56 protein-coding genes and 1 pseudogene (1 of these 57 running past the window's edge) are annotated in these 56,189 nt (G+C 69.2%); 26 read left to right on the top strand and 31 right to left on the bottom strand.

All coding sequences use genetic code 11. The annotated features are described in order from the left end of the window. Positions 1-359: 359 nt before the first annotated feature. Positions 360-1,358 carry an ROK family protein gene (locus ACFWYM_RS29395; RefSeq protein ID WP_384843799.1) on the bottom strand — a complete coding sequence of 333 codons (999 nt, stop codon included), beginning with the start codon at positions 1,356-1,358 and terminating at the stop codon, positions 360-362. A gap of 269 nt (positions 1,359-1,627) precedes the next feature. Between ACFWYM_RS29395 and ACFWYM_RS29400 the strand changes: the two genes are divergently transcribed. Both ACFWYM_RS29400 and ACFWYM_RS29405 read left to right on the top strand, forming a co-directional pair. After that, positions 1,628-2,614 (top strand): LacI family DNA-binding transcriptional regulator, encoded by a 987-nt coding sequence (locus ACFWYM_RS29400; RefSeq protein WP_384843803.1) that lies wholly within the window; start codon positions 1,628-1,630, stop codon positions 2,612-2,614. A 96-nt stretch (positions 2,615-2,710) separates the two neighbouring features. Beyond that, a complete protein-coding gene (locus tag ACFWYM_RS29405; protein WP_384843806.1) occupies positions 2,711-4,546 on the top strand; it encodes a hypothetical protein in 1,836 nt (611 codons plus the stop codon). Positions 4,547-4,556: 10 nt separating this feature from the next. On the opposite strand, the gene ACFWYM_RS29410 is transcribed toward ACFWYM_RS29405, so the two are convergent. Continuing rightward, entirely contained in the window at positions 4,557-4,937 is a 381-nt protein-coding gene (locus tag ACFWYM_RS29410) for a MerR family transcriptional regulator (protein WP_384843809.1), read from the bottom strand. Between the two features lie 66 nt (positions 4,938-5,003). Between ACFWYM_RS29410 and ACFWYM_RS29415 the strand changes: the two genes are divergently transcribed. After that, on the top strand, positions 5,004-6,122 hold the full coding sequence (locus ACFWYM_RS29415; protein ID WP_384843812.1) for an alkene reductase: 1,119 nt from the start codon (positions 5,004-5,006) through the stop codon (positions 6,120-6,122). A 24-nt stretch (positions 6,123-6,146) separates the two neighbouring features. On the opposite strand, the gene ACFWYM_RS29420 is transcribed toward ACFWYM_RS29415, so the two are convergent. Then, the gene (locus tag ACFWYM_RS29420) at positions 6,147-7,982 is read right to left on the bottom strand and encodes a serine/threonine-protein kinase (protein WP_384843815.1); all 1,836 of its coding nucleotides are present in this window, start codon (positions 7,980-7,982) and stop codon (positions 6,147-6,149) included. An 87-nt stretch (positions 7,983-8,069) separates the two neighbouring features. Beyond that, on the bottom strand, positions 8,070-9,371 hold the full coding sequence (locus ACFWYM_RS29425) for a DUF6986 family protein (RefSeq protein ID WP_384843818.1): 1,302 nt from the start codon (positions 9,369-9,371) through the stop codon (positions 8,070-8,072). Between the two features lie 226 nt (positions 9,372-9,597). Here ACFWYM_RS29425 and ACFWYM_RS29430 point away from each other — a divergent pair, with 226 nt between their 5' ends. Continuing rightward, positions 9,598-10,497: an endonuclease/exonuclease/phosphatase family protein gene (locus ACFWYM_RS29430; protein WP_384843821.1), complete on the top strand. Its 900-nt coding sequence runs from the start codon at positions 9,598-9,600 to the stop codon at positions 10,495-10,497. Positions 10,498-10,578: 81 nt separating this feature from the next. Here ACFWYM_RS29430 and ACFWYM_RS29435 read toward each other — a convergent pair whose 3' ends face one another. From ACFWYM_RS29435 to ACFWYM_RS29450, 4 genes are all read right to left on the bottom strand, one after another. After that, positions 10,579-11,541 (bottom strand): electron transfer flavoprotein subunit alpha/FixB family protein, encoded by a 963-nt coding sequence (locus ACFWYM_RS29435; RefSeq protein WP_384843824.1) that lies wholly within the window; start codon positions 11,539-11,541, stop codon positions 10,579-10,581. Between the two features lie 60 nt (positions 11,542-11,601). Continuing rightward, positions 11,602-12,387 carry an electron transfer flavoprotein subunit beta/FixA family protein gene (locus ACFWYM_RS29440; RefSeq protein ID WP_384843826.1) on the bottom strand — a complete coding sequence of 262 codons (786 nt, stop codon included), beginning with the start codon at positions 12,385-12,387 and terminating at the stop codon, positions 11,602-11,604. A gap of 232 nt (positions 12,388-12,619) precedes the next feature. Next, entirely contained in the window at positions 12,620-13,138 is a 519-nt protein-coding gene (locus tag ACFWYM_RS29445) for a flavin reductase family protein (RefSeq protein ID WP_384843829.1), read from the bottom strand. Between the two features lie 243 nt (positions 13,139-13,381). Further along, on the bottom strand, positions 13,382-13,708 hold the full coding sequence (locus ACFWYM_RS29450) for a TlpA family protein disulfide reductase (RefSeq protein ID WP_384843832.1): 327 nt from the start codon (positions 13,706-13,708) through the stop codon (positions 13,382-13,384). A 310-nt stretch (positions 13,709-14,018) separates the two neighbouring features. Between ACFWYM_RS29450 and ACFWYM_RS29455 the strand changes: the two genes are divergently transcribed. After that, positions 14,019-14,747 carry a lysophospholipid acyltransferase family protein gene (locus ACFWYM_RS29455; RefSeq protein ID WP_384843834.1) on the top strand — a complete coding sequence of 243 codons (729 nt, stop codon included), beginning with the start codon at positions 14,019-14,021 and terminating at the stop codon, positions 14,745-14,747. 23 nt (positions 14,748-14,770) lie between these two features. On the opposite strand, the gene ACFWYM_RS29460 is transcribed toward ACFWYM_RS29455, so the two are convergent. The 7 genes from ACFWYM_RS29460 to ACFWYM_RS29490 form a co-directional block, all read right to left on the bottom strand. Continuing rightward, positions 14,771-15,457: a B3/4 domain-containing protein gene (locus ACFWYM_RS29460; RefSeq protein ID WP_384843837.1), complete on the bottom strand. Its 687-nt coding sequence runs from the start codon at positions 15,455-15,457 to the stop codon at positions 14,771-14,773. 27 nt (positions 15,458-15,484) lie between these two features. Beyond that, positions 15,485-16,081 (bottom strand): transglutaminase family protein, encoded by a 597-nt coding sequence (locus tag ACFWYM_RS29465; protein ID WP_384843840.1) that lies wholly within the window; start codon positions 16,079-16,081, stop codon positions 15,485-15,487. 109 nt (positions 16,082-16,190) lie between these two features. After that, the gene (locus tag ACFWYM_RS29470) at positions 16,191-17,264 is read right to left on the bottom strand and encodes a threonine aldolase family protein (RefSeq protein WP_384844121.1); all 1,074 of its coding nucleotides are present in this window, start codon (positions 17,262-17,264) and stop codon (positions 16,191-16,193) included. Then, positions 17,261-18,025: an SDR family NAD(P)-dependent oxidoreductase gene (locus ACFWYM_RS29475; RefSeq protein ID WP_384843843.1), complete on the bottom strand. Its 765-nt coding sequence runs from the start codon at positions 18,023-18,025 to the stop codon at positions 17,261-17,263. The genes ACFWYM_RS29470 and ACFWYM_RS29475 overlap by 4 nt, the downstream gene beginning before the upstream one ends. Positions 18,026-18,051: 26 nt before the next feature. Next, complete coding sequence (locus ACFWYM_RS29480; protein ID WP_384843846.1) at positions 18,052-19,455, bottom strand: DUF6421 family protein; 1,404 nt, start codon at positions 19,453-19,455, stop codon at positions 18,052-18,054. Between the two features lie 96 nt (positions 19,456-19,551). Then, a complete protein-coding gene (locus tag ACFWYM_RS29485; RefSeq protein WP_384843849.1) occupies positions 19,552-20,616 on the bottom strand; it encodes an alpha/beta hydrolase in 1,065 nt (354 codons plus the stop codon). Next, complete coding sequence (locus tag ACFWYM_RS29490) at positions 20,617-21,780, bottom strand: LLM class flavin-dependent oxidoreductase (protein ID WP_384843852.1); 1,164 nt, start codon at positions 21,778-21,780, stop codon at positions 20,617-20,619. It lies immediately after the preceding gene. Between the two features lie 383 nt (positions 21,781-22,163). Here ACFWYM_RS29490 and ACFWYM_RS29495 point away from each other — a divergent pair, with 383 nt between their 5' ends. From ACFWYM_RS29495 to ACFWYM_RS29505, 3 genes are all read left to right on the top strand, one after another. Further along, a complete protein-coding gene (locus tag ACFWYM_RS29495) occupies positions 22,164-23,438 on the top strand; it encodes an integrase (RefSeq protein ID WP_384843855.1) in 1,275 nt (424 codons plus the stop codon). Positions 23,439-23,629: 191 nt separating this feature from the next. Continuing rightward, positions 23,630-23,764, top strand: coding sequence for a hypothetical protein (locus ACFWYM_RS29500; protein ID WP_384843858.1), 135 nt, complete (start codon positions 23,630-23,632; stop codon positions 23,762-23,764). Positions 23,765-24,209: 445 nt separating this feature from the next. Beyond that, positions 24,210-24,386 carry a hypothetical protein gene (locus tag ACFWYM_RS29505; RefSeq protein ID WP_384843861.1) on the top strand — a complete coding sequence of 59 codons (177 nt, stop codon included), beginning with the start codon at positions 24,210-24,212 and terminating at the stop codon, positions 24,384-24,386. Between the two features lie 220 nt (positions 24,387-24,606). Here the strand turns inward: ACFWYM_RS29505 and ACFWYM_RS29510 are convergent, their stop codons facing one another. Both ACFWYM_RS29510 and ACFWYM_RS29515 read right to left on the bottom strand, forming a co-directional pair. Beyond that, positions 24,607-25,941 carry a hypothetical protein gene (locus ACFWYM_RS29510; protein WP_384843863.1) on the bottom strand — a complete coding sequence of 445 codons (1,335 nt, stop codon included), beginning with the start codon at positions 25,939-25,941 and terminating at the stop codon, positions 24,607-24,609. Between the two features lie 26 nt (positions 25,942-25,967). Next, a complete protein-coding gene (locus ACFWYM_RS29515; RefSeq protein ID WP_384843866.1) occupies positions 25,968-26,417 on the bottom strand; it encodes a hypothetical protein in 450 nt (149 codons plus the stop codon). A 66-nt stretch (positions 26,418-26,483) separates the two neighbouring features. Between ACFWYM_RS29515 and ACFWYM_RS29520 the strand changes: the two genes are divergently transcribed. The 6 genes from ACFWYM_RS29520 (at position 26,484) to ACFWYM_RS29545 (ending at position 33,078) form a co-directional block, all read left to right on the top strand. Beyond that, positions 26,484-26,756, top strand: a complete 273-nt coding sequence (locus ACFWYM_RS29520) for a hypothetical protein (protein WP_384843869.1) — start codon at positions 26,484-26,486, stop codon at positions 26,754-26,756. A gap of 552 nt (positions 26,757-27,308) precedes the next feature. Continuing rightward, a complete protein-coding gene (locus ACFWYM_RS29525) occupies positions 27,309-28,217 on the top strand; it encodes a hypothetical protein (RefSeq protein ID WP_384843872.1) in 909 nt (302 codons plus the stop codon). A gap of 39 nt (positions 28,218-28,256) precedes the next feature. Continuing rightward, entirely contained in the window at positions 28,257-28,664 is a 408-nt protein-coding gene (locus ACFWYM_RS29530; protein ID WP_384843875.1) for a pilin, read from the top strand. Between the two features lie 3 nt (positions 28,665-28,667). Further along, on the top strand, positions 28,668-30,110 hold the full coding sequence (locus ACFWYM_RS29535; protein ID WP_384843878.1) for a hypothetical protein: 1,443 nt from the start codon (positions 28,668-28,670) through the stop codon (positions 30,108-30,110). Further along, a complete protein-coding gene (locus ACFWYM_RS29540; RefSeq protein WP_384843881.1) occupies positions 30,107-31,204 on the top strand; it encodes a PrgI family protein in 1,098 nt (365 codons plus the stop codon). Before ACFWYM_RS29535 ends, ACFWYM_RS29540 begins: the two co-directional genes overlap by 4 nt. Positions 31,205-31,236: 32 nt before the next feature. Continuing rightward, complete coding sequence (locus ACFWYM_RS29545) at positions 31,237-33,078, top strand: VirB4 family type IV secretion system protein (RefSeq protein ID WP_384843883.1); 1,842 nt, start codon at positions 31,237-31,239, stop codon at positions 33,076-33,078. A gap of 504 nt (positions 33,079-33,582) precedes the next feature. On the opposite strand, the gene ACFWYM_RS29550 is transcribed toward ACFWYM_RS29545, so the two are convergent. Continuing rightward, the gene (locus tag ACFWYM_RS29550) at positions 33,583-33,720 is read right to left on the bottom strand and encodes a hypothetical protein (RefSeq protein WP_384844133.1); all 138 of its coding nucleotides are present in this window, start codon (positions 33,718-33,720) and stop codon (positions 33,583-33,585) included. A 444-nt stretch (positions 33,721-34,164) separates the two neighbouring features. On the opposite strand from ACFWYM_RS29550, the pseudogene ACFWYM_RS29555 reads away from it, so the two are divergent. The 4 genes and pseudogenes from ACFWYM_RS29555 to ACFWYM_RS29570 form a co-directional block, all read left to right on the top strand. Next, positions 34,165-34,404 (top strand): annotated as a pseudogene (locus ACFWYM_RS29555) (helicase HerA domain-containing protein); the annotation flags it as partial. A 303-nt stretch (positions 34,405-34,707) separates the two neighbouring features. Then, a complete protein-coding gene (locus ACFWYM_RS29560; protein WP_384844136.1) occupies positions 34,708-35,496 on the top strand; it encodes a hypothetical protein in 789 nt (262 codons plus the stop codon). A gap of 23 nt (positions 35,497-35,519) precedes the next feature. Continuing rightward, positions 35,520-36,572, top strand: a complete 1,053-nt coding sequence (locus ACFWYM_RS29565) for a replication-relaxation family protein (RefSeq protein WP_384843886.1) — start codon at positions 35,520-35,522, stop codon at positions 36,570-36,572. 6 nt (positions 36,573-36,578) lie between these two features. Beyond that, the gene (locus tag ACFWYM_RS29570) at positions 36,579-37,532 is read left to right on the top strand and encodes an NlpC/P60 family protein (RefSeq protein ID WP_384843889.1); all 954 of its coding nucleotides are present in this window, start codon (positions 36,579-36,581) and stop codon (positions 37,530-37,532) included. Between the two features lie 352 nt (positions 37,533-37,884). Here the strand turns inward: ACFWYM_RS29570 and ACFWYM_RS29575 are convergent, their stop codons facing one another. The 4 genes from ACFWYM_RS29575 to ACFWYM_RS29590 all read right to left on the bottom strand — a co-directional run bounded on the left by ACFWYM_RS29575 (position 37,885) and on the right by ACFWYM_RS29590 (position 40,271). Continuing rightward, positions 37,885-38,355: a hypothetical protein gene (locus ACFWYM_RS29575; RefSeq protein WP_384843892.1), complete on the bottom strand. Its 471-nt coding sequence runs from the start codon at positions 38,353-38,355 to the stop codon at positions 37,885-37,887. An 83-nt stretch (positions 38,356-38,438) separates the two neighbouring features. Then, positions 38,439-39,554, bottom strand: coding sequence for a DUF932 domain-containing protein (locus ACFWYM_RS29580; protein ID WP_384843895.1), 1,116 nt, complete (start codon positions 39,552-39,554; stop codon positions 38,439-38,441). 111 nt (positions 39,555-39,665) lie between these two features. Continuing rightward, positions 39,666-39,911 (bottom strand): hypothetical protein, encoded by a 246-nt coding sequence (locus ACFWYM_RS29585; RefSeq protein WP_384843898.1) that lies wholly within the window; start codon positions 39,909-39,911, stop codon positions 39,666-39,668. 9 nt (positions 39,912-39,920) lie between these two features. Continuing rightward, positions 39,921-40,271, bottom strand: a complete 351-nt coding sequence (locus tag ACFWYM_RS29590; protein WP_384843901.1) for a hypothetical protein — start codon at positions 40,269-40,271, stop codon at positions 39,921-39,923. Positions 40,272-40,355: 84 nt separating this feature from the next. On the opposite strand from ACFWYM_RS29590, the gene ACFWYM_RS29595 reads away from it, so the two are divergent. The 8 genes from ACFWYM_RS29595 to ACFWYM_RS29630 all read left to right on the top strand — a co-directional run bounded on the left by ACFWYM_RS29595 (position 40,356) and on the right by ACFWYM_RS29630 (position 47,464). Further along, positions 40,356-40,610, top strand: coding sequence for a hypothetical protein (locus ACFWYM_RS29595; RefSeq protein ID WP_384843904.1), 255 nt, complete (start codon positions 40,356-40,358; stop codon positions 40,608-40,610). Between the two features lie 377 nt (positions 40,611-40,987). Beyond that, the gene (locus ACFWYM_RS29600) at positions 40,988-41,494 is read left to right on the top strand and encodes a winged helix-turn-helix transcriptional regulator (protein WP_384843907.1); all 507 of its coding nucleotides are present in this window, start codon (positions 40,988-40,990) and stop codon (positions 41,492-41,494) included. A gap of 173 nt (positions 41,495-41,667) precedes the next feature. Then, on the top strand, positions 41,668-42,441 hold the full coding sequence (locus ACFWYM_RS29605) for a multiprotein-bridging factor 1 family protein (RefSeq protein ID WP_384843910.1): 774 nt from the start codon (positions 41,668-41,670) through the stop codon (positions 42,439-42,441). Between the two features lie 16 nt (positions 42,442-42,457). Next, entirely contained in the window at positions 42,458-43,654 is a 1,197-nt protein-coding gene (locus tag ACFWYM_RS29610) for a M20 family metallopeptidase (protein WP_384843913.1), read from the top strand. Between the two features lie 195 nt (positions 43,655-43,849). Continuing rightward, positions 43,850-44,863, top strand: coding sequence for a dTDP-glucose 4,6-dehydratase (gene rfbB, locus ACFWYM_RS29615; RefSeq protein ID WP_384843916.1), 1,014 nt, complete (start codon positions 43,850-43,852; stop codon positions 44,861-44,863). Positions 44,864-44,868: 5 nt separating this feature from the next. Further along, complete coding sequence (locus ACFWYM_RS29620; RefSeq protein ID WP_384843923.1) at positions 44,869-45,903, top strand: ATP-grasp domain-containing protein; 1,035 nt, start codon at positions 44,869-44,871, stop codon at positions 45,901-45,903. Further along, positions 45,900-47,048: a DegT/DnrJ/EryC1/StrS family aminotransferase gene (locus ACFWYM_RS29625; protein ID WP_384843926.1), complete on the top strand. Its 1,149-nt coding sequence runs from the start codon at positions 45,900-45,902 to the stop codon at positions 47,046-47,048. The genes ACFWYM_RS29620 and ACFWYM_RS29625 overlap by 4 nt, the downstream gene beginning before the upstream one ends. Next, the gene (locus ACFWYM_RS29630; RefSeq protein ID WP_384843929.1) at positions 47,036-47,464 is read left to right on the top strand and encodes a low molecular weight protein-tyrosine-phosphatase; all 429 of its coding nucleotides are present in this window, start codon (positions 47,036-47,038) and stop codon (positions 47,462-47,464) included. Before ACFWYM_RS29625 ends, ACFWYM_RS29630 begins: the two co-directional genes overlap by 13 nt. Before the next feature lie 152 nt (positions 47,465-47,616). Here ACFWYM_RS29630 and ACFWYM_RS29635 read toward each other — a convergent pair whose 3' ends face one another. From ACFWYM_RS29635 to ACFWYM_RS29675, 9 genes are all read right to left on the bottom strand, one after another. Next, positions 47,617-48,810, bottom strand: coding sequence for a glycosyltransferase (locus ACFWYM_RS29635; RefSeq protein ID WP_384843932.1), 1,194 nt, complete (start codon positions 48,808-48,810; stop codon positions 47,617-47,619). A gap of 229 nt (positions 48,811-49,039) precedes the next feature. After that, complete coding sequence (locus ACFWYM_RS29640) at positions 49,040-50,488, bottom strand: hypothetical protein (protein ID WP_384843935.1); 1,449 nt, start codon at positions 50,486-50,488, stop codon at positions 49,040-49,042. A 1,149-nt stretch (positions 50,489-51,637) separates the two neighbouring features. Then, positions 51,638-52,084, bottom strand: coding sequence for a TadE/TadG family type IV pilus assembly protein (locus ACFWYM_RS29645; protein WP_384843938.1), 447 nt, complete (start codon positions 52,082-52,084; stop codon positions 51,638-51,640). Continuing rightward, positions 52,081-52,527 carry a TadE family protein gene (locus ACFWYM_RS29650; RefSeq protein WP_384843941.1) on the bottom strand — a complete coding sequence of 149 codons (447 nt, stop codon included), beginning with the start codon at positions 52,525-52,527 and terminating at the stop codon, positions 52,081-52,083. Before ACFWYM_RS29650 ends, ACFWYM_RS29645 begins: the two co-directional genes overlap by 4 nt. Next, entirely contained in the window at positions 52,524-52,952 is a 429-nt protein-coding gene (locus tag ACFWYM_RS29655; RefSeq protein WP_384843944.1) for a TadE family protein, read from the bottom strand. The genes ACFWYM_RS29650 and ACFWYM_RS29655 overlap by 4 nt, the downstream gene beginning before the upstream one ends. A gap of 10 nt (positions 52,953-52,962) precedes the next feature. Beyond that, positions 52,963-53,151 (bottom strand): hypothetical protein, encoded by a 189-nt coding sequence (locus ACFWYM_RS29660; RefSeq protein ID WP_384843947.1) that lies wholly within the window; start codon positions 53,149-53,151, stop codon positions 52,963-52,965. 44 nt (positions 53,152-53,195) lie between these two features. Beyond that, positions 53,196-53,921, bottom strand: coding sequence for a type II secretion system F family protein (locus ACFWYM_RS29665; protein ID WP_384843950.1), 726 nt, complete (start codon positions 53,919-53,921; stop codon positions 53,196-53,198). A gap of 170 nt (positions 53,922-54,091) precedes the next feature. Then, a complete protein-coding gene (locus tag ACFWYM_RS29670; protein ID WP_384843953.1) occupies positions 54,092-55,009 on the bottom strand; it encodes a type II secretion system F family protein in 918 nt (305 codons plus the stop codon). Continuing rightward, a protein-coding gene (locus ACFWYM_RS29675; protein ID WP_384843956.1) for a CpaF family protein crosses the window boundary here: on the bottom strand, positions 55,006-56,189 show its 3' portion. Its footprint extends 256 nt past the window's final position; the window shows 1,184 of its 1,440 coding nt (coding positions 257-1,440); its start codon lies beyond the right edge, outside the window; its stop codon occupies positions 55,006-55,008. Before ACFWYM_RS29675 ends, ACFWYM_RS29670 begins: the two co-directional genes overlap by 4 nt.

Genomic DNA, 56,189 nt, shown 5'->3' on the forward strand with positions numbered 1-56,189 from the left:
ATGTCCGTCCTCGAAAAGCCGGGGGCGCCGTGCGAGTGAATGAGTACTGGCTTGGGCGGGTTGCTGTACTGCGGGCGGACATACCGCCGCGTCCCCACCCCTTGCGCCGTCGCCCGTCTGGCGGTTGTTCCTCGCTTCCCGCGCGGGGGCGGGCCCCTTCAGCCTCGGGGAGGTTCCTTCAGCCTAGGGGGCGCCCTTCAGCCCGTCCGGCGTTTGAGGACGAGGCCGTTCAGGCCGATGGGGGTCTGGGGGCGCAGCCCCCAGGAGGGCGTCTCAGGGGCGACGGAGTCGCCGGATCGGGAAGGGGCGGGACTGGGGAAAAAGCCCCCGGCAGGGGCACCCGCACCCCGCAGAGCCCCTCAGCGACCGACCGACTCGGCCGCCACAGCCCCCCGCTGCCGGGCCAGCACCCCGCCACCACTCCCACCCCGCCACCCCGCCAACGCCGCAGCAGCCGCCCCCACCAGCCCCGCATCCGACCCCAACAGAGCGGGCGCCACAGCAAGTTGACGTACGAAGGACAGCGTGGCGTAGTCGCCGAGGGCCCGGCGGAGCGGGGCGAAGAGGACCTCTCCCGCCGTGGCCACACCACCGCCGACCACCGCGATGTCGATCTCCACAAGCGTGGCCGTCGCAGCGATCCCCGCGGCCAGCGCCCGGGCCGCGCGCTCGAAGGACGCCACCGCCGCCGGGTCCTGGGCCCGCGCCGCGCGCGCCACCGCCACCGCGGAGGTGTCACCGTCCGGCCCCGGCCGCCAGCCGTTGTCGAGCGCCCGCCTGGCGATGTTGGGCCCGCTCGCGATCCGCTCGACACAGCCGCGCGCCCCGCAGGGACAGGGATCCCCGTCCAGGTCCACGCTGATGTGGCCGATGTGGCCCGCGTTGCCGGTGGGGCCGGGATGGAGGGAGCCGCCGAGGATCAGGCCGCCGCCCACGCCCGTGGAGACCACCATGCACAGTGCGTTGTCGTGGCCGCGCGCCGCGCCCTGCCAGTGCTCGGCGGCCGCGATGGCCACCCCGTCGCCGATCAGCTCGACAGGCAGCCCCCCGGTGGTGGAGCGGACCCGGTCGACCAGGGGGTAGCCGCGCCAGCCCGGCACGTTGACAGGGCTGACCGTGCCCGCGGACGCGTCCACCGGGCCCGCGCTGCCGATGCCCACCGCACCGGCCCTCCCCCACTGCGGGGCGCCCTTGAGCTCGGCGAGCACCTCGTCGACCGCCCGCATCACGGTGTCGCCGTCCTCGCGCGCGGGCGTGGGCCGCTGGGCGCGCAGCAGGATCCGGCCCTGGTCGTCCACCAGGGCTCCGGCGATCTTGGTACCGCCGATGTCGAGTGCGGCGACGAGGTCCGTGGGCATCAGTGTGGGATCTCCTGGTGTATCGGCAGGCCGGAGAGTACGTCGGACAGTCTCCCTTGCATCTGACAACGTTGTCCAGGCTCTATGCTCGACGCCACATGCTCATGCTCGCCATGGCCATGCACGCCAGCAAAGATCGATGCGACCGGACGACAGGACAAGGACAGCACACCGTGGCCGAAGGCGCCGACCGCCCGACCGTCTCCCCCCACCGCCCTGCCGGAGGCCCCTCCCGCTCGCCCGGCAACCGATACGGCAACCGTCCCACCATGAAGGACGTCGCCGCGCGTGCCGGTGTGGGTCTCAAGACGGTCTCCCGGGTCGTGAACGGAGAGCCCGGCGTCACCCCGGACACCGAGCGCCGCGTCCAGGAGGCGATCGACGCCCTGGGCTTCCGCCGCAACGACAGTGCGCGGGTGCTGCGCAAGGGGCGCACGGCCAGCATCGGCCTGGTCCTGGAGGATCTCGCCGACCCGTTCTACGGGCCGCTCAGCCGGGCCGTGGAGGAGGTGGCCCGGGCCCACGGGGCCCTGCTCATCAATGGTTCCAGTGCCGAGGACCCGGACCGGGAGCAGGAGTTGGTGCTCGCGCTGTGCGCGCGCCGGGTGGACGGGCTCGTGATCATCCCGGCCGCCGACGACCACCGCTACCTGGAGCCGGAGATCGCGGCCGGGGTCGCCACGGTCTTCGTCGACCGGCCCGCCGGGAAGATCGACGCGGACGTGGTCCTCTCCGACAGCTTCGGCGGCGCCCGCGACGGCGTCGCCCATCTCATCGCCCACGGCCACCGGCGCATCGGCTTCATCGGTGACCAGCCGCGGATCCACACCGCCATAGAGCGGCTGCGCGGCTATCGCGCCGCGATGGAGGACGCGGGCATAGAGATCGACGAGTCCTGGGTGTCCCTCGGCGCGACCGCCCCGGACCGCGTGCGCGGGGCGGCGGAGTCGATGCTCTCAGGCCCGTCCCCGGTGACGGCCATCTTCGCGGGCAACAACCGTGTGACGGTGACGGCGGTCCGCGTCCTGACCGAGCACCCCCGCCCCGTCGCCCTCGTCGGCTTCGACGACATCGAACTGGCGGACCTGCTGAGCCCGGGCGTGACGGTGATCGCCCAGGACGCGGCCCAACTGGGCCGCACGGCGGCAGAAAGGCTCTTCCGTCAACTCGACGGAGCATCGGGACCACCGGAGCGCGTGGAACTCCCGACCCGCCTGATCATGCGGGGATCCGGGGAAATCCGGCCGGTGGACTGAGAGTTGCCCTCTATCAGGGCGACTTGACGTTACTTACGATGTCCGCGCGGACTCCGGCGCCCAGCAGGAGCAGCACGGCGAAAGGCCGACGGACCAGTGGACGATCGTACGCTCGAAGCTCTCGGCCTCGCCGAGGCACCGCGCGAATTCCCGCTCACGTACCCGGGTAAGTGGCCGCGGGAATCCGGACTGCTGCATGACAACCGTCTGCTGAGGCTCATCCCGAAGCAGGACCGCCGCCTCGCGAAATGGCTCGTCCAAAGCCCGCCGGGCGGATTCCGCAAGGGCGGCATGGACGAGGACGACGTCCCGCTCAACTACGCGCTCATGTGCGCCAACGAGCCCTTGGTCGGGGACCGTTTCCCCGTCATCTCCGTGGGCTCCAACGCCTGCCCGGCGCAGCTGTGCCACAAGATGGAGGGCCTCGGCGTCTCGTCGACCATTCCCATGGTGGAGGCCCGGGTGACGGGGATCGACATCGGAGTCTCCGCGTACGTCAGCCCCATGGGGTATGTGTCGGCGTCTCCCTTTCACTCGCCCGGACTGACGCAGGACCTTTTCGTCACCTGGCTCGACGCCGCTCAGCTCGAGATCGTCGACGAGAGCGAGGGGATCTCCGACCCGGCCGGCGAGTACGACCGCGTGCTGCTCTCCGGCTCCGAGTACCGGATGGAGCTGCCGTCGGGCGAACTCCTCGGCGGCGCCTATCTCTACGTCCATCGCTATGGCGTGATCCACGACGGAACGGCGGCACCGCGCCGTCACCCGGGCGAACGCCAGCTGCTCACCGAGCTGCTCGCGGAATCGCGGCAACTCCGCGAATGGTTCGGGGACACTCCTGAGGAATTCAGCTCGCGGGCCCGCGGCAACGCCGAGCTGTGCGAGAAGGGCACGCGCCTCTTCGCCGACGAGGGCCGGATCACCCGCTCCGGCCTGGAACATCACGTCACCGGCGGACCGGATCAGACGGTCTACGACGACCTGCACCCGGTCAATGAACTGCCGGACGACACCTATCGGGTGGGCCGCACCCCGGACTCGTTCGACCAGCGCGGCTCGGGTGTCATCCGCTTATCCCGATCGGCCGCCCAGGCCCTGGGAAACCCCTCGCACGCCATCGTCCAGAACGCCCAGATTCCCGCTGCCCGGCACGAGCGGCTCGGCGCCCTCGCGAATGTCATCGTGGCCGCCGATATCCCGGACGACGACGTCGGCACGGTTCAGGTCGACCACTCCCTCCGCGTGGGAGTGGGGCTCGAACCCGGAGAGAAGATCACCGTCCGGGCCGCCCAGCTCCCCCGGGCCAGACAACGCTGGCAGGAGCTTCTCTTCGGCCGCTTCAATTACGTGACCTGCCGTGTGCAGGACGGCGACCGGGCGAGCGCGGAACACGAGGTGTGCCTGATCGACACCTTGACCAGGGAACTCATCGGCGCGGAAAGCGGGGACGACGTCGTCCTCGAAGGTTTTCCCGACAGTAGCGGGATCGTTCCCGTTCTCCAGCTCAAAGCCATCAATACCAGCGACGAGGTGCAGCAGCGTCGCAAGGAACTTCACGGTGGCGACATGACGAGCCGCTATCCGAGTTCGTTGGACGCGCTGGGCACCTATCCCGACCTTCCGTGGGTGTTCCTCGACCGACGGCTGTGGTCGGGGCTGGGTCTGGAGAATCAGTGGCTGGCGACCGTCCGCATCCGCTGCAGCCGCTCGTATCAGCTCAAGAAGGAACTCCGGGAAATGGTGTTCCTGCTGGGCATCGCCTTCATAGGCGTCGTCACCGTGCTCAACAGCATTGCCTGGCAGGCCATCAGCCTGGCCGTCCTGGTGCTTCTCGTCGGGTTCGTAGTGAACGTACGGCTGCGGAGCCGCCTCAATCAGCGTGCCCGGCGTATTCGGGGTGGTCGGCGTATTTGGGGTGGCCGGGGACGGTGAGGTCGGGTCGTCACCGTGCCACCCTCTCCGCCAGCACTCCCGTGGCCGTGTTGATCACGTCGTCCAGCACCCCTCGCGAGCGCACCAGGTCGGCGATCAGGGTGTCGATGCGGTCCCGCTCCGTGGTGAGCTCCTGGACGAGGCGGGGCGTCGCGATCTCGGAGGGGGCGCCGTCCGCGTCGCGCATGCACGGGAGCAGCTGGCCGATCTTCTTGCTGTGCAGGCCCGCGGCGTAGAGCTCCTGGATGAGGACCACGCGGTCCACCGCCGCCTCGAGGTAGTGGCGGTGCCCGCCGGGGCTGCGCTCGGACGCGAGGAGGCCCTGCTTCTCGTAGTAGCGCAGGGAGCGCTCGCTGACTCCGGTGCGCGCCGCCAGTTCGCCGATCCGCATGGTCCATCCCCTCCGTACGACAACGGACTTGAATCTGACATGGGTGTCAACTTCTAGCCTAGCGGCATGACGAACACCCAGAACAGCAACCGCGCCTCCGCCCTCTTCGAGACCGCTCGCCTCGGGAGCCTCTCCCTCCCCAACCGGCTTGTCATGGCCCCCATGACCCGCAACCGTGCCGCGGCCGACGGCGTCCCGACCGCCCTCATGGCCGAGTACTACGCACAGCGCGCCTCCGCGGGGCTGATCGTCGCCGAGGCCGCGACCCCGAACGCCGTCGGGCAGACCTACCCCAACATCCCCGCCATTCACGGGGCCGCGCACGTGGTCGGCTGGCGGCAGGTCACCGACGCGGTGCGCGCCGCGGGCGGGCGGATGTTCCTGCAGCTGCAGCACGGCGGGCGGGTGGGGCACCCGGACAACAGCGGTCTGCCCCCGGTGGCGCCGTCGCCGGTGCCGCTGCCCGACACCATCCACACCGCCGACGGGGCCCAACCAGCCGTCGTGCCACGGGAAATGACGGTCGATGAGATCCGCGGCACCGTCGCGGACTTCGCGGACGCCGCCCGCAACGCCGTCGCCGCGGGCTTCTCCGGGGTCGAGGTGCACGCCGCCAACGGCTATCTGCTCCACCAGTTCCTCGCCACGGGGACCAACCACCGCACCGACGCCTACGGAGGCTCGGTGGCCGGGCGCATCCGGTTCGTGGTCGAGGTCGTGCGCGCCGTGGCCGCGGCGGTCGGGCCCGAGCGCGTGGGGCTGCGCATCGCCCCCGGCGTCACCGCCAACGCGATGCACGAGGACGACATCGACGACGTCTACCCCGCGCTCGTCGACGCACTGAGCGACGCCGGACTCGCGTATCTGCACGTCGTGTACGCCGACCCCGAGCAGCCGCTGTTCCGGCGGATCCGCACGGACTGGCCGGGCACGCTCATCGCCAACCCGATCCTGCCGCGCACCCGGATCCCCGCCGACGGCGGCCGGGCGGCGGGCGAGCGGCTGCTCGCCGCGGGCGCCGATCTCATCGCGCTCGGGCGGCCGTTCCTCGCCAACCCCGATCTGGTCGAGCGGCTGCGCACGGGGGCGCCCGTCAATCCCGTACGGGACGACGGACTGATGTACGTGGGCGGCGCCGACGGGTACACCGACTATCCGGCACTGGCCCTCACCTCGGCCGCGTGAGGGTCCTGGGCAGCGGAGGGGCGGTCAGCAGACCGGCAGGCCGGGCAGCGGCTTGTCGTTCTCGCCGCCCTTCACGTAGACGTCGCTGACGAAGACGTTCCGGTTGCCGCTGTCGTCGTCCGTCTTCGCCCACCAGACGTTGGTCCACTTCCCGTACGTCTCGCGGCGGCCCAGGTTCTGCTGGCAGTAGAAGTAGTTGGTGCCCGCGTTGAGCGTGCCCGCGCGGTCGCCGGACGCGGTGTACGACGTCGCCGAGCGCCACACCGAGCAGTCGTACTTCCCGCCGCCCGTGGCGTGGCAGACCGGGGCCGGGGCGTCGCCGCCACCGCCACCGCTGCTGCCGCCCGTCGTGCCGCCGGAGCCGTCGGAGCCGCCGTCCGAACTGCCGCCCGTGGCACCGCCGCCTGCATCGTCGCGCGTCGGCTTCGAGGTGGGGTCGGGGCGCTTGGTGGGCTTCTTCGAAGGCTTCTCGTCGCCTTCCGCACGCGACTGCTCCGGGCGGGGCTCGGGCTTCTTGCCGTGTCCCTGCTCGGACGGCTCGGGCGAGCGCGCGCCGCCGTCGAAGGCACCCGGGTCGCCCTCGCCGCCCGGCTCAGCGGTGGCGTCGGGGGACGCCGCGTGCCCGGCCTGATCGCCCTTGTCCTCCTGGCCGTTGAGGAGCGCGACCGTGACACCGGTGGCGGCGAGCACGACGGCCACGGCGACGGCGGCCAGCAGGGCGCGGCCCCGGCGGCGGCGTGGAGGCGTCGGGTCCGCGGGGGTCCGGCCCGATTCCGGTGCGGCCGGTGCGGGCTGGGGGTGGGCCGCCGGGGGCTGCGCGGCAGGCGGGCCGAAGCCCGGCGGGGGTGCGCTCGGGACGCTGCGGACCGTCGTCTCGCGCGGACGCGTCGCGGCCTCGCCCGCGGCCTCACCCGCTGACGCTCCCGGAGTCGGGAACGAAGGGAATGCCGGGGGTGCCGGGGACGGGGAGCGCAGGGGTGCGGTGCCGTCGTCCGCCGCGCCCGCCTCCCGCGCGGCGGCCGCGAGCAGCGCCCGCGCCTCCTCCGCGTCCGGGCGGGCCTGCGGGTCCTTGTCCATCAGGCGGCGCAGTACGGGGGTCAGGGCGCCCGCGCGGCGCGGCTCCGGCAGCGGTTCGACGACGATTGCCGTGAGCGTCGACCACGTCGACGTGCGGCGGAACGGCGACGCGCCCTCCACCGCCGCGTACAGCGTCGCCCCCAGGGCCCAGACGTCCGAGGCCGGGCCCGGGTCCTGGCCCTGGGCGCGCTCGGGGGCCAAGTAGTCGAGGGAGCCGACGAGTTCGCCGCTGCGCGTGAGGTGCGTGGACGAGCCGTCGCCGGGGTCCTCCATGGTGGCGATGCCGAAGTCCGTGAGGACGACGCGGCCGCCGGTCTCCAGGAGGATGTTGCCCGGCTTCACGTCCCGGTGCAGGACACCGGCGCGGTGGGCGGCGGCGAGCGCCTCCATGACCCGGGCGCCGATGGCGGCGGCCTCGCCGGGGTCGAGGGTGCCGCGCTCGCGCAGCACGTCGTCGAGCGAGCGGCCGTCGATGAGCTCCATGACGATCAACGGGCGGCCGTCGACCTCCGCCACGTCGTGCACGGCGACGACTCCGGGGTGGCGCACGCGGGCGGCGGCGCGGGCCTCGCGCTGCATGCGCACGCGCAGGTCGGCGAGTTCGGGAGCGCCCTCGTCCGTGTAGGACCGCAGCTCCTTGACGGCGACCTCGCGGTGCAGGACCTCGTCCACCGCGCGCCAGACGACGCCCATGCCGCCGCGGCCCAGCTGCTCCACCACGCGGTAGCGCCCAGCGAGCAGTCTGCCGCCGCCACCTGCCTGTCCGTGCTCCCCCGAAGACACCGCTGCCCCGTCCCTGTCGCGCCACGATTGGTCGCGTACAGAGTACGGGGCAGCGGTGACAGCGCGTACTCGGTGTTACGAGGGTTACTACTTCGTGCTCGAACCCGAAGCCGTCAGATCGGCGCGGCGCGGCCCCGCGAAGCCCTGCAGGCGGGCCAGCGTGAGACCGGTGAGCCGGGTGACCTCGCCCGCGTCCAGGGCGCCGCAGTCCAGGCCGCGCAGCAGGTAGCCGGCGAGGGCCTTGGCGGTGGCGGGCTCGTCCATCACGTCGCCGTCCGCGTTGTGGTGGGCGTAGGCGGACAGGCGTGCGGCGGCGGACTCGAAGCCCTCTCGGTAGAAGGCGAAGACGGCGGCGTAGCGGGTCGGGATGTGCGCCGGGTGCATGTCCCAGCCCTGGTAGTAGGCGCGGGCCAGGGCGCGCCGGGTGAGGCCGTAGTGCAGCCGCCAGGCTTCGTGGACCTTCTCGGTGGAGCCGATGGGCAGGACGTTGGTGGAGCCGTCCGAGACGCGCACTCCGGTGCCTGCCGCCGCGACCTGCATGATCGCCTTGGCGTGGTCGGCGGCCGGGTGGTCGCTGGCCTGGTAGGCGGCGCTCACGTGCAGGCAGGCGCTGTAGTCGAAGGTGCCGTAGTGCAGGCCGGTGGCGCGGCCCTCGGCGGCCTGGATCATCTGGGCGACGGCGGCGGTGCCGTCGCTGGCGAGGATCGACTGGCTGGTCTCGATCTGGATCTCGAAGCCGATGCGCCCCGCCTCCAGGCCGCGTGCCTTCTCGAACTCCTCCAGGAGGCGCACCATCGCGGTGACCTGCTCCGGGTAGGTGACCTTGGGCAGCGTGAGGACCAGGCCGTCGGGGAGGCCGCCCGCCTCCATGAGGCCGGACAGGAAGACGTCGAGGGTGCGGATGCCCCGGTCGCGTACGGGCGCCTCCATGCACTTCATGCGGATGCCCATGTACGGGGCCGCGGTGCCGTTCTTGTATGCCTCGGTGATCAGGCGGGCCGCGCGGGCGGCGTCCTGGTCCTCGTCCTTGCCCTTGTAGCCGTCCTCGAAGTCGACCCGGAGGTCCTCGATGGGCTCGCGCTCCAGCTTGGCGCGGACCCGGTCGTAGACGGGCTGCGCGAGCTCGTCCGAGAGGCCGAGCGCGGCGGCGAAGGAGGCGGCGTCGGGGGCGTGCTCGTCGAGGGCGGCGAGTGCCTTGTCGCCCCAGGAGCGGATGGTGTCCGCGGCGAAGACGTCGCCGGGGACGTAGACGGTGTGGACGGGCTGGCGGGTGCCGGGGTCTCCCGGGTAGAGACGCTCCAGCTTCGCGTCCACCGGGGCGAGGGAGGCGCTGACGCCCTCGCTGACCGCGCCGGCGAGGCTCGTTGCCACCGTCTCTTGCTGACCCATTCCTGCACCCTCCACTCTCGCGGATCCCCGAAGCGTTTCCGCTTCCCGGAATCAACAATCCGTATAGCGAAGTTATCCGGCGAGCTTCCCGCAGGTCAACACCCTCTCGTCTGCCGGACCCCGCCGGCAGGTCCACGGGAGTTCACCGCTGTCTCAGATCCTCCTTACACGCTCCCCCGCCCGCACCTCATCCTGACCCCGCCCCTCACCTTTCCAAGGAGACCGCGTGCCGACCGACCGTCACGTCACCCGCCGCCGGGGCCTGCGCACCGCGGTGGCCGCCACAGCAGCGCTCCCCCTGTTCTCCACCGCCCTGTCCGCCGCACCCGCGCGCGCGGTGGAGCGCCCGGGCTCCCGACTGGAGGTCATGTCGTTCAACCTCCGCTATGCGAGCAGCACCCCGCCGAACACCTGGGCCGACCGCCGCCCGGTCACCCGTGAGCTCCTGCGCCGCGCCCGGCCCCATGTCGTCGGTACCCAGGAAGGGCTCTACCAGCAGGTCCAGGACATCTCCGCGGACCTCGGCCCGCACTACGAGTGGCTCGGCACCGGACGCGCGGGCGGCAGCCGGGACGAGTTCATGACCGTCTTCTACGACACACGGCGCCTCGCGCCCGTCGAGTACGAGCACTTCTGGCTCTCGGACACCCCGAACGTGATCGGCTCCAACACCTGGGGCGGCGGCTCGATCCGCATGGTCACCTGGGTCCGCTTCCACGACCTGCGCACGGACGGCGACTTCTACGTCCTCAACACCCACCTGGACAACCACAGCCAGTACGCACGCACGCGTGCCGCGCGTCTGATCTCCGAACGCATCGCGGGGCTCGACCGCTCCCTGCCGGTCCTGGTCACCGGCGACTTCAATGTCGCGGCCCACAAGAACCCGGTCTACGACACGATGCTGGGCGCCGGGCTCGCCGACACCTGGGACGCGGCGGACCGGCGCAGCAAGGCGTACGCCACCTTCCACGGCTACAAGCCGCTGGTCCCCGACGGCGACCGCATCGACTGGATCCTGGCGACGCCCGGGGTGCGCGCGCACGAGGCGGTCATCAACACCTTCTCGCTGAAGGGGCAGTTCCCGAGCGACCACCTGCCCGTACAGGTGAGCCTGACGCTGTAGCCGTCCGCCCCGGCGACACGCGCGAGGCCCCCGCGTCCGGGACGACCGGACACGGGGGCCTCGCGGCGAGCGTCAAGCGGCTCAGCCCTTGCGGGACTTGACCTCTTCCGTCAGCTGCGGGACGACGTCGAAGAGGTCGCCGACCACGCCGTAGTCGACCAGGTCGAAGATCGGGGCCTCGGCGTCCTTGTTGATGGCCACGATGGTCTTCGAGGTCTGCATGCCCGCGCGGTGCTGGATCGCGCCGGAGATGCCGGAGGCGATGTACAGCTGCGGCGAGACCGACTTGCCGGTCTGGCCGACCTGGTTGGAGTGCGGGTACCAGCCGGCGTCCACGGCGGCGCGCGAGGCGCCGACGGCGGCACCGAGCGAGTCGGCGAGGGACTCGATGACGTGGAAGTTCTCCGCGCCGTTCACGCCACGGCCGCCGGAGACGACGATCGCGGCCTCGGTCAGCTCCGGACGGCCGGTCGACTCGCGCGGGGTGCGCGCGGTGACCTTGGTGCCGGTGGCCTGCGCCGAGAAGGAGACGGCGAGGGCCTCGACGGCGCCCGCGGCCGGGGCGGCCTCCACGGCGGCCGAGTTCGGCTTGACCGTGATGACCGGAGTGCCCTGCGAGACACGGGACTTGGTGGTGAAGGACGCGGCGAACGCGGACTGCGTCGCGACCGGGCCCTCGTCCGACGCCTCCAGGTCGACGGCGTCGGTGATGATGCCGGCCTTGATGCGGACCGCGAGGCGGGCCGCGATCTCCTTGCCCTCGGCGGACGACGGCACGAGCACGGCGGCCGGGGACACGGCCTCGTACGCGGCCTGGAGCGCGTCCACCTTCGGTACGACGAGGTAGTCGGCGAACTCGGCGGCGTCGTTGGTGAGGACCTTCACCGCGCCGTGCTCGGCGAGCGCGGCGGCGGTGTCGGCGGCGCCGTTGCCGAGCGCGACGGCGACGGGCTCGCCGACGCGGCGGGCCAGCGTGAGGAGCTCGAGGGTGGGCTTGCGGACGGCGCCGTCCACGTGGTCGACGTAGACCAGAACTTCAGCCATGGGACTTCAATCTCCTGCGGTTACGAAGAAGTTGGGCGGTTTTTCAGGGGTGGCTGAAGCTCAGATGAACTTCTGGCCCGCGAGGAACTCAGCGAGCTGCTTGCCGCCCTCGCCCTCGTCCTTGACGATCGTGCCCGCGGTGCGCGCGGGACGCTCGGCGGCGGAGTCGACCTTCGTCCAGGCGCCCTCCAGGCCCACTTCCTCGGCCTCGATGTCGAGGTCGGAGAGGTCCCAGGACTCCACCGGCTTCTTCTTGGCGGCCATGATGCCCTTGAAGGAGGGGTAACGCGCCTCGCCCGACTGGTCGGTGACGGACACGACGGCCGGCAGCGAAGCCTCCAGCTGCTCGGAGGCGGCGTCGCCGTCACGGCGGCCCTTGACGACGCCGTCCTCGACGGAGACCTCGGAGAGCAGCGTGACCTGCGGGACGCCCAGGCGCTCGGCGAGGAGCGCGGGGACGACGCCAGCGGTGCCGTCGGTGGACGCCATGCCGGAGACCACCAGGTCGTAACCGGCCTTCTCGATCGCCTTGGCGAGGACGAGCGACGTACCGATGATGTCGGTGCCGTGCAGGTCGTCGTCCTCGACGTGGATGGCCTTGTCGGCACCCATCGAAAGCGCCTTGCGCAGCGCGTCCTTGGCGTCCTCGGGGCCGACGGTCAGCACGGTGATCTCCGCGTCGTCCGCTTCGTCGGCGATCTGCAGAGCCTGCTCGACGGCGTACTCGTCGAGCTCCGACAGCAGGCCGTCCACGTCGTCACGGTCGACGGTCAGGTCATCGGCGAAGTGCCGGTCGCCGGTGGCGTCGGGCACGTACTTCACGGTGACAACGATCCTCAAGCTCACGCCGGCTCTCCTACTGCATCGTCTTTACTGGGCTGCTGCCTTGGCTTTCGGCTACTGCCTTCTTGCAGGCAGCATAGGCGCCTGAAGCGGCGGATCCCGGTCGGGGCGGCCCGCGCTCCGACCGGAATATTACTCATGAGTACACCCAGTTCTTTCCCGCTAAGCAAGCGCTTTGAACTGTGACCTTCCCAACCCTGTGTGATCGGGCGCGGAAGGGCTCCGCCGGGAACTCTCAGTCGCGCAGCGCGTTGAAGCGTCCCTGCTGGTACAGGAGCGGGCGACCGGGCCGCGCGTGGTCGCCGACGACGGGCTCGGCCAGCACCACGCGATGGTCGCCCGCGGGCACCCGCGCCACGATCCGGCAGACCAGCCACGCGAGCGTCCCGTCCAGGACCGGCACCCCGTAGGGGCCCTCCTGCCAGCGGGTGGGCGCCCCGAAGCGGTCGGCGCCGCTGCGGGCGAAGGTGGCGGCGAGGTCCTGCTGGTGCTCGCCGAGTATGTGCACGCCGACGTGGTCGGTCTCGGCGACGGCGGGCCAGCTGGAGGCGCCCAGGCCGATGCCGAAGGAGAGCAGCGGGGGCTCGGCGGAGACCGAGGTGAGCGAGGTGGCGGTGAAGCCGACGGGGCCGTCCGCCCCGGCGGAGCGGGCGGTGATCACGGCGACCCCGGCCGCGTGCTGGCGGAACACGGAGCGCAACAGGTCGGGGGAGGCGAGCTGGTGAGGGGCGAAGACGTCGGGCGTGGCCGTCATGGAGTTGTCCTTCTGCTGGCGGGACGAGCGGTTCCGTGGCTGCTCAGCAGCCGGGACAGCGCGCACTGGCATGACGTGCGAGGTCCAGGTGAACGCGCTCGTACAGCAGGAGCTCCGGAGGCATAGAGGCAGGCTGACGACAGGTGGTGGGCACAGTCAAGTCCGTTCCGGGATATGAAAGATGCGTCACGGATCCCCTCCGGCCTGCGCGAACCCGCCGCGCCGCGGGCGGCTGAGGGTGCGTCATACGGCGGCGCCGAGCGCGGCGACGACATCGGCCTTGCGGGGCTGCCCCGCGGCGCGGCGCACGACCCGCCCGTCGGCGTCCAGCACGAGGACCGTAGGCGTCGAGCGGACACCCACCTCCCGTACGAGATCGAGACGCTCCTCGGCGTCGATCTCCACGTGCGCGACGCCCGGCACCATCGCGGCCACGTCCGTGAGGACTCTGCGGGTGGCCCGGCAGGGCTGGCAGAACGCGCTGGAGAACTGAACGAGCGTGGCCCGCTCCCCCAGCGGCGCACCCAGCTCGGACGCGTCGAAGTGCCGCTCGGCGTCCTGTCCGCCCACCGCCGTCTCCCACCCTGGTCGCTTTTCCGTCGCTCCACCCGCTCACCACTACAGCAGCGCGGCGGTCCGGATGATTCCCGGGACAGGAAACGGGCAGGGAGTCAGAGGCCGGATCGGCGACTGCGACAGGGGGACGACGTGACGAGAATCTCCTGGATGCGGGGCACCAGAGCTGGTCAGCCGTACGTTCTTGGGGCACGATCTGCGGGACGCCGAACTTACGGCTGCGTAACTTAAGCCGCTGGGCACCGCCGGGAGTCCCCTCCCGAGGCAGGCTCCCCCAGGCACACATGAAGGGCCCTCCCCACCCATGGCAGAACTCGTCTACCGTCCGGTGATCGGCGTCGCGAAGACCCTCTTCAAGGCGTGGGACCTGAAGATCGACTGCAAGGGGTCGGAGAACATCCCGCGCACGGGCGGGGCCGTCCTGGTGAGCAACCACATCAGCTACCTGGACTTCATCTTCGACGGACTCGCGGCCCTGCCGCAGAAGCGGCTCGTGCGCTTCATGGCGAAGGACTCGGTGTTCCGGCACAAGGTCTCCGGACCGCTGATGCGCGGCATGAAGCACATCCCCGTGGACCGCAAGCAGGGCGACGCCGCGTATGCGCACGCGCTGGATTCGCTGCGCTCCGGCGAGGTGGTCGGCGTCTTCCCCGAGGCGACGATCTCCCAGTCCTTCACCCTGAAGTCCTTCAAGTCCGGCGCCGCCCGGATGGCCCAGGAGGCCGGGGTCCCGCTCATCCCGGTCGCGCTGTGGGGCACGCAGCGGCTGTGGACCAAGGGGCACCCGCGCAACTTCAAGCGCAGCCACCTGCCGGTCACCATCCGGGTGGGCGAGCGCGTGGAGGCGCCGAAGGACCAGTACGCGGGCGCGATCACACGCCGCCTTCGCGAGCGCTGCCAGGAGCTCCTGGAGGCCGCGCAGCGCGCCTACCCGGGCCGCCCCAAGGGCCCGGACGACACCTGGTGGCTGCCCGCGCACCTCGGCGGCACCGCTCCGACGGCCGACCAGGTGAAGGCCGCCGAGGCGCACTGAGCGGCCAGGCTCTCCAGGAAGCTCTACGCCCGCGCGTGGACGGTGAGCCGCACGCCGGGGCTGAACTTCTCCAGGAGCTCGGCGAGTTCGGCCGCCGCGGGCTCCAGGTCCGCGTGCGGCGCCATGCCCTCCAGGAGGAACAGGGCGTTCACGGACTCCTCGGTGAGCCGGGTGCGGGTGCCCTGCCGCCAGTTCCAGCGGCGGCAGGTGACGCCCTCGGCGTCGCGCCAGACCACCTCGCCCGCGTCCGGGTGCTCGACGGCCTGCTCGCCGGAAGCCACGGTCACGAAGTCCTCGTCGCCGGTGGCGCGCACGAGCCGCATGCCGCCCTTGATGCGGTCCAGGTCCTCGCCGCCGACGGGGATCAGATGGGCCACGCTGATCGCGTTGTAGACGTCGACCAGGGCGTTGATGCGCGGCAGCCCGCCGTCCGCGAGGGCGCGCTTGGCCAGTGCCTCCGCGGAGTTGCGGGTGCGGTTCGGCTTGGCTCCGAAGGCCGTGTAGGCGGCGCGCCAGGCCGCGATGTGCGCGTCCTCGTGCGGGGCGTGGCCCTCCAGGCGTGCGGCGAGGCGGCGCGCGGCGTCGTCCAGGAGCGCCGAAGTGCCTTCCGTGGTGGGGCCGTTGACGAGGCCGTGGGCCTCGACGGCGATATGGGTGAAGCCGGGCGCGAGGGCGCGGACCTCGTCGGAGACGGTCAGGTCGATGGTCATGGTCCGTCGTGCCTCACAGTTCGTGCGTCACAGGTCTGAGGGGTAGATCTGCCAGAGGTGCGGCCGGTCGCGGGCTTGCTTGAGCACATCGAGCACCACCGGGCTTGGTTCAGCATACAGGACTGGATAGTCCACTTCATTGGACTCGGGGTCCACAGGCCAGGCCAGCCGCTCCTCCCCGAGCCGGAACTGGGCGTCGACGCCGTCCGGAAGGTTCCCGCGCGGGTCCTGCCGGTGCCAGGCGCCGTCGAGGCGGACGGCGACCAGGCCGTGCACGGAGTAGCCGCTGGTGTTGTCGTCCCGCAGCCGCTGGTAGCAGAACGCCGTCGGGATGTCCTCGGCGCGCAGCAGGGCGGCCAGGGCGTGGGACTTGGCGACACAGATGCCGGTGCGCTCCCGCAGGACGTCGGAGGCGCGCCAGGTGACCTCCATGCGGCCCGAGTCCTGCGAGTGCGGGACGGCGTCGCGCACGAACTCGAAGGCGGCGCGGGCGTAGGCGTATGTATCGGCGGATGACTTTGCAAGCCCGGCCGCCGCCTCGCGGACCAGTGGATGCTTGTGGTCGATGACCTCGTCGGCGGCCAAGTACGCCGACAGGTCGGGGTTTTCCTGGATCAGCTGCATGGCACGGGAGCATAGGAATGCGACCGGTCGAGAGTCAATGACTTTACGATCGATCGCATACCTATGCAGTTACGAGGGAAGGTCCGGGCTGCGCGAAGGGCGCGCCCGGCTAGCGGGCCATCTCCTCCTTGAGCGCCGCCACGAACCCGTCGACGTCCTCCTCGCGGGTGTCGAAGGAGCACATCCAGCGGACGTCGCCCGCCGCCTCGTCCCAGAAGTAGAAGCGGTAGCGCTTCTGGAGGCGCTCGCTCACGTCGTGCGGGAGGCGCGCGAAGACGGCGTTGGCCTGCACGGGGTGGAGGATCTCGACACCGTGCACCGCGCGGACGCCCTCGGCCAGGCGCTGGGCCATCTCGTTGGCGTGCCGGGCGTTGCGCAGCCACAGGTCCTTGGCGAGCAGCGCCTCCAACTGCACGGAGACGAAACGCATCTTGGAGGCGAGCTGCATCGACAGCTTGCGCAGGTGCTTCATGTGGCGCACGGCGTCCCGGTTGAGGACGACGACGGCCTCGCCGAACAGCGCGCCGTTCTTCGTGCCGCCCAGGGAGAGGATGTCCACGCCGACGGCGTTCGTGAACGTCCGCATGGGGACGTCCAGCGAGGCCGCCGCATTGGCGAGACGGGCGCCGTCGACGTGCACCAACATGCCGCGCTCATGGGCGAATTCACAGATCGCGCGGATCTCGTCGGGCGTGTAGACGGTGCCCAGCTCGGTGTTCTGCGCGACCGAGACGACCTGCGGCATCGCCCGGTGCTCGTCGTCCCAGCCGAACGCCTGCCGCTCGATCAGCTCGGGCGTGAGCTTCCCGTCGGTGGTCGGCACGGTCAACAGCTTGATCCCGCCGACCCGTTCGGGCGCGCCGCACTCGTCGACGTGGATGTGGGCGCTCTCCGCGCAGATCACCGCGCCCCAGCGGTCGGTGAGCGCCTGCAGCGCCACCACGTTCGCGCCGGTGCCGTTGAAGACCGGGAACGCCTCGGCGCTCGCCCCGAAGTGGCCGCGTATGACCTGCTGGAGGTGGTCGGTGTAGTCGTCCTCCCCGTACGCGATCTGGTGGCCGCCGTTGGCGAGGGCTATCGCCGCCAGGACCTCGGGGTGCGCGCCCGCGTAGTTGTCGCTGGCGAATCCGCGGACGTCCGGGTCGTGGTGGCGGCGTGCGTCGGTTTTGGCGGTGGGGTTCACGGCTTCTCGGTCAGCCACAGGCGGTTTCCGTTCACTTCACCGGCGGGCCGCTCCCAGACCCCGGCGATGGCCTCGGCCAGCTCCTTGACGTCGGTGAAGCCCGCGAACTTCGCGTTGGGTCGCTCGGCGCGCATCGCGTCGTGCACCAGCGCCTTGACCACCAGGATCGCAGCCGCCGCGCGCGGCCCGTCGGCCCCCTCCGCCTTGGCCGCCTTGCGGAAGGCGTCGCCGAGGGCCAGCGTCCACGCCTCGGCGGCCGCCTTGGAGGCCGCGTACGCGGCGTTGCCCGCCGTCGGCTTCGAGGCGCCCGCGGCGCTGATCAGCAGATACCGGCCGTTGCCGCTGCGCTCCAGGCCGGCCTGGAAGGCCAGCGAGGTGTGCTGCACGGTGCGGATGAGCAGGTTCTCCAGCACGTCCCAGTCGGCCAGGTCCGTCTCCGCGAAGGAGGCGCTGCCGCGCCAGCCGCCCACGAGGTGGACGAGGCCGTCGATGCGCCCGAACTCCTTCTCCGTGCGGTCGGCCCAGGCGCGGGTCGCGTCCAGGTCGAGGAGGTCGACGGTGTCGCCGGTGACGGTGGCGCCGCCGTGCGCGTACCGGGCGGCGTCCACGGCCTCCGCCAGGCGTGCCGCGTCGGCGTCGGCGGCGACGACGGTGGCGCCCGCCTCCGCGAGCCGGAGCAGCGTCGCCCGTCCGGCCGGGCCCGCGGCGCCCGCCACCGCGACCACGGCTCCGTCGAGCGTGGATCCGTTGGGTGCGGACATGGTCCTCGCCTCCTCGTTACGGCCGCTCACGCGGCAGCCATCGGCGCGTCCGAGGAAGCGGTGATCCCCTTGGTGGAGGCGATCACGTTCTTCAGCTTCTTGGAGAGCGCCTCATAGAACATGCTGAGCGGAAACTCGTCAGGAAGCACGTCGTCGACGAGTTTGCGGGGCGGCAGGGAGGTGTCCAGGGCGTCCGGGCCCTTGGCCCAGCGCGAGCCCGGGTGCGGCGCGAGATAGCGCGAGACGAGCTCGTACGCGGCGAACCAGTGCACCAGCTTCGGGCGGTCGATGCCCTCGCGGTAGAGGGTCTCGATCTCGGCGCAGAGCTGGTTGGTGACCTGCGGGGCGCGGTCCCAGTCGATCTTCAGCTTGTTGTCGGTCCAGCGGACCACGTCGTGCTTGTGCAGGTACGCGAAGAGCAGCTGGCCGCCGAGTCCGTCGTAGTTCTTGACGCGGTCGCCGGTGACCGGGAAGCGGAACATCCGGTCGAAGAGCACGGTGTACTGCACGTCGCGGGCCTGCGGGACGCCCTCGGCCTCCAGCTTCACGGCCTCCTTGAAGGCGGTGAGGTCGCAGCGCAGCTCCTCCAGGCCGTACATCCAGAACGGCTGCCGCTGCTTGATCATGAAGGGGTCGAAGGGCAGGTCGCCGTGGCTGTGGGTGCGGTCGTGGACCATGTCCCACAGGACGAACGCCTGCTGGCAGCGGTCCTGGTCGGCGACCATCGCCCGGATGTCCTCCGGCAGTTCGAGCCCCAGGATGTCCACGGCGGCCTCGGTGACCCGACGGAACCGGGCCGCCTCACGGTCGCAGAAGATGCCGCCCCAGCTGAACCGCTCCGGGGCCTCCCGCACCGCGATGGTCTCCGGGAAGAGGACGGCCGAGTTCGTGTCGTACCCGGACGTGAAGTCCTCGAAGGTGATGCCGCAGAACAGCGGGTTGTCATAGCGGGTGCGCTCCAGCTCGGCCAGCCAGTCGGGCCAGACCATGCGCAGCACGACCGCTTCGAGGTTGCGGTCCGGGTTGCCGTTCTGCGTGTACATCGGGAAGACGACCAGGTGCTGCAGGCCGTCCTCGCGATGGGCCGCGGGCTGGAAGGCGAGCAACGAGTCCAGGAAGTCCGGGACGTGGAAGCCGGCGTCGGCCCAGCGGCGCAGGTCGACGACGAGCGCCCGGTGGTACGCGGCGTCGTGCGGCAGGAGCGGCGCGAGCTGCTCGACCGCCGATATCACCCGGTCCACGGCGAGCTCCGCGACGGACCGCGACGGGGCGCCCTCCGCCTCGAAGTCGATCGAGCCGTCGGCCGACTGCCAGGGCCGGATCTCTTCCACGGCACTCTTGAGCGCGGGCCAGGCCGGATGCTCGACGACCCGCCCCTCCACGGAAGGAACAGCGCCCTCCGTACGTGCCTGCACAAGAATTTCCGTCATGACCCAACCTCCACGGGAGAACCTCGCGTAAAGACACCGTATGTGCGCGAGGTTCTCCTCCACAAGGGGAGTCACGGGAAATTATCCTGCGCCGCCCTATCTTTCAGAGATGTTTTTCCTGTCTTCCACGGTTCTGACGATGGCCGACGCCACTCCTTCCCGTGCGGCCCGGGCCTCCGGCAGGAGCGCGGGGAACCCGAAGAATCCGTGGAACATCCCCGGGAAGTACCCCTCCGTGACGACGACGCCGGCCTCCTCCAGGAGCCGCGCGTAGGCCCGGCCCTCGTCGCACAGGGGATCGCAGCCCGCGGTGACGACGTGGGCGGGCGGGAGGCCGCGCAGGTCGGCGAGGGCGGGCGAGAGATGGGGATCCCTCCGTGCGTCCCTCGCCCCGTCCGCACCCCCGCTCCCGTCCCCGTCGCCGTGGCGGCCCCCGCCCTCCCCCACGTACTGACTCAGAAACCACTCACAGTGCGCCGCCGTGAGGAAGTAGCCCTCGGCATTGCGGCGGTACGAGTCCCAGGAGCGGCTGGCGTCGGTCGACGGGTAGACGAGGACCTGGAGCGCGATGTCCGGCCCGCCCCGGTCGCGGGCGGCGAGGGCGCTGACGGCGGCGAGATTGCCGCCCGCACTGTCTCCGGCAACCACCAACGCCCCCTGCTCACCGCCCAGTTCACCGAGGTGCTCGGCGGCCCAGCACACAGCGGCGTACGCGTCCTCGACGGCGGCGGGGAACGGGAACTCGGGCGCGAGCCGGTAGTCCACGGACACCACGGCGGCCCCCGCCTCCCGGCACAGGCCGCGGGCGGTCGCGTCATGGGTGTCGAGCCCGCAGATCACCCACCCGCCGCCGTGAAAGAAGACGACGGTCGGCCGCGACGCCTGCGGGTCCTGCGGGTCCTGCGGGTCCTGCGGCACGCTCGTCGGGTCAGGCAGGTAGACCCGTACAGGAAGGTCGGGCGCCCCCGGCGGCCCCGGGATCGTCCGGTCCTCGACGGCGCCGACGGCGGGCGGCTCGACCGGGGACGCGGGGGCCGCGGCCAGGATGCGCCGGGCCTCGACGGCGTCGGTGACGGTGCGGCCGAGGTCGGGGAAGTGGGCGGTCAGGGCGTCCACGAGGGGGCGGGCGGCGGGGGTGAGGCGGTCGGGCTCGGCAGACACTCAGGCCACCCCCGCCCCGTCCGTCGCGTTCGCCTCGTCCGCCTCCTGGGACCGGAAGTACGGGATGACCTTCTCGCCCCACTGCCGCAGCGTCTCCAGGCACGCCTCCTGCGGCACGGTGCCCATCTGGATGAGGCACATGATCTCGTCGGCACCCGCGTCCCGGAGCCGCTCGACGTAGGCGATGGCGTCGTCGGCGGTGCCGTAGGCGTGCTCGGCGTTGAACGTGGCCGTGGACGTGGGGCGCACCGGAATGTTCTGCTCGTGCAGCCGAGCGACGACCTGCTCGGCGGCCTTGCGCATCTCGGCCGCCTCGTCGGTGCCTTCGACCACGGCCTCGTCCGGTATCCCGGCGCCCCCGTACCAGTGCCCGATGGACTGCGCGAAGAACCGCTGTCCGCGGATGCCCACGCTGCGGGCGGTCTCCCCGTCGTCGAGCACGATGGTCGGACAGAGCACGGAGAAGTGGTCGTTGACGGCGCGCGACACGAACCGGTCACCGCGCCGGGCGGCGACAGCGGTGTCGTACGCCGCCCTCATCTCCGCGATCGACTCGGGCCCCGCGAAGCCCATCACCAGGGCGCCGACGCCGAGTTCGGCGGCCTGGGCGAGGGTCTCGGTGCGGCTGCACGCGAGGAAGAGCGGGGGGTGCGGGGTCTGCCGGGGCCGGGGCAGGATCGGGTGCGGATCGATGTCGATGAGCTCCCCGTGATACTCGAACTCATCCCCCTCCCACGCCTTCCCGATGATCCGCAGCGCCTCCTCGACCTCCTGGGCCGTGCGCTCCTTGTCCACCCCGCACAGCGAGGTCTCCTGCACGGTGCCACCCCGCCCCGCACCGAGGTCGAGCCGCCCGCCCGAGAGCAGATCGAGCGTCGCGGCGCGCTCGGCGACGCGCGCCGGATGGTTGAAGTTGAACGGCATGCAGACGACGCCGTGCCCGATCCGGATCGTGCTGGTGCGCGCGGCCACCCAGGTCAGGAAGATCTCCGGGGCACTCATGTGCGCGTACCACTTGAGGGAGTGGTGCTCGACCGCCCAGATCCGGTCGAACCCCATCTCCTCGGCGAGCACGGCCTGTTCGACGCTGTCGTGGAAGAGCTGGTGCTCGCGCTCGACGGTGGGGTCGGCCAGTTGGGCCTCGAAGATGACGGAGAACTTCACTGTGCCTCCAGGGAGTTGGGGCGGTGCGGGGCCTCTCGTATGCCTAATAGGTATATGACTAACCGTCATATCGTGAAGGTGCAAGGGGGGTGGGGTGGGGAGTTGCCGTGCGGCGGGGTGGGGCGTCGGCGAGGGAGCCGTCACGCGTGTGACGGGGAGGGGGCAGCGGGACGGCGCACGGAGGGCACAGCGGGATCCCGGGTCAGCTCAAGTCGGCCTGAGTCAGACCTGGTTACACATGATCGACTCCCACTCTTCTCCCACCTCTCCCCCGGGTCCGACGCCATGGTCCACTCCCGTACTCCGTTCTCCGGGTGGCCGGGCAGACGTCCCCGGGGGCGGGCCACAGTGAACCCAGCGCCCGGAAGCGGAGGGGGTGCGACGTGAGCGGCGTGCACCAGAACCTCTATATCGAGTGGCGCGGCGACACCTGCCGCATCCGGTGGTGGAGCGGCGAGTACTACGCCGACGGCCGCAAGCGGTACGAGTCCAGGGGCGGCTTCACCGACGAGGACGAGGCCCTCGCATACGGCCAGGACCAGCTCTACGAGATCCGCCACGGCCTCCACGTCAGCAACCGCGCGGGCGCGATCCTGATGACGGACTGGCTGGACGAGTGGCTCGCCGCCCTCGACCACGCCCACCTCACGGAGAAGACCTACCGCTCACGCATCGAAGCCCACATCCGGCCGTACTTCGCCCAGAAGACCGTCGCGGAGATCGACGTCCTCGCCTACCGTTCCTTCGCCAAGCACGTCCGCGGGTCGGTCTCCAAGGGCACCGCACAGAACGTGATCATGGTCTTGCGGATGGTCCTCGACGACGCCGTGCCCCGCCTGCTCAAGGTCTCCCCCGCCGAGCGCAAACAGCGCCGCGGCCGCTACGCGCCCAAGCGGCGCGAGCGCAAGGCGGACATGCGGGAAGAGGACGTCGAGCAGCTGGCCCGCAACGCCGAGGTGCTGCTCGGCTTCCCCGGCTACGTCTTCATCTGGACGATGGCCATGACGGGGATGCGCCCCGCCGAGCTGTACGGGCTGACGCGCGAGTACTGCTACCCCAACTGGCCCGCCTGCGACCCCCGCGCCGACCCGGACGAGGAGGACCGCTACACGGAGGACATGGAGCGCTACGGCAAGGGCGAGGACCTGATGCCCGCGATCCGTGTGGAGCGCCAAGTCCAGTACAAGGACAGCACGCTGCAGTTCTTCGCCCCGAAGTACGGCAGCTTCCGTCCGCTGGTCATCCCGCCCTTCCTGGCGGACCTGTTGGAGAAGCTACTCGCCAGCCATGACAGCGCCTGGGTGTTCCCCGGCCTCAAGGGCAACAGCCTGGGGTCGGCGGCGTTCGACACCTACTACTGGCGCCCCATCGCCGATGGCGCCCCGGAGCGCAAGGACCGCTGGGCGCGGCGGCCCAGGCCCGCGATCCGGGCAGTGGCACGCTACAAAGGCAAGCGCCTGTACCTAGTGCGCCATGGCCACAAGCAGTGGCTGGACGAGGACGGGCATCCCAGGGTCGCGGTCGAGGCCCGGATGGGGCACTGGCTGCCAGGGATGGACGGCGTCTACGGGAGTGTGACCGTGGCGATGGAGCGGGCCATCATGGCGGCACTGCAGGGGCGCTGGGAGCGGCTGCGGCGGACCCAACGCATGGTGTAGAACGCCAGCTGCCAGGCGCATCCCTTTTGGGGCGGGCCGGTCTCAGCCGAGGCGGACGGCCCTTGTCCAAGCTTGGGTACACCACTTGCGTATGAGCGCCTCTACGCAACTCACTCCGTTGCCTCTGACTGCACGGTGGTAGGGGAAACGCTCGGGCCACGGCTGCACTCCTGATAGAGGCGGCAGAGCGCATGACTGACATCGAGGTCACGGAAGGCAAGGGAGAGCGCGGGCGGGCAGCCATCATGCTGCGCCTCCTGGACTCCGAGGAGCTCGACTCCGTGGGACCTGACAAGGACGACCAGGAGGACGAAGACGACGAGTAAGCCGAGGTTCGCGAACTGCCTGTGCAGCGAGCCCGCGAGCCCGAAGTCGTGAGCCAACTACTCATCTGAACTCGCCCTGGACTGTTGGAAAGAAGAGGAAGGGACGCAGGATGAGCCCTGGGGTGTGAGCTGACGAGTTTCAGCCAAGTAGCTATGAGCAACCAGCAATCCACGCGAATTGATGGGGCTGTGTCAACTAAAGCCGCAGGTCAGAGAACTATCACGCGTCCGTGATGGTCCGTAACACTGTGCAACATCGTGCAATGTTCGGTGTCTACTCCCTGCTCAATCACTATGCGATGGGCACTTGGCCAGACTGCGCTGTGTAGTCAACTACGTCCTGGTCAGCGCGTGTTTACTGGCGAAGCCAAAGCGGGGGCCGCCGAGCCCAGCAAAGACCGGCAACCCCCGCGTGTCCACCTCTGCAAGAAGGGACGATGCCATCGTGGCACGGAACTGGAACAGCAAGAACCTAGAGACCACCAAACCAGACGCCGCTGACGTCTTCATGGCCAGCGTTCTCGTCTGGCTGCTCGCGCTCTCCAAAGTGCCGACCTGGGCGATTGGCGCGGTGCCGTGCGTGTGGCTGCTGCTGCGGTGCGTGCGGCGCCCCCAAGGCTGACCCGGCTGAAACGTCGCGCCTGATGACGTAGACAGGGCGTCAAGGGAGACGGGGCCAAGGACCCGTCCGCTTCGGAACGTTCGCCGTGAAGTTCATAGGGCGCTCGGACATCACGTTTCCGGGCGCCCTTTCGCGCGAACGCCAAGGAGAAGAGCGTACGGAAGTTGATGAAAAATGATGTCGCCAGTAGTGCCCTGGTAGCTGTGGCTAGCCTCGGGCGTCAGCTTCCGAGCACATCCATCAAGTGATCGTCCAATTCGGCCACGAACGACTCGCGTCGCCATGGACGCAGTTCCCGGCGGGCCCGCCGCAGCCGGATCGCGGGCACCCTGCCGCCAGTCGCGCTCGCCACCGTCACGCACTCGTGCAGCAGTGTGGCGGCCGCCACCGGATCGTCGAGGCGGATTCGAGCGAGGGCCTGGTCCGTGGTGACGATCGCGCGCTGCACGCGTTCGCGGGGCGCCGCCATCACCTGCATCGCCCGCGCGAAGCGGTCGTGTGCCACCGAGGCGTCCCCCACGTAGAGCTCGCACACTCCCTCGAAGCCACGCAGGTGTCCCGCTGAGAAGCTCGATGGGGCGGGGTCGTGCGTGTGATCGGCCTCGATGTCGTACCAGGCGAGCCCCAGTGCGGACTGGGCCTGGCGCTCGTATCCGGCACGTGCGGCGAGTTCCGCCTGCAGGGCGTGGGCCCGGGCGCGGATCAGCGTCGAATCTCCGGAGCGAGCCTCGCGCACGGCCTTGTTGACGAGGCCGCGCGCCTGGTCCAGGCCCTCGGTGGCGTAGAGGGACACCAGGGCGTGACTCATGTGGACGCCGGCGCTGCGCCATGCCTCACCGAGTCGCTCCGCCTGCTGGGTGGCTTCCGCGTACAGCGCGCGGGAGCTCTCGTCATCGCGGGTCTCGAAGGCCAGGCGGCCTGCGAGAGTCGACGCGGCAATAGCCGTGGCGCGAAGGGCAGAGGCCCACTCCTCGGGCACCGGCCCGGAGAGAAGGCGACGGCAGGACTCGACGGCGGGCGCCAGCATCAGCTGCAGCCGTACGAACGGCAGGGAGCCCACCTGAGCATTCACGTCGGCCACCAGCGCGTCGAGCGCGTCGACGGTAGCGCCGTCCGTGCGGAATGGGTTCGTGAGGGCGCAGGCCAATGCGTCTCGGACGCCGGACGCCAGCAGCGCGAGCATCCCGCCCCCGGAGTCGGTGGCCACGCGAATGAGTTGGCTGCGGATTTCGGCTGTCCGCCGGTCGCTCTCACCGAAGTACCCGAGCACGTCGAGGAATTCCGCGAAGTCCGAGCCCTCCCCCAGTGCCAGATCGCCGGTCGGAGTCCGGGCGTAGAGGTGGGCGAGCAGCAGTTGGTAGCGCTCGTCGGGAAGAGTGGGGGTCTTGGATTCCCATCGGGCCACGGACCGCTGCACGCTGGCCACCGACGGAAGTGGTGGCAGGCGCAGTTCCTCGGCGAGCGCGATGAGCGCCCGGGCGACACCTGCCAGGGACAGGCCGCGGCGGTGTCGCAGCGCCTTCAGCGCTGCCGCTCCGACAGCTCTGTCGTCCATGTCCGCCATGGTGACGCACCCGGCGCCTACACGGGGACGACGAGCCTCGGTTTCCCTCGTAGGGCCGTGTAGTTGAGGGTCTGCCAGGTCCCGGAGTTGGGTTCGTCGTTGTGGGGGAAGCCGATCGTCATGCCCGCGTGGTCGACCATCCACTCGTTGCGGGCGTGGAAGGCAGCCGAGGTCAGCTCCTCGGCGCCGAGTTCGACGATCTCCTTGATGCGGTCGCGGGTGCGGGCGATGGCCTGGCGGGCCTGAGCAGGCTGCTGGTCGGCGGTGCCGGGGACCACGACGGTCAGGTCCGACGCGGTGTTCCCCGCCAGCCACAGCAGCGCCAGTGCGTCGATCCCCTTCGCGCCACCGAGGTAGAAGTGCGCGCCAGGCGCAAACGGGCCCAGGTAGTCGGCGAAGAGCTCCGCGTACGCCTCCAGGCTCCGGTGCTCCGTGTTACGGGTCCCCGTCAGTGCGACCGTACGCATCAACATCAACTCCGTGTCATAGGTTGTCATATCCCGCCCTGGCACAGCCGCTGGAAGGCTCGCGTTGTGGACACCGACGACCTGATCCAGCTGGCGCACTGCGTCGAAGCGCACGGCCTCGACGCCACCGTAGACGAGGCGGAGAGCCGTCTGCTCGTGACGAACCCGCTCAACAGCCGCCTCACCGAAGAGATTCACGCCGTGGCCGACGGCTACGTCACCAGCTTCGACTACGAGATCGGCGAACGCGGGCAGGAACGGGAATGCGCCGAACGCATCGCCCGCATCCTCGCCGTAGGCACAGCTGGCTCGAGCCCTGAGAGGGGGCGCACCCGGTGAGCACGCGCGCAGTCATTCGCCACGCTCCATGGACGATCCGTCCCGATCACAGCACGGGTGCGCCGCAGGCACCCCTGCGCGAGAACCAGTGCACCACCTGCGGCGACGCGTCCGAACCCAGCACTCAGCAGGCGGACCCGGACACCTGGGCCATCAGCCATACCGCGCGCACCGGGCACACCGGGTTCCGCGAGATCACCACCGCGTTCCTCCGGGTCACCCCCGGACGCCAACAATCCGCCGCCAGGAAAGCGGCCACGAAGAAGGCCGAGTCAAAGCCTCCGGGTCGATGAACCCCACTCAAACCGTTCCTAACGAACCCTTCTCGTCTCACTAAAGTCCCTGGCCAGGGACACGGAGTGGCTTCACGATCCCCGAGCACGGACTCACGCAGCTGGGCCAGGACTTCCACGTGACGTACAACTAACTCAAACCTCCGCTCCGCCTAAACGGCGCCAAGCGGCATCTACTCATCCGCACTTGCTTCCCTCTTGCTCCGCACCTGACTTCCTGGAAGGCGTCATCCGCCCTTTCCATCGGGAGGAGGCGCACATGAAGCGAGTGCGCGAGCACGAGGTGGCTTGCCCGCCCCATCGGCACCTGCCTCTGGACGCGGTTCGTCTCTGCTTCGGCTGGCTCGCGACCGGCACTTCACCGCTGAGGGTTGACGGTCGCCCCTTCCCGGGGCTCCCCAACCGCCCGGTCGGGCTGGAGGACTTGCAGGCCCTTGTGCTGTGCCGCTCATGTCCGCGCAGCACCCGGGACGTCGTCTGGGCGGAGCTCGTGCGGCGTTCCCGGACCGAAGGAGCAGCATGGACTCTGGCGTGCGTCGGGGTGGCGTTGCCGGCTCTCACCGCCACGGCCCACCGTCTCGCGATCCGGACTCCCGCAGACCCCGGAGATGTTCAAGGCGAAGTGCTCGCCGGATTCCTTGGCGCGCTGGCAACGGTCGACCTGGGGCGTCCAGGCGTCTTCGCCCGGCTGCGTTGGGCGGCGTTTCGGGCAGGATTCGCGGCCCAGTCCGAAGCTCTGGATGCTCCGGTGCCAGTGGCTTCAGGTTTCGACTCCACGCCCCCGCGCCCGTGGAGCGGGCACCCAGACTTCGTGCTCGCCCGAGCCGTACGCGCCACCGTCCTGTCGCGTGAAGAGGCCGACCTGATCGGTGTCACCCGGCTCGAGGAGCTTCCGGTGGCCGTCTGGGCAACCGAGCACTGCCGGAGCACATGCTCGGCCTACAAGGCCCGGCGCCGGGCCGAGCTGCGGCTGCTCAACTACCTTCGCGCAACAGCTACTCGGGACGGCGGTCTCGACGATCCCGTGGCCGAGGAGGTGACGACCAACCTCGTCACCCTGCCCCGCCCGCCACGCTGCCGCGCAACACGGCGTCGCCGCGCTGTCAGCCCCAGGCGCGAAAAGGCTCGCCTTCTGCTGTCCAATACCCGCCGCAATTCCGGCCTTTGACAGTGCGGGGGTCTTCCGACATCCGTAGGTCGTGTCGACGTGGAGGTACTCGTCGTGCATCCCGGCTCCGCGGCCCGCCCCGCAATCCGTCGCGCGGCGGCAGCGCACAGAGCAACGTCTTCGGTGATTCTCCTCGCGGCAGCGGTCGCGGTGCTCGTGGCCTTCGGTCCGGCAACGCCCGTCGTGGCCGAACCCAAAGAGATCCTGGCGCTGGCGGGTTCGATAAACGAAGTGCTCAACAACATCCGCAACTGGCTCATGGGTGTACTGGCCGCGTTGGCCACCGTCTTCCTGACCCTGGGTGGACTCCGCTACCTCATGGCGGGCGGCGACCCCGGTGAGATCTCGAAGGCCAAGGACGCCTTCAAGAACGCCGGTTACGGCTACGGTCTCGCCGCACTGGCCCCGCTGGTCGTCGAGATCCTCAAGGGAATCGTAGGGGCCTGAGCCATGGGCTGGATCACCGACGCCGTTGTCGGCGCGATCAATGCCTTCTTCAGGGGCCTGGTCAGGGATGCCCTCAACCCCCTGCTCGACCTGCTCGGACGAACCCTGCTGAGCACCCCGACGCCCCGCGACCTGCCGCGCATCGGCGAGTTGTGGACCACCTCTTGGCAGATCACTCTGGCTGCGTACGGCATCCTCGTCCTCCTCGCCGGAGTGCTCGTGGCCTCCTACGAGTCAGTGCAGGCCCAGTACTCCATCAAGGAGATCGCACCCCGGGTCGTCCTGGGGTTCCTGGCGTCCGCTCTGTCGCTGGTCCTCGCCCAGAAGGCAATCGAGACGGCTAACGCCCTGTCCCGCGCCGTGATGAGCGACGGTGTGAACGAGAAGAGCGCGGGGCGCATTCTGCGCAGTCTGGTGATGGGGTCTCTCGACCAGACGTTCGCGATCCTCGTCGGCCTGGTCATCGCGGGCATGCTGCTGGCGCTCCTTGTCACGTACGCGGTGCGCGTCGCCCTGACTTTGATCCTCGTCGCCGGGGCGCCACTGGCACTGATGTGTCATGCCCTTCCGCAGACCGACGGCATCGCCCGATGGTGGTGGCGGGTCTTCGGCGGTCTGCTGGCCATCCAGGTCGCCCAGTCGCTCACGCTCATCACGGCGATCCGGGTGTTGCTCACCCCCGACAACGGCTTCGGCCTCTTCGGCGCGAACCGGTCGGGCCTCGCCAACCTCATCGTCAGCCTTGCCTTGCTGTACATCCTGATCAAGATTCCGTTCTGGATCCTGAGGTCCAGTCACGGCTCCACGCGACGGTCACTGGCCACACGCGTGGCCCAGGCGTATGTCGCGACGAGAGTTCTCGGTGCGATGCGCTCGGGCGGACGGCAGGGTGGGACCCGGATCGGCGGGGCCCGGTACGGAGCCGGACCGGTGGCACCGCCCCTGGTCGCTACCCACCGGCCCGGTGGCGCTGCACGAAGCCGGACCGCGCTGCGGCGTTCCCCAGGTAACCCGCTCTTCCTCGACCCCACACCCCCATCGCCCCCAGGCCGAGTACCGGCGAACCACCCGCCTCCCATGCCGGTGTTCCGAGCCCCTGGGGATCCTCCTTCACGTCCACCCACGGGGCTGCCCCAACCCACTGCAGTACCGGGTCCGCCCGTGTTCCTGCCGCCCGGTGCACGCCCGCCTGAACGGGGTGCCGCGTCCCGGCGCCGGTCGCGCGGCGTTCCGCCAGTTCCAACTCGCTTTCAGCCACCAGTGGTTGATCCCCTCCCTCAGCCGCGCAGAGCCCATGGCTCACCGCCGCTGCCCCACTTCCAAGAACCCGTGCGACGGCCCCCGCCCCTACCCCCCAACCCGCCACGCCGCTTCGCACCCCCACCACCGTTCTTCAGCTCACCGCCACCGCCACGACGGCGGCCAGGAAATGGAGACGCGCGATGACCCAATCCGTACGGATCCCCGCCGACGTCGACCGCGAGGACACCGTCTTCGCCGGGCTCACCGCACGGCAGTTGCTTGTCCTCTCCCTGACCGGGGCCGTGTTGTACGGGGGCTGGTCGGTCACCCGCGCCTTCCTGCCCTCGGCGGTCTTCCTCGTCGTCGCGCTCCCCGTCGGCGTGGGTGTCGCGGCCCTCGTGCTGGGGCAGCGAGACGGCATCGCGCTTGACCGGCTGACTCTTGCCGCGTTCCGGCAGCGCCTGGAGCCCACCCACCACGTTCTCGCCCCCGAAGGCATCTGTGCGCCCCCAGCCTGGCTCCGCCACAGCACCTCGGACGGAGCGCCGTCCAGCGGCATCAGCCCGACCCCACTGCGGCTGCCAGTGGCAGGCGTCTCCGAAACCTCGGTCGTCGACCTTGCCCAGGACGGTCTCGCCGTCATCGCCCTGTGCGGCACCGTCAACTTCGCCTTGCGTACTCCGGCGGAGCAGAACGCCCTCGTCGCCGTGTTCGGCCGGTACCTGCACTCGCTCACCGCGCCCGTGCAGATACTGGTCAGGGCGGAACGCCTCGATCTCTCCGCTCCGATCGCCGAACTCCAGAACCGAGCACCGAACTTGCCGCATCCGGCTCTGGAACGGGCGGCCCTTGAGCACGCCGACTATCTCGCTGAACTCGACCACTCGGCCCATCTGCTGCGACGCCAGGTCCTGCTGGTCCTGCGTGAGCCTCTCGCGCCATCCGGGCCTGTCGACGGTCTCGGCGGCGCAACCCTGCGGAACACTCTGATCGCACGCCGAGCAGCAACGCACAGGCCACGGCCGGTCGGTGACGCACAGCGCCGCGCCGCGGAAGCGCGCCTGATGCGCAGACTCGATGAAGCCGTGGATCTCCTTCAGCCCGCGGGGATCTCCGTGACTCCGCTCGATGCACAGCAGACCGCGGCCGTGCTGGCTGCCGCCTGCCAACCCGACAGGCGAATCCCTCCCCACGCCGACTACGCCGGGGCCGATGAGGTCATCACCTCCGCCGCGCACGACGAGGAGGCGCGTGACTCGGCGGCCGCCCGCTCAAGGAGGCGAGCGACATGGCTCTGAGGAGACGGGCCCGGCATCCGGATCCAGCCGAGATGGGCGTCGTGCCCCAGGGCTTCACCCCGGACACGGTCGGGGTCAGCGCCCGCCACATCGAGGTCGGAAGCGACTGGGTGGCCTCGTTCGCGATCACTGGCTACCCACGCGAGGCCCAGCCCGGGTGGCTGCAACCACTCCTCACCTACCCGGGCCGCGTGGACGTCTCCGTCCATGTCGAACCCATCGACCCTGTCACGTCGGCGCGCCGACTCAAGCGCCAGCTCGCCAAGCTTGAGTCGGGCCGTCGCCACCGCGAGGACAAGGGCCGGCTCCTCGACCCTCACGCCGAGGCCGCCACGGAAGACGCGTACGACCTGTCCGCCAGCGTGGCCCGCGGTGAAGGAAAGCTGTTCCGCCTCGGCCTGTACCTCACGGTCCACGCCGACTCGCACGAGGAGCTCGTCGACGAAGCCGCCGCGGTGCGCACGCTCGCCGCCAGCCTCCTCCTGGACGCGAAGCCAACCACGTATCGCAGTCTCCAAGGATGGGTGTGCGGCCTGCCCCTGGGGCTCGATCAGATCCGCATGCGGCGAACCTTCGACACGGCGGCCCTGTCCGCCGCCTTCCCCTTCACCAGCCCGGATCTCCCTCCCGCTGATCCGGCGGCGAGCGATGTCGCGCACGGCGTGCTCTACGGCTTCAACATGGGAAGCCGGGGCCTCGTCCACTGGGACCGCTTCGCCCTCGACAATTACAACTCAGTGGTTCTCGGGCGGTCCGGCGCCGGCAAGTCCTACCTGGTCAAGCTGGAACTGCTGCGCTCGCTGTACCGCGGCGTGGACATTCACGTCGTCGATCCGGAAGACGAATACGCGCGCCTCACCGAGGCAGTCGGCGGTGCTTACGTGCACCTGGGAGCCGACGGAGTGAGGCTCAATCCCTTCGATCTTCCCGTGCACACCGCCCCCGATGGGCGACGCACCGCGTCGCGTGACGCCCTCCTACGACGCTCCCTGTTCCTGCACACCTTCCTGAACGTCCTGCTCCAGGATCGCCTCACCCCGGCAGAACAGGCCGCCCTCGACCAGGCGATCACCGCGACCTATCGACGCCTGGGGATCACCGCGGATCCGAAGACCTGGAGTCGCCCCGCTCCCCTCCTCACCGACCTCGCCGCTGTCCTCGCAGACACCCGTGAACCGACAGCGTCCGCGCTCGCCGCGCGACTGCACCCGTATGTTCGCGGGGCGTTCTCCAGCCTGTTCTCCGGACCGACCACCACCCAGACGAACAGCCACCTGGTGACCTTCTCGCTTCGTGATCTGCCGGACGAACTCAAGCCCCTCGGCACGCTGTTGACGCTCGACACCGTATGGCGCCACGTGTCCCATCCTGGCGCCCGCCGGCCACAGCTCGTGGTCGTCGACGAAGCGTGGCTCTTGATGCGTCAGCCCGCAGGCGCCGACTTCCTCCTCCGCATGGCCAAGGCAGGCCGCAAGTACTGGACCGGGCTGACCGTCGCCACCCAGGACTCAGCGGACATGCTCGCGTCCGACCTCGGCCGAGCTGTCGTCTCCAACGCCACCACACAGATCTTGTTGCGCCAAGCGCCCCAAGCCGTGGACGAGATCACCAGGACCTTCCAACTATCGCTGGGAGAGCGGCAGTTCGTGCTCTCCGCCGATCGCGGCCAGGGGCTCTTGTCCACCGGGACCGAGCGGGTCGCGTTCCAGGCGCTGGCCTCCCCCACCGAGCACTTCCTCGTGACCACCGATCCGGCTGAGCTCGCCTCCTACTCCGACCACGCCTTCGCGGAGCCCGCGCACGGCCGGACTGTCGATGTCGTCGACCCCTTCGACGACGACCTCAGCCAGCCGATTGACCTCGGAATCGCTTGATCGCAGCCCACCGCAGAAGGCTAGGAGTCCGTTATGTACGCACTGCAGTCCCTCGCCGAACTCCCCAGCTGGGCGCGCGCCGACAACAGGCCAGCCCTCTGCGCCCTCCTACTCGGAACCCTGGGGATGGTCGCGCTCCGGAACCGGCGGCGGCATCGGTGCGGGCCCCGCTTCCCTGCCGAAGCACGGCTCGTCCACGTACTGATGCCGCCGACGGTCTCCCCTCAAAGCGCGGAGATGTTCTGGGCGAACGTGGCGGGTCTTGCTGGTGCCGAGGGAACTCACGATCGCGACCGACGGGCCCACTTGTCGTGGGAGTACGTGTTCCGGCGGGACGAGATCAACATCGGTCTGTGGGTACCGTCCGCCATCCCAAGCGGCTTGGTGGAGCGGGCGGTCGAGTCCGCTTGGCCCGGCGCCAGCATCCGAACCGAAAACGCCACGATGGCCGTCCCCACCGAAGGGGCCGCCTCAGAAGGTGGGAGCACGGGAGGCGAGCTACGCCTAGGCCGCGCCGAAGCCCTCCCTGTCCGCACCGCGTTCCCGGCTGATCCGCTCCGGGCGCTGCTTTCCATACCGGCCGCGCTCCATGTCGGGGAGCGGGTGATGGTCCAGATCGTGGCGCGCCCAGCTGATGTTCATCGGACGCACCGAGCTCGTCGAGCAGCCCGGTCCGTGCGTGACGGCGCCTCGCCACGGCTCTCTGGACGCATCCTGGACCTGGTCACGCCAGGTCTCACACGGCAAGCAGTCCCGTCCGACCACCAGGCGGCGCTGGCGGCGTCCGCCACAGACCGCGCGATCGTGGACAAGCTTCAGGGCACCGTGTACGAGACGCGAGTCAGGTACGCCATCGACCTGCCCGGCGCTTCCCCGAACAGTGAGGCCAGCCCTCGGCTACGGGGCCTCACTCAAGCCGTCGTCGGGGCGTTCGCCACGTTCACCCAGCACAACGAGTACCGTCCGACGACAAGGCGCCCCTCTCGCCGTGACCTCGCTGAACGGAGCCTTGGCAAGGGCGACTTGATGTCGGTACCGGAAATCTCCGCTCTCGCGCACCTTCCCTGGGACGACTTCGTACCGGGTATGTCCAGAGCACCCGCTCGTTCGCTGCCTCCACCACCCGAGGTCGCCGAGAGCGGATCCCACGTCAAGCCCCTCGGCGTCGCAGATTCCGGGCGTCCGCGCCCCGTTGGCCTGTACGTCCCCGACGCCCGGCACCACGTACACATCCTCGGTCCCACCGGGGCAGGCAAGTCCGAGCTGATGGCACACATGATCCTCGCGGACGCGAAGGCCGGGCGCGGCCAAGTAGTCATAGATCCAAAGGGAGATCTGGTCACCGACGTCGTTACACGTCTGCCCCTCCACATGGCGTCGCGGACAGTCCTCCTCGACGCCGACTGTGGCACCCCGCCTCCCATTCTCAACCCGCTGGACGGGCCGGATCCGGCGCGCAGCGTGAACCACCTGATGTCCGTCTTCTCGCGTATCTACGCGGCAACTTGGGGACCACGCACCGACGACATCCTGCGCGCTGGCCTGTTGACCCTGTGTTCGCTACCCGGCACACCCACACTCCGCGACCTCCCCAGGCTGCTCACAGTCCCGGCATTTCGACACCGGGCAGTGAGCCACGTGCAGGACGAGGTGCTGCGCGGCTTCTGGACCTGGTACGAGCAGCTCTCCGATCAAGCCCGCGCTGTAGTCACGGCGCCCCTGATGAACAAGGTTCGGGCCCTGCTGCTACGGCCATTTGTCCGGGACACCCTCACCGGAGGGTCATCCACCATCGACATGGACTCCGTCCTCGACGGCGGCATCTGCCTGGTCCGTCTCTCCCAGGACACCCTCGGAGCCGAAACAGCGGCCTTCGTCGGCTCGCTCGTCGTCGCACGCACGTGGCAGTCAGCCATCCATCGCGACCGGCTGCCACAGTCCGAGCGGCGTGACTGCGCCCTTTACATCGACGAGTGCCACCACTTCCTCCACCTGCCGTACGCCCTGACGGACATGCTCGCTGCGGCCCGCGGCTACCGGCTCTCGCTGACGCTCTCCCACCAGTACTTGCGTCAGCTTCCGCGAGAACTCGAAGCAGGCGTCAGCGCCAACGCCCGCACCAAGGTCTTCCTCAACGCCAGCCCGGAGGACGCCCGAAGCCTGGCCTGGCACACCGCGCCCCGGCTCACCGAGTACGACCTCACCCACCTCCCCGCCTTTCACGCGGCGATACGACCTGTCGTGCACGGCAGGGAGACCCCAGCCTTCACCATCCGCACCGAGCAGCTGCCCCCACCCGTAGCCGGACGAGACGTAGCGATCAGACAGGCGGCGGCATCAGCACTCCGACCGAGCGTTCAATCCCCGCTCGCCCACCCCGCATCCCGACCCGCGGCCGATCCCCGCCGCACCGCCTGAACCGATACGCCTTCACAAGAGAGATGGTCGACATGACGACGACCTGTACCGCGCCCCAAGGAGCCCTCAGAGACCGCCTTTCGCGCCACGTCACCCCACGTACCGCGACCAGCAGCACGCACCTGGCCGAACTGTCCGGACGGCTCACCCCGCGCGACCGGTGGCTGATCCGCATGCTGTACGCCCACCGGGTCTTCACCACTCACCAGATCGCGCAACTTGCCTGGCCGTCCCGCCGCGCCGCCAACATGCGGCTGCTGCGGCTCTACCAGTGGCGGGTCTTCGACCGCTTCCAACCGTTCGTGGCCCATGGCACGGCGCCCATGCACTACCTCATCGACCGCGCAGGGGCCGCCGTGCTCGCTCGGGAGGAAGGAATCGAGCCCCGCCGCCTGGCCTACGACCACTCCCGTGCCCTCGGGATCGCCCACTCACAACGACTGACCCACACCATCGCCACGAACAACTACTTCACTTCGCTGATTCACCGGGCACGCCACATGACCACACCTGGAACACTCACCACTTGGTGGTCCGAAGCGCAGTGCGCACGCCACTTCGGCGACGTCGTGCGCCCGGACGCATACGGGCGCTGGAGAGATCACCATGGCGAAACCGAATGGTTTCTCGAAGTCGACCTCGGCACCGAGCAGCTGGGACGGCTGTGCGCCAAGCTCGTAGGCTACGGCGATCTCGCTGAGCAGACCGGCATCGTCACACCCGTCCTGTTCCTTCTCCCGAACCAGGCACGAGAGGACTCTGCGCGGGCCACTCTGGCCGCCGCCCTGACGGCACTGGATTGCATGCCAGCTGTACCAGTGGCCACTGCGCACACCGCACGCACCGCGTCCTGCGGCTCGTCGAACTCGCCGCATCCGCAAGCTCCGCAGTGGCTCCCGCTGGAAGCCACCCACCCAGATCCTCGGCTGGAGCTATGGGAGTTGGGCCAGTTCTGGCGTCACTTGCCCACGCTGTCCCCAACCGCTCCACTTGTTCCGGACGCGTCAGCGCACGATCAGCTGCGATCCCCTTTCCCCATGCCCCCAGGGGCCGCTCTCTCGGACACCGGGGAGTGACGTCCAATGATCAGGATCATGGGGGCACTTCTGGGCGCGCTCGTCCTCCTCATAGTGCTCGTGGTCTCCGGGGCCGCTGGGGTGTTCTCTGCTGTCGCGGGTGGTGGTAGCAGCCCCGGCCTGACTGCGTTGGCTGATATCCCAGGTCGCTTCCTCGCCTTGTACTCCGCGGCGGCCCGAACGTGCCCCGGCCTGGACTGGTCCGTGCTGGCCGCCATCGGCAAGATCGAGTCCGATCACGGACGTTCGCAACTTCCCGGAGTACGGAGCGGCGCGAACTCAGCAGGCGCACGAGGGCCGTTGCAGTTCTTGCCCACGACGTTCCACAGCGTCATCGCAAAGTCGCCCCCGCCGCCGGGCGGCCACACTCCCCCATCGCCGTACGACCCTCACGACGCGATCTACGCTGCCGCCGCCTACCTCTGCGACTCCGGCGCTCGAGGCAACCGGGATCTGCGGAAGGCGGTGTTCACCTACAACCACGCCGACTGGTACGTCTCCGATGTCCTCGCCCAAGCCGCTCGATACCGACGCGCTGCGGCAGACGACTCTCCCAGGGGTAGCCCAGCAGCGGTCACAGCCGTTCGCTACGCTCTCGCGCAGCTCGGCCAACCGTATGTCTGGGGCGGGAACGGCCGTCAGGACGGCGGCTTCGACTGCTCAGGGCTGACCAAGGCGGCCTACACCGCCGCGCACATCGCTCTGCCGCGCACGGCGGCCGAGCAGTACCAGGCTGGGCCACGCGTTGGTGAGAACGAGAAGTTGATACCCGGCGACCTCGTCTTCTACGGCCATCGCACCAACGGTGCCGATCATGTCGGGATCTACATCGGCGCCGGCAAAATGATCGACGCGCCCCATCGCAACGCGTCCGTGAGGATCACGGCGTATCGCCATCACGCTGACGGCTACATGGGAGCGACGCGTCCGGCCGCCCGTGCGCCGAGGAGCACCGTCTGAGCTGCTCCGGGAGCCCTCGGAGCCGCGAGCTGCTTGGCCGGCCAATTCAATGGACCCGGAATCCTCCGTGGCTCCGGGCTCGCTCCAAGTAGTCGATCCATAGGAGCCAGTGGTCCAGCGAGTCGCCGACAACGACTCTCGTCTCGTTGACCTCGTGCGTGCGGTAGCTCTCCAAAGCCACTGCGATCTCCTCCGGGGTGACCAGCCATGCCTCATTCGTGCTCAACTTGTGGAGCGCTATTCCGAACGCGGGCTCAGGATGCCAGGCCAGGTGCCAAAACCCATGACGGGACCCTCTGTTTGGTGGGAGTCGGGCCTCGGTTACGAGGCCCCGACGGAACAGGTAGAGCTGCTACCAGACGCGGAACCCGCCATGCTCGCTCGCACGCTGCAGGAAGCTGATCCACTCCGACCACCAGGTCAGGGAGCTGCGCACGCCGTCTCGGTGCTCCTGCGATGCGGCCGTCCAGCAACCGAGAGCGGCTGTGATCTCATCGGGCGTCACCAACCATCCATCACGGGTGATCAGCTTGTAGCAGGGGATCCCTGTTGGGTTCTCTCCCTGCGAGTCGAACAGGTCATGTAGCGCGTCCACGAATGGTTCGAGGTCAGGCGGTACCTCAGTGCCGCCGCTGTCCAGGTACGAGTCGATCCGCACGCTGGTTGTTCCGTAGTCCTCGGGGGCGGGCTCGTCTGGCGGCACGTCAGGAGTGAGCATGCCGAGCTTTGCCATTTCTCGGCGGGCAGCGGCGGCCACGTCGTCACTGATTCGCATGCCGACGATCCCGCCCGGCGGGTTCTGCAGTTCCAGGTCGAAGCACATGGTCGTCTCCAGGAGCGAGTGCGGGGCGCCGCGCCCCAAAGTCGGCATGGGGCACTGGAGCGGGGCGCGGCCGTACGGTGATGTCACGCGGTGCGCAGGGCCATCAGGCGGCCGTGCGCCTTGGACTTGATCTGGTCGTCAACGCCTTCCATGACGGCGGTGGCGCGGGCGATCTCCTCCGTCATGGTCTTTCCAGGACGGCGCGGGGCGACATGATCCAGGTAGTCGGTCACGGTGCGCTCGGCGGCGTAGGCGGTGCGGCCGATGTTCTGCGACTCGATGGTGAACATGTCGGCGAGCAGATCCCTGCGGCGCTCCTCGGCCCGGCGGGTGCGAGGCGACGCGTCGTCGTCCGGCGGCCACAGCTCGCCGACGAGCCGGTCGAACTCGTCGATCGCGCAGTCGGTCCGGGCAAGTGCCGTCTCCTCCACAGCCCACTGCTCGTAGTACGCGATGGACAGTTTGAGCGCGCGACGGGCTTCCTTGATGCGGTCCCCCGCTCCCTTGGTGTGCCGCACCGTCCACCGCGAGTACGCGTCTCGTACAGCGAACCGTTCGGTGTTGCCGCACACGGGCCGCCACGGGGTGACGACGGCGGAGAGCGGCGAGCGGCCGTCGTGGGAGTTGATCACGGCGATGAACGGGACGATCTCGTCGTTGATCCCTGCAGCGTCGACCGCGATGTTGCGCGGCAGTCGGATGCATACAAAGATCTTGCGCCCGTCGCGCAGGGCCCCGGCGGATTCCCAGACCACGCCGTAGTCGTTGACCAGTTCCTGCAGGAACTCGAACCCCGACCGGTTCTGAATGGGCTCATAGACCCCGCCGACCACACCGAGCGCGGCTCCGGTGTCGTCCCGCACCGTATGGAACTTGCCCTGATGCTGGCGCAGTTCGCCATTCCACAGGTAGAACGCAGGCACCCGCTGCACCTGGAAGTCGATTCCGGCAAGATCCAGGACAGTGTCGATATCCGAGATCCCACCGGGAATGACCTTGCCCAGGCCGTGCCAGGCCGGGACCGAGGAGTACAGGGCGGCGGTGCCGAGCGAGGTGTCGAGGCCGTCCCTCCCGATGACCTCGCCTCGGTCGTAGCCGACAGTGGCTTCGTACGAGCCGTCGTCACGTCGCGTGGCGCGAGCCTCGGTGACGCGGGCCGAACGATCGTTGAAGAACTGGGTGTTGACGTCGATGCTCATGATGTCCCCCTTGGGGATCTTCCCTTGGGTGGGCGGCTCGGCAGCCGGTCGCGACAGGCGACTGGTCCGCCGCGCCGAGATGTGTCCCCGTCAGTCCGAGTTCATGGCGAGTCAGAGGCAGGCCACCGACCTGGTGATGGATGCGCGGCGCACGTGGTGAGGTCCGGCCAACTCGCCCCATGGGTCCGCAAGTGCGAATCGCGTGAGGGGAAGACCGAATTCATCGGCAACCGCGCAGTTGAGGCACTGACACGGAAGGGCCAGCCAGAGGCCGTGGTGGCTCTTGATCGATCCGTGGTAGATGACGAGATCACACGGCTCGATCATGTCGAGCAAGCGGAACAGGGTGTCAGACATGACGCCCTCTCAGGCTGTAAGTACGGGAAGGCATGCGGTGCGCGGGTAGGTCTCCCACGCTGTAGCGAGCACGTGTACCTCGTACAGGCGGTACGCCATGACGCTGCGGAAGTGGCCGTTGATCAGCTGGAAGGCCAGCGAAGGTTCGCGGCCGTAGTCCTGCCGGAACATTTCGGCGGCGACCCGACCGAAGGCGCTCGCAAAGCGCCAATCGGCAGGAAGCCCTTGAGCGGCGAGGTAGTCAGCGACGGTTACGCGACCCCGACTTACGCCATCAACTGCCTCACAGATCTTAGTTTCCATCGCGATCACCTCGACCTGGAATGCCAACTTTCTTGGCACTTTCAGTGTCTCGCTCACCGCCCTAGATCGCAACAAAGTTGGCGCTGATTCTTTAGTAGGTCTGCCTAGTCACTTGGCAGTACGCGTGAGACGATGCGGGCCATGACGTCACGCCCGGACAAGCGAGTCGAGGCCCAGTGGCTCCGAAAACTGGAGCGCGCAACGACCGCCCACGAGAAGACGCGCCGCGCACTCGACGAACTGATCGCCGACGCGCGCACCGCGGGCGTGCCCTTGATGACCATCGCCAAGCACACGCCGTACAGCCGCGAGTGGGCGCGCCAGATCGCCGATCGCATCGACGCGGAACGAGCCAGCGCTACGACGCTGCGTGAGGACGAGAATCCCCGTCCGTAACCGGACGACCACAGGCAGATTCGAAAGTGAAAGTGGCAACCGCCAATTCAACACGCGGACGCCGGGCAGCACCTTGGGCCGCCATATCGCCTGCCTCTGCCCGCCCCTCGCCCAAATCTCCCAGCCACCCAACATCACACGATGAGTTGAGCGGCACACAGGGGAGAACAAGAGGCATCGCACCTGCAACAACTACCCATGAAGGGCTTCCCCTCTAAGCGGAACCCCCATGAGTAGATCCACTGGAAACCGCAAGCAAGCTGCTGATCAAAGTACTTGTCGACGATGAGGCTCCAGTCACGCGGTGCGAAACCCTCCACGGTTGCACTTGGAATGCCCTAGCCTGACTCACCTATCACTCGCCACGGGGAGACACTATGTCCGACCGCAAGCATCTTCGGAGGCTACTCGCACCAAGATGGTCCACCGGACGATTATTCGGGGGCCGTCAGAACCGATGCACTGAGGATGACACCCTCGCCCCGGAGGACGCGCGCTTCACCGAGCGATTTCGCGACCTCCGTCAGATGATCAATGGCGAGTGGATTCCAGACATCCTGGTGGCATTGTCGGAAGGCCCCGCCCAGTACTCGGTCGTTCTCAGCAGGGTGCGGGAGCGGACGAAGAACGACGGCTGGACGTCCAGGCGTAGGCACCTGCAGGAGAGCATCCTCACTCGCACCCTGCGACGCATGGAGCAGCGGGAGCTCATCACGCACGAGCGTGAGGACAGCTTCCCGTACCACGCTCACTACCGCCTCACTCCAGCTGCTGTTGAACTCCTCACCGCCGTCGCCCCCTTCGTCAGCTGGGCTGAGCGCCACACGGACCTTGTGGAGCGCGCACGGGCGCGGCATCGAGCGAACGCTGCCGGAACAGGCTGACGACGTCACCCGGGCGCTCGCGAAACGAAGAACGAGCCGCCCAAGTACTCCCCCACTCCTCATCGAGGGTGCCTTGACCGTTTGTGCCTCCCTGAGGCTTGAGAGGGGGCATGTGCAACTCGCCCTGGGTACAGCAGACTTAGACAGGCGGTCCGTGCGACGAGGGGCTGGTCATGGCTGGTGACGCGGGCAGTGAGTCGGCGCTCAGACGGGCGCGGCAGGCGCGGAACATGACGCAGGAGGAGGCCGCGGACGCGTTGAACGCGATCACGGGGCTGGCGGCGGATGCGAGTCTAGTCAGTGCGTGGGAGTCGGGGCGCAAGCGCACGGGGAATCGCAATCGGGCTGGGCTGTGCACGCTGTACCGGGAGCGGTCGGAGGTGCTCTTCGCACACCAGGACGGCGAGGCGCCCAGCCTGCTCGAGGCCACCGGCACGACGGTGGTCGTCAAGGTCCTCACCCGGTGGACCGAGTTGATCGAAGCAATGGTTGAGGTCGTGACAGGGGCGCGCGAGCAGCTGGTTGTCACCGGCAGCCGATCGCGGGAGAAGGCTTATCTGGCCGCGATCGAGACGGCGGTGGCCCAGCAGCCGGACCTGGTGCACTACCGCGTCCTGTACGGGCCGCCACGTCATCGCGCGCTGGTGGACCATTTGCTGCGGCTGCTGGAGCTGCGTGACCCGGGAGCGCGCCACCATGGTGTGAAGACGCTACACGTCGGGATCGTGGAGCGGGCGGAGGCCCTGGAGCGCTTCTTCGTGGCTTCGGAGGCACAGGCGGTGGTGCCGTTGCCGTCCTTCCACGGCGCCGACGGCTTCGACTGTGGCGTGCTATTGGGTCGTGAGGCCGCGGTGGGCCTGGTCCACCATGGGCGGGAAGCGTCGGCGTCCGCGCGGCCGGTGGAGACGATCGAGGCCGTACGCGCGCTGCCGGTACGGGACAGCTGAGCGTGTGGGGAGCAACGTGACCGCAAGTCTTGAGCAGGCCGCTGGAGCCCAGGCGGACTCGGTGATCGAACTGGCCCAGGAACTGGTGCGCCGGCCCAGCCGTGCCGGGATCGACGACTACGCGCCTGCCCTGGGCGTTCTGGAGACCTGGCTCACGGGTCGTGCCCTGCCCCATCGCCGCCTGCACAATGGCTCCGGCCATCTGGTCGGGTTGCTGGTGGAGATCGCCGGCGGGCGGCCGGGCCCGTGGTGGTGCCTGGATGCGTGTGTGGACACCGCGCCCTTCGGCGACGAGAGCGCGTGGTCGTTCTCCCCGACCTGCGGGGACATCGTCGATGGCTGGCTGCTGGGCCGGGGCAGCGCGGACTCCAAGCTCGCCGCCGCCCTGTTCTGCCACATCGCCGCCGACCTGCTGCCCCACGCCGCGTCTCTCCCTGGCGGTCTGGCAGTGCTCCTGGACGTCGACGAGCACACCGGTGGCTTCGGCGGCGCCCGCGCCTACCTCTCCGATCCGGAGGCAACGCGGCCAGCCGGAGTCATGATCGGCTACCCCGGCATCGAGGACGTCGTGGTCGGCGGCCGTGGCCTGTGGCGTGCCACCTTGTCCGTGCACGCCCCCTCCGGGCACTCCGGCTCCAGCCGCAGCGTCATCGGCGCCATCTCCCGCGCCGCCCACCTGGTCCGTCTTCTGGACAGCTCCGAACTACCGGGGGTGGATGCGAAATTGGACGGATTTCCGTTGCCGCCGAAACTCTCGGTGACGTCGTTCCACGGCGGGCAGGGGTTCTCCGTCACCCCCGACTTGTGCGAGCTGAACGTCGACGTGCGCACCACCCTGTCCTTCGATGCCCACAGCGCGGAGACCCTGGTGCGCAAGGCCGTTGCGGAACTGGACGCGGAACTACCTGCGCCACGGCCGACCGACATCACGCCCGTCGCCAGCTGGCCGCCTTTCCGCCTGGGCGAAGGCGACCAGCCCGCCGCCGCGCTCCTGCACGCCGCCCGCGAGACCGGCCTGAAAGTGCGGGCGAAGACCGCGGGCCCCTCCAACATCGGCAACCTGCTCGCCGGACACGGCATCCCGGCCACGGCGGGCTTCGGCCTGCCCTACGAAGGGCTGCACGGCATCGACGAACGCACCCACCTCGCCGAACTGCCCCGCGTTCACGCTGTCTACCACCGGGCCGTCCTCGACCTCCTGCACGCGCACTGACCCCGCCGCGGGAGGACGGCGCCACTCTCCCGCGCCGTAAGACGGCGTGCGTGCGCGGCGACACCGGCGTTCCAGTCGAGTCCCAGGTTTCTTCCTGATCCACTCCCTGAAGGACCCCAACTCCGTCTCTGGGAAGACCGCCATCCGCGCGGTGCCATGGAGCCACCACCGCCTCGCGAGAGATGGGTCAGGCACATGGAGAAGATCATCGTCACTGGCGGGGCGGGCTTCATCGGCTCGCACTTCGTCAAACTCCTGCTGGCGAGCAATGACGTCGCTGAGGTGACCGTCCTGGACGCGCTCACTTATGCCGGACACAAGGAGAACCTCGACGACGCCCTCACCTCGCCGAAGGTCAACTTCGTGCGAGGCAACATCCTCGACGAGGACCTCGTCGACGACCTGGTCCAACGACACGATGCCGTCGTCCACTTCGCCGCCGAATCACACGTGGACCGGAGCTTCTTTGAGGCGGGCGCGTTCCTCGCCACCAACGTGGTGGGCACCCACACCCTGCTGGAGGCCGCGAAACGTCACCACATCCACAAGTTCGTGCACGTCTCTACCGACGAGGTCTACGGGCCCATGGCCTGCGGCTCGGCGTCGGAGCGCTCACCGCTCCGCCCCACCGTCCCCTACGCCGCGTCCAAGGCGTGCAGCGACCTGATCGCCCTGTCAGCCTTCGCCACCGACGGTGTCCCGGTGTGCGTGACCCGCTCTTCCAACAATTACGGGCCCCACCAGCACCCCGAAAAGATCATCCCGCTGTTCGTGACCAGCCTGCTCAAGGGCGAGCAAGTCACGCTCCACGGCACCGGCCAGCACATACGCAACTGGCTCCACGTCGAGGACAACTGCCAGGGCATCAACCTGGTCCTGCGTCGAGGCATCCCCGGCGAGGTCTACAACATCGGTGGTGGTACGGACCTGACCACCCGCGAGCTCACCGGAAGACTGCTTGAGCTGTGCGACGCCGACTGGGATCAGGTCGCCTGCATCCCCGACCGCAAGGCAAACGACGTCCGCTACGCAATGGACTTCACGAAGATCGCCGAGGATCTCGGCTATCGCCCGCGCGTCTCGCTCGCGGACGGCTTGGCCCAGACCGTGCAGTGGCACCGCGACCACCTCCACCTGTGGGCCCCGGCGCAACGCAACCCCGACGCGCCCCTCGCGGAGATCAACGTCCCCGCTTCGATGGAGAGGTGAGCGTCATGCCCGCCATCCAGCGCGTCCTGGTCACCGGAGTCGGCGGGGCACCCGGGTTCGACCTGACCCGCCGCCTGCTCAGCCTGAACTGCGACGTCATCGCCGCCGATGCCAACCCGCTGGCGTGCGGATTGCTGCTTGACGGCGTCACCCCCCGCCTCCTGCCCAAGGCCGCCGAGCCGGACTTTCGCACCAGGTTGCTTGAAGTGTGCCGGGACCTGCGGCCCCACGCACTGATGTGCGCCGTCGAGCACGAACTCCCCACGCTCGTCTCCCTGGCACCGGACCTGGAGGCACTGGGCGTACGGACGTGGCTGCCAGGCCCCGACGCGGTAACTGCTTGCCTTGACAAGGCTGCCTTCCACACCGCCCTTGCCGCGCACGGCATCCCCACCCCTGCGACGTTCCTTCCCGCCGAACTCGACAACGCCCAGCTGCCCCTCGCGCTCGTCGTCAAGCCGCGCCGCGGCCACGGAAGTCAGGGGGTGTCCTTCTGTGAAAGCCGTGACCAGGCCCACGTGCTGTGTGAGCTGACCTGCGATCCGATCGTCCAAGAGCTTGTAGAGGGCAGCGAGTTCACCGCCGACTGCCTCGTGGACCACACGGGCCGAGCCTCGGTAATCCTGCGCCACCGGCTCCTGGTGAAGGCCGGGCTTGCCGTGGTCGCCCGCACCTTCCACGACGACGAGGCCGCCGAGCAGATACGCCGAACCCTGAACGCGGTCGGCGCGAGCGGACTGTGTTGCGTACAGGGCTTCCTCCGCGAAGGGGACGCCGATCACGTGACCGTCACTGAAGTGAACTTGCGGGTTGCCGGAGGCTTCCCCCTCGCCGAGGCAGCCGGTGCTCAACTGGTCCAGCAGGCCCTCAACGGCCTGTTCGACCGGCCCGTCGACCACACCCGCCTCGCCTACAAGGACGACGTCTACCTCACCAAGTACTTCGAGACGCTGGCCAGCGGCCCCCACCCGATCGCCAGACGCCTCACCGCCCGCACCCACACGCCCACCTCGACGTCGACGCAGGAGGGGTCCCGATGACGCGGCACATCCCTTGCCCCGACGCCGCACGACACAACGCCATCCCGTTCCTGCACGGTGCGGAGACTGCTGCGATCTCCCAAGCGCTGCTCGCCGGACAGTACGGACACGGCGAGTTGACCGAGGAGTTCGAGCGCCGCCTCGCCGCGTTCCTGGGCGTGGCAGACGTGGTGGCGGTTGCCTCCGGCACCGCCGCGCTCCACATCGCCCTCCTGACCGCAGGCGTCGGGCCCGGCGACGAAGTCATCGTCCCCTCCCAGACCTACTGCGCGACCATCCACGCGATCGTGGCGTGCGGAGCACACCCGCGCTTCATCGACATCAAACCGGACACACTGTGCATCGACGCCGCCACCGTGCTGGCCGCCCTCACACCCCACACCCGCGCCGTCCTGCCCGTCCTGTATGGCGGCCGCGCCATCGACTTGACCGGCATCCAGGACCGCCTCGCCACCCGCGGCATCACAGTGGTCGAAGACGCTGCACATGCCTTCGGCTCCCACACCCGCACGACCCTGGTCGGCGCGAGCAGCCGCGCGCTGACCTGCTTCTCCTTCGGGCCGATCAAGAACCTGACCTGTGGGCAAGGCGGCGCGATCGTCCCTCGCTCCCCCGAACAAGCCCACACCGCCCGCAGCCTGCGTGCCCTGGGCATCACTCAATCCCAACAGCAGCGCGCCCAGAGCACCACGTACACGGTCGAGCGCGTCGGACTGCGCGCCACAATGTCCGCGCTCAACGCCAGCATCGGCCTGGTGCAGTTGGAGCGCTTCCCCCTCGTCGCAGCCAAGCGTCAGGTCCTGTGGCGCGCCTACGCGGCCGCACTGGCCGAGCTCGACGACGTCGTCCTGGTCGACGTCGACGTGGAGCACACGGTTCCCTTCAACTGCGTCGTACGGCTGAAAGGCCGCGAACGTGTCTTCCACCTCCTTCGCGATCGCGGCATCGGCGTCGGTGTGCATTACCCGCCCAACCACCTCCAGCCCGCCTTCCACCGGTGGCACCGCCACCTGCCCGCCACTGAGGAGACCGGCACGCAGATCATGAGCCTCCCCTTCCATCCGGCCATGACCGACGACGACATCAACTTCACCGTCTCCGCCCTCCAGCACGCCGTCATCACGGAGCGCTCATGCGCATCCTGACCGTCTGCCTCGGCAACATCTGCCGTTCCCCGTACGCCGCGGCCGTGCTCACCCATCACGGCGGTGGAGCGGCAGAGGTCCGCTCGGCGGGCCTGAGCGGGAAGTGGATCGGACAAGGTGGCCACCCAGACATGGTCAAGACGGCGGCCATGCGCGGTTTCGACCTCTCCGGCCATCACGCCGTGCAGGTGACCGATGAACTGCTGGAGTGGGCCCATGTCATCCTGGCCATGGACCGAAGCGTTGAGGCGCAACTACATGGCCGAACTGCTGGGTTCACCGCGAGGAAGATCCACCTCTACCTCGAAGAGGGCGACGTGCCCGACCCGTACGGCCAGGACGCCGCCGCGTTCACCGCGTGCGCTGAAGCCATCGAGGCTGGAGCAGCCCGCCACCTGCCCCCGAAAGGTGAGTGAGCGTCTGAGAACGGTGGGACGGCTGCCCCATCACAGCTCCCTCGCGCCAGTGATCGTTGTTGCCTGTTCGATTCCTGCGTCAGGTCAATCCCGCCAGAAGTCCCAGCCGTTCAGGTCGATCAACGGCTCGGTGTAGGCGACCAAGTCCTCGCCTACTGCCGGACTGCGGCGAGCACGACATCGGCCAGGCGCTCGGCGGCATCCGGCCGACCGAAGCCGCGGGCCCTCTCAGCCATCGCCTCGCGCTGTGCGGGATCGGTGAGCAACGGCACGACAACGCCCTGCAGTCGCTCGGCCGTCACGTTGTCGGTGAGGGCGATGGCGGCGCCGGCGTCAGCGAGATGTCGGGCGTTGTGGACCTGCTCGTTACCAGCGGAGGTGGCCAGCGGGATGAACACGGCTGCCTTGCCCAGTGCGGTGAGTTCGGCGATCGTCCCGGCGCCACTGCGGGAGATCACCACGTCGGCCAGAGCCAGCACGTCGGGCAGTTCGGCGCCCACGTACCCGGTGAGGTGGTAGCGGCCCGCGGTCGAGGAGGACAGACGTGCGGCCTGCTGGCTCAGGCTCTGCACATGGTCGGGTCCGCACTGGTGGATCACGTTGGCGTGCTCGAGCAGCCACGGCAGCGCCTCGGACACCACGGTGTTGATCTGCTGCGAACCCTGGGCCCCGCCGGTGACGTACACGGTCGGCAGATGTCCGTCGAAGCCATGCAGCCCTAGAGCCTGGATCGCCTTTTCGGATTGCCCGGTGAACACCTCGGGCCGTACCGGATTGCCGGTGACGACCGTCGCGGCTCGCACCGCCTCCGGCAACAGTTCCACCGTGGACTGCGACGACACCGCGACGCGGGTAGCGGATCCTGCGAGCGTCTTGTTGGCCAGTCCCAGCCGGACGGTCTGCTCGTGCACCACCAGCGGTACACGGCACATGAGGGTCGCGGCCATGCCGACGGGGACAGCCACGTACCCGCCGGTGGCCAGCACGACATCAGGGCGGAAGCGGTTGATGGCTTTGCGGGCCTGGAGGACACCGAGGGGTACCCGGCTCATGTCCTTCACGTTCGCTGGCGAGATCATCTTCAGCGGGTTCGCCGAGCGCCGGATCTTGCCGGTGGCCACTGACGCGAACTCAATCCCTTCGCCAACCGCGACCCGCTCCTCCAGGCTGTCAGCCTTGCCCACCCACAGCACCTCCAGCGCCCGCCCCTCGGCCGCGAGTCGGGACTTGAGGGTGCGCACGGCGGTGAGAGCCGGGTAGGTGTGACCACCTGTGCCGCCTCCCGTCACGATCAAACGGAAGGGCCGCTCAGACCCGAACGGGAGACGACTCACGTCGCTGTTCACGATGGCTCCAGTTGCTGAACTACGTGGGCAATGGGGGCAGGAGACCGCGCCGACATCACGCGCTGGCTCTCAGCCCGAGCCTCCCACATGCCACCGCCTCGAAAGACCGAGCAGCGGAGGAGAACGCCCGGTACGTGACAGCCGATGGGGTGGTCACAGCTCGACCCTCATGCTCGGAAGAACGTCGCCACGACTGAGCGAGTAGGTCGGCCTCACACCTCAGTCCTCCTCACCGCGCACGCTGCAGAGATGCGAATAGGTCCACCGTCTGCCGTGAAGGCCGCTCGTCAAGCTGCGCAAGTGTGGTCTCCAAGAGCTTCAGCGTCCGAGGAATGGCGTCGTAGTGCTCCAGGCGTGCCTGGGTGCGAGCGATGTCTCTGTAGATCGCCTCGTTGAACGGGTCGAGCACGCGGGCACGCTCCAGCAGGGAGAGCGCCTGGCCAATGTCCTGGCCGTAGGCGGCACGGATGAGGACGCTGTAGGCGTCGAGTACTTCGCGACGCAGGCCCTCACGATCGGCTTCGATCCATTCGCAGGCCATGTCCTCAGCGAGGTCACCCGTATAGAGGTTCACGACGCGCCTGGCTTCCTCCTCTTGTCTCGGCTGGTCTCCGGCGACACCTCGCACATTGCTGAGCAATCGCTGTATTTCCCACAGGTCGACAGCTACGAGTTCAGGGGCGAATGCGTAGTGACCCGCCTGGTGCACCACCACCTCGCCGAGGGCGATGTCGGCGGCCGAACGAAATACGCGGCGGAGCTGGCTCAGCGTGGCGTGGAAGCTGTTGTACGGGCGGCTGCGCGGAGCCGTGGGCCAGATCGCCGCAGCGATGGCCTCGCGCCGTACTCCGTCGGGGTGCAGCGCGAGGAAGAGGAGGATCTCTCGTTGCTTCGGCGAGATGGCACCGCTGATATCGACCTCTTGGTCGCCGCAGTGGTGCACCAGCCTTACGCGGCCCAGTACTTGCAGTCCTAGTACGTGGTGGGGCGAGGCGCTCAGGACAGTGGGAGGCTGTGGGACATCGGTGGCCTGGGGCCCCAAGGGCGGCGACGCTTCGGCATCGATCTCGAACTCCTCGGGCACAGGCTCTTCTTGGAGCCCCGACTCCGCATCTGTGCCCTCAGCGTCCGTGAGGAGCGAGAGGATGTCGCGAGCATCCGGGGCAGGCACATGGAACAACCGGGCGCCGGCCACGCGCGCGAGGTCAGGGCTGGTTGCTCCGAGCGTTCCGTCCGTCCGAACTCGGAGCGTGGCTCCGGGCGCCCACTGTCCGATGAGGACGCCGGTGATTCCGAGGGTGGATCCGTTGTCGAGGACCGCCTGGATCCGTCGTGCCGCGTAAGAGGCCGGACTGGTGATCAAGACCAGCTCGTCAAATGGCAGTGTTTGCTCCTCCTCGGTGCGTCGGCGAGTGCGTGCCAAGACCTCGCTCTCCAGTTGGTCGAGTGCGTCGTCCAGGGTCTCCACCGTTCGCAAGCCGGACGGCACAGCGATGGTGTCCTGCTCATCTACCTCGAAGAGGCGGCGGGCCTCAGCGGTTGTCAGGAGGACTTGTGTGCGTACCGCTCCTCGTGAGGCTCCACCAGCCACGAGCTCCAGGAGAAGCGCCCGGACCGCATCGAGTGCCCCCGAACCGACGAGGCCCAGGCCGCGGGTCCGGGCCAGATCCAGGGCCAAGCTCTTCCCGTCCTGTGTGCCGATTTCGTGGGTGCCGGGCGAGGGCGGGGCGCCGCCGCCCTCGCCCTCCTGCGAGCCCCCATGGCCCGTGGCTTGGGAGGTGGACCGCAGCGTGCGAATGATCGGGGCAATCTTCGTCTGATCTCGTCGACCACTCCCCGGGACATATCGCATGCGCCGCCGGATCCTGGCCCCCGCCACGGCAGCGGCGACCACCGCCGCGAGCCCGAACCCGATGTACGCCCCAACAGGCAAGCCCGAGCCATCGCCAGAGGGTCGGGGAAGCGGTGATGCCGACAGCGACGGATCGTTCGAGGGAGTCCGAGTCACAGGCGTGGACCTGGACGGTGGAGCCGAAGTCGCCGGTTCACTGGTCGAGTCCGGCGGATGCGTGGGTTTCTCCGGGACGCTGGGCAACCGGAGGACCCACCCCGGACGGACCAACCCAGGGTGGCGAAGAGCGCGACCGTCCTCCTGGACTCGCCCCTCATTCAGTTCGAAGAGCCTCACCCACAAGTCCCCGTCGCCGAGCTCCCGTTCCGCAATACGCCAGAGACTGTCGTGGATCCCGTTGTGGGGGCAGCGCACCGTGACCGTGCCGGATGGAGCGCTCGCCAAGGAGCCATCCAACGACTCCGAGCCCGTGGCGGGAGGCATCGGTTCATTGGGCGCCGACGGGGCGTGTGCGACAGCGAGGCCGTACGAAGAAGCGCTGACGGGGCGATGTACCAGCAGCGCCAGCGCGGCGGCTCCGACCAGCGCCGCCGCCAGCCCGCTCACCGGCCCGCCCCTCGCCACCGTCCACTGCACGCCCCGCCACGCAGCCGAAGTACGAGCGGCCGATCGCGCGACGGCGAGAGCGAAGATTCCCCACACCACCCAGAGGACGCACGCCAGCACATTGATCAGCAGGTACGGCGTGAACGGGGCGAGGATGACCGATCCGAGCTCGGGCCAGTCCGGCATGTGCGCAGGGAGCGGCCATCCGACGAAAGTCCATAGCCCCCATGGAGTGCCGACCAGCAGGACTCCGAGCATCACACCAGCTAGCAAACCTCGGGCAATTCGCGCGAGTTGCATCTCACCCGCCTGCTCCTCTGGCCCCCGAGAGCGGCTCCGAGTCACTCCACCGCTGACCATCTCTTCCTCCTACGACTCCGGCGGCTCCGGCGCGCTCACCCCATGGGCCGGCCGCGCGCTGCCCTCTCCGGTCACAGTCAGGGAACCGAGGCCGATCAGCTTGAGCAGTTGGGGCTCCTGGCGCGCGGTGACCGTCACGGTGATGCGCTGCGGTGTGACGCGAACCGTCCCCGAGTCTTCGGTGGCGGAAAGGTAGTTCAGGGCGGAGGCCCGAGCCTGCCCCGCCGCGAGACGTATGGTGCCGTCTGCCCTATAGGCGTCGAGGTCGATCGCCTGCGCACCCGCGCGCGCCGCCTCCTGCGCCTCCCCGATCGCCCTGGCCTTCGCTGCCAGTGCCAGTCCGCCGTCCAGGACCAGGCCCGCGAACATCAGCACCGCAGCACTCATGAGGACGACGAACACGGTGACCTGCCCTCGGTCGTCGCGACGCCCAGCGGTAAAGCCCATCCAAGTCATCGCCCACCTCGCCCTGTTGTCATCCCGCGATACACGTCAACCGGTGCGGCCACGCGGGCCGAAAGCGTCACGGCACCAGGAACGCCGATCAAGGTCAGGTCGCTCAGATCGACCGTGCACGAGAGCGCGACGCGTACCGTGCCGCCGGGGTGCAGTTGTGCCGTCTCGACGGCCAAGTTCCGCCCCTGGCAGTGAATCCCCGCGTCGGTCAGCGCTTCGTCGGCGACCGTACGAGCCTTCGAAGTCGCGGTGGCCGCGTCCCGAGCTGTACTCGCCGCCCGGGCAGACTGGTGGGCGGCGTCCTCGATACGCAGGCGCGTCTCGGAGGGGCGCCCGCAGTACACGACGAACAGCATCAAGGCGGCCAGGACAGGGGCGATCACCACGAGTTCGGCGGTAGCGGATCCTCCATCGCCCCGCAGTCGCTTCGGCCACGCACTCACGGCGTGCCTCCCTGTCCCGGCCTGAAGACCTCCACTGGCCCGTCAGCCTGCGCGTGAACGGAGAGGTGCAGGAACGGCAGTACAGCGCTCGCTGATCCAGCCACGCGTACGGAGGCACGATCCGCTCCCCGCTCCACCTCAACGCGGGGCCCTCGCAAGGCGCTCCGCCCGAGTTGGTCGAGAACTCGCTGCGCCTCTCGCTGCCCGTCCTGTTCCGTTCCCTCCTCGACCCGGGCCGCCGCGAGGGAGTGGGCTGCCGTCGCCTGCGCGATGTGCGTGGCATGGGCCCAGAGCGCGTACTGGGCAATAAGCAGCACGATCGTGAACAGCAGCGGCAAGACGAACACCATCTCCGCAGTGACGGTTCCACCATCACCGCGTCCTCGCGTTCCTCGTACCCTTTGGCGCCACGCAGGGGTGGTCACGACGTCGCCCCTACTTGAAGACGACGCTCTGCGCGGCGGCCAGAATGCGTGGCCCGAAGATGCCAGTGACGGTCAGCCCGATTCCGGCGAGGAAGGCAATCCAGATGACGTTGTCCGAAGCACTGCCCCGATCGTTGAACGGCAGCCGATGCAGGGACGCGGCGAGATGGATCCAGAGCCTGGTCAGAAGCTGAGTCATGAACAACACGGCGTGCCTCCAGTCCGGATGGATGGGTGCGCAGTTCAGAAGGAGTCGGTGATCTGTGTGAGCGCGGGATAGAAGACGAAGAGGATGAAGCCGGACGCCATCACCACGCCGGGTAGCGCCATGCGCTCCGTCGCCGCGTTGGCCTTCGCCTCGGCCTCCCCGGCACTCTTGGTCTGCAGCGCCGACGCCTTGGCGGCCAGCGAGGCCCGTACGCGGGCACCTTCCGTGCCGGCGAGAGACAGGGCCGCGGCAAGTTCCGTCAGCTCGTTGACCCCGAGGTCGGCGCCGAGTTGTCCGAGCGCCTCCCAGGGGGAGGTTCTGGTGATCCGAGCTGTGGCGAGTGCGCGACGCAGATGCGCAAAAGCCCAGCCGCGGCCGATCGTGGCGGCGTCGGTGAGTGCTCCATCGACGCCGGAGCCGCCGGCGAGCAGGATGTGGATGAGATTGAGGTAGGCGCTCAGTGCGTGGCGGAATGCCGACCGGCGCTGCGCGGCATCCGCTCGTACGGCCGCATCCGGCGCGAGGAACCCGCAGACCGCCAACGTCAGCGACACCCCCACGGGCAGCGGCCAAGGGAGCGGTCTCCCAGCCGCGACGAGCAGGCACTGCACCGCAGAGGGCACCAGGAAGCCGGTTAGGGCGAGGGCCGCCTTCTCGGCCAGGTAGGTGTCCGCACCCCGTTCAGTGATCACGAGGTCCTTGGCGAGGTGGGCGTGCGGCAGTCCGCAGGAGCGCAGCAATCCTGTGAATGGGCGCCCCATGCGCACGGAAATTCCTGCTACCTCTGGCGACGGCACGCTCGGCTTCGGTCGGGCCGGAAGAGCCCTTAGCCGCGCGACGAGCTCTGCGAGGGGTGGCCTCGTCGGCATCAGCCAGACGGCCAGAAACCAGAGTCCGACTCCGCATCCGACGGACAAGGGCAGCATCAAGGTCACTGTTGCGTCGCCTCCTCCAAGTTCGTGGCCTGCGAGCGGCCGACGTCGTCCTCGCCTCCGCCGAGGAATCGATCGGGTTCCTCTATCCGCGCCATGCGGCGCAGCCAGCCGAAGGACACGGTGAAGAGAGCGCCGATTCCCATGAGGACGAGCTGTCCGGTGGCCGTGTCGTAGGGCGTGAGGAACGAGCGGTTCAGGACGACCAGGCCGACGGCGAAGCCCACCGTGGTGGTGACCACGACCCGGACGGTCGTACGCATCCGGGCCCGGCTGGTCTCCACTCGTTGCCTCATGGCGACCTGCGATCGTGCTGTAGCAGCCAACTGACCCAACAGTGGCGCTAGTTGACGTCCCTGATGCTCCGACGCGAGGACGAGTGCCCCGATCACGAGATCGGCGACCGGATCATCCAGCTCGTCACCCATCCTCCGGAGCGCCGACGGCAGGTGATCCCCACGTTCCAGACGGGCCACCAGGTCCACGACGTACGGTCGCACCGGCTCGGGTGCGGTGAGGGCGGTCGCCACGATCGTCTGCTCCAGACCGGCCGCGGCGGCGAGCGTGTCACGCAGCATCTCGGTCCATCCGGCGGTCCCCTCGATGCGTTCGGCTCGCTGGTGTTCCACCGGATCTCTGCCGAGCGCCCGCGGTACACCCCAGGTGGCCATCGCCGCAAGCACTGCTCCGACGACCCAGCCGGTGAACAGACCGGTCAGCGCCCCCATGACCCCGGCTGCCGCCACCCAGCGTCCGAGGTGCTCTTCCCTGCGCATCCGCTCAACGAAGCGCTGCCAGCGCGACGGACGCGTCGGGACATCCCGTGGAGCAGAGCCGCTCAGGATCGCGACCAGCAGAATGCCACCGACACCGACACCCAGGCCGTAGAGACCGAGGAGAGCTGCCGCAGCGCTCACGGCAGCCACCACCCCTCGGCTCGCACCAGCAGGTCCGGGTCGAACCCCGCCGCCAGCAGGTCGTCCATGGTCTCGGTACGCAGCGGCACTCCAGGAACCGCGCGCCGGTCGGGGCCCGGGCGGAAGACCTCGTTCGACACGACCTGTCTGCCGTCGGCGTCGACGACCTCGCGGACGGATGACACCACCCTTTTGTGTTCGTCGTCGCGCGGCCGGGCCAGATGCACGACGAAGTCGAGCGCGGAGGCGACCAGGAGGTTGGTGTCCTCGAGGCTCATTCGTTCTGGGCCCTGAACGGCGTACGCGGCGAGTTTGGTGAAGGCTCCGCGGCTGGTGCTTGCGTGCAGGGTGCCCATGGAGCCGTCGTTGCCCTGGCTCATCGCGTTGCACATCGGGATGACCTCGGGGCCACGGACCTCGCCGACAATGACCCGGTCCGGCGACATGCGCAGGGCCCAGCGCACGAGTTCGGCCTGGCTGACCGCGCCTTGGCCTTCGATGTTGGCTTCGCGGGCCTGGAGCGCGACGGCATCGGGGTGAGCACGGGAGTCGGCGTCGAGGCCGAGTTCGAAGACGTCCTCAATGGTGACCATCCGCTCCCAGGGCGGGATTTCGGCGGCGAGGGCGCGCAGAAGCGTCGTCTTCCCCATGACCGTTCCGCCAGTGATCAGGACGTTCTTTCGAGCCCGCACCATGGCCGCGAGGAAGGACTCCAGACCCGCTTCGAGGGTCCCGCCTTCACGCAGCCGCGCGAGCGTAACGCGCTGAAATCGGTGGCGGCGGATCGCCACCGCGGGGCGGGCGGTGACTGCCATGACGGCGAAGACGCGCTCACCGCCGGGGAGTTGGAAGTTGACCGCCGGACTCCCTCGGTCGAAACGTCGCTCCTCAACCCCCGAGCGGGCCGCCAAATCGCGGATGAGCTGGATCAGTTCGGCATCCGAGCGCACGACAGGAGGCAGTCGGTCACGTCGGCCGTCGGCGTAGCGCACGAAGACCCGGTCCCCGTTGATGTTGATGTTCTCGATCTCCGGGTTGCGGAGCAGCGGTTCGAGTCCTGCGAGGCCGAAGACCTCGTCCAGGAGGGAAGCGATGACTCGCTCTTCGACCTCGGGTTCCACGATGCTTCCACCGTGGCTCAGTTGCTCCTGCGTGTACGCCTCAGCCGCCTCCGCCAGGA

The organism is Streptomyces sp. NPDC059009, from assembly GCF_042740175.1.
Taxonomy (GTDB): Bacteria; Actinomycetota; Actinomycetes; order Streptomycetales; family Streptomycetaceae; genus Streptomyces.

Coding starts and splice junctions, on each gene's coding strand:
- ACFWYM_RS29575 (WP_384843892.1), bottom strand. CDS start 38,355: ATGTGCTTCGACCTGGAACTGCAGAACCCGCCGGGCGGGATCGTCGGC.
- ACFWYM_RS29570 (WP_384843889.1), top strand. CDS start 36,579: ATGATCAGGATCATGGGGGCACTTCTGGGCGCGCTCGTCCTCCTCATA.
- ACFWYM_RS29660 (WP_384843947.1), bottom strand. CDS start 53,151: ATGACTCAGCTTCTGACCAGGCTCTGGATCCATCTCGCCGCGTCCCTG.
- ACFWYM_RS29645 (WP_384843938.1), bottom strand. CDS start 52,084: ATGACTTGGATGGGCTTTACCGCTGGGCGTCGCGACGACCGAGGGCAG.
- ACFWYM_RS29550 (WP_384844133.1), bottom strand. CDS start 33,720: ATGAACATCAGCTGGGCGCGCCACGATCTGGACCATCACCCGCTCCCC.
- ACFWYM_RS29665 (WP_384843950.1), bottom strand. CDS start 53,921: ATGGGGCGCCCATTCACAGGATTGCTGCGCTCCTGCGGACTGCCGCAC.
- ACFWYM_RS29500 (WP_384843858.1), top strand. CDS start 23,630: ATGACTGACATCGAGGTCACGGAAGGCAAGGGAGAGCGCGGGCGGGCA.
- ACFWYM_RS29595 (WP_384843904.1), top strand. CDS start 40,356: ATGACGTCACGCCCGGACAAGCGAGTCGAGGCCCAGTGGCTCCGAAAA.
- ACFWYM_RS29540 (WP_384843881.1), top strand. CDS start 30,107: ATGACCCAATCCGTACGGATCCCCGCCGACGTCGACCGCGAGGACACC.
- ACFWYM_RS29535 (WP_384843878.1), top strand. CDS start 28,668: ATGGGCTGGATCACCGACGCCGTTGTCGGCGCGATCAATGCCTTCTTC.
- ACFWYM_RS29600 (WP_384843907.1), top strand. CDS start 40,988: ATGTCCGACCGCAAGCATCTTCGGAGGCTACTCGCACCAAGATGGTCC.
- ACFWYM_RS29565 (WP_384843886.1), top strand. CDS start 35,520: ATGGTCGACATGACGACGACCTGTACCGCGCCCCAAGGAGCCCTCAGA.
- ACFWYM_RS29545 (WP_384843883.1), top strand. CDS start 31,237: ATGGGCGTCGTGCCCCAGGGCTTCACCCCGGACACGGTCGGGGTCAGC.
- ACFWYM_RS29460 (WP_384843837.1), bottom strand. CDS start 15,457: ATGACCATCGACCTGACCGTCTCCGACGAGGTCCGCGCCCTCGCGCCC.
- ACFWYM_RS29465 (WP_384843840.1), bottom strand. CDS start 16,081: ATGCAGCTGATCCAGGAAAACCCCGACCTGTCGGCGTACTTGGCCGCC.
- ACFWYM_RS29625 (WP_384843926.1), top strand. CDS start 45,900: ATGACGCGGCACATCCCTTGCCCCGACGCCGCACGACACAACGCCATC.
- rfbB (WP_384843916.1), top strand. CDS start 43,850: ATGGAGAAGATCATCGTCACTGGCGGGGCGGGCTTCATCGGCTCGCAC.
- ACFWYM_RS29455 (WP_384843834.1), top strand. CDS start 14,019: ATGGCAGAACTCGTCTACCGTCCGGTGATCGGCGTCGCGAAGACCCTC.
- ACFWYM_RS29425 (WP_384843818.1), bottom strand. CDS start 9,371: ATGGGTCAGCAAGAGACGGTGGCAACGAGCCTCGCCGGCGCGGTCAGC.
- ACFWYM_RS29475 (WP_384843843.1), bottom strand. CDS start 18,025: ATGTCCGCACCCAACGGATCCACGCTCGACGGAGCCGTGGTCGCGGTG.
- ACFWYM_RS29510 (WP_384843863.1), bottom strand. CDS start 25,941: ATGGACGACAGAGCTGTCGGAGCGGCAGCGCTGAAGGCGCTGCGACAC.
- ACFWYM_RS29525 (WP_384843872.1), top strand. CDS start 27,309: ATGAAGCGAGTGCGCGAGCACGAGGTGGCTTGCCCGCCCCATCGGCAC.
- ACFWYM_RS29445 (WP_384843829.1), bottom strand. CDS start 13,138: ATGACGGCCACGCCCGACGTCTTCGCCCCTCACCAGCTCGCCTCCCCC.
- ACFWYM_RS29395 (WP_384843799.1), bottom strand. CDS start 1,358: ATGCCCACGGACCTCGTCGCCGCACTCGACATCGGCGGTACCAAGATC.
- ACFWYM_RS29580 (WP_384843895.1), bottom strand. CDS start 39,554: ATGAGCATCGACGTCAACACCCAGTTCTTCAACGATCGTTCGGCCCGC.
- ACFWYM_RS29415 (WP_384843812.1), top strand. CDS start 5,004: ATGACGAACACCCAGAACAGCAACCGCGCCTCCGCCCTCTTCGAGACC.
- ACFWYM_RS29630 (WP_384843929.1), top strand. CDS start 47,036: ATGCGCATCCTGACCGTCTGCCTCGGCAACATCTGCCGTTCCCCGTAC.
- ACFWYM_RS29605 (WP_384843910.1), top strand. CDS start 41,668: ATGGCTGGTGACGCGGGCAGTGAGTCGGCGCTCAGACGGGCGCGGCAG.
- ACFWYM_RS29435 (WP_384843824.1), bottom strand. CDS start 11,541: ATGGCTGAAGTTCTGGTCTACGTCGACCACGTGGACGGCGCCGTCCGC.
- ACFWYM_RS29620 (WP_384843923.1), top strand. CDS start 44,869: ATGCCCGCCATCCAGCGCGTCCTGGTCACCGGAGTCGGCGGGGCACCC.
- ACFWYM_RS29585 (WP_384843898.1), bottom strand. CDS start 39,911: ATGTCTGACACCCTGTTCCGCTTGCTCGACATGATCGAGCCGTGTGAT.
- ACFWYM_RS29410 (WP_384843809.1), bottom strand. CDS start 4,937: ATGCGGATCGGCGAACTGGCGGCGCGCACCGGAGTCAGCGAGCGCTCC.
- ACFWYM_RS29515 (WP_384843866.1), bottom strand. CDS start 26,417: ATGCGTACGGTCGCACTGACGGGGACCCGTAACACGGAGCACCGGAGC.
- ACFWYM_RS29400 (WP_384843803.1), top strand. CDS start 1,628: ATGAAGGACGTCGCCGCGCGTGCCGGTGTGGGTCTCAAGACGGTCTCC.
- ACFWYM_RS29480 (WP_384843846.1), bottom strand. CDS start 19,455: ATGACGGAAATTCTTGTGCAGGCACGTACGGAGGGCGCTGTTCCTTCC.